Annotated in this window: 49 protein-coding genes (1 of these 49 running past the window's edge); 32 read left to right on the forward strand and 17 right to left on the reverse strand. The window is 50.7% G+C overall.

The window, feature by feature from the left end:
* A partial coding sequence (locus tag PN498_RS25630; protein WP_272066300.1) for a calcium-binding protein occupies positions 1–325 on the forward strand: 325 nt, incomplete at its 5' end.
* A gap of 114 nt (positions 326–439) precedes the next feature.
* On the opposite strand, the gene bicA is transcribed toward PN498_RS25630, so the two are convergent.
* The 3 genes from bicA to PN498_RS25645 form a co-directional block, all read right to left on the reverse strand.
* On the reverse strand, positions 440–2,125 hold the full coding sequence (gene bicA, locus PN498_RS25635; protein ID WP_272066301.1) for a bicarbonate transporter BicA: 1,686 nt from the start codon (positions 2,123–2,125) through the stop codon (positions 440–442).
* 565 nt (positions 2,126–2,690) lie between these two features.
* Entirely contained in the window at positions 2,691–5,183 is a 2,493-nt protein-coding gene (locus tag PN498_RS25640; RefSeq protein WP_272066302.1) for a diguanylate cyclase domain-containing protein, read from the reverse strand.
* A 299-nt stretch (positions 5,184–5,482) separates the two neighbouring features.
* On the reverse strand, positions 5,483–7,369 hold the full coding sequence (locus tag PN498_RS25645) for an ABC transporter ATP-binding protein (RefSeq protein WP_272066303.1): 1,887 nt from the start codon (positions 7,367–7,369) through the stop codon (positions 5,483–5,485).
* Positions 7,370–7,458: 89 nt separating this feature from the next.
* Between PN498_RS25645 and PN498_RS25650 the strand changes: the two genes are divergently transcribed.
* Complete coding sequence (locus PN498_RS25650; protein WP_272066304.1) at positions 7,459–8,517, forward strand: hemolysin family protein; 1,059 nt, start codon at positions 7,459–7,461, stop codon at positions 8,515–8,517.
* A 69-nt stretch (positions 8,518–8,586) separates the two neighbouring features.
* Entirely contained in the window at positions 8,587–9,339 is a 753-nt protein-coding gene (locus tag PN498_RS25655; RefSeq protein ID WP_272066305.1) for a class I SAM-dependent methyltransferase, read from the forward strand.
* Between the two features lie 276 nt (positions 9,340–9,615).
* Here PN498_RS25655 and PN498_RS25660 read toward each other — a convergent pair whose 3' ends face one another.
* Positions 9,616–10,005 (reverse strand): hypothetical protein, encoded by a 390-nt coding sequence (locus tag PN498_RS25660; RefSeq protein ID WP_272066306.1) that lies wholly within the window; start codon positions 10,003–10,005, stop codon positions 9,616–9,618.
* Positions 10,006–10,084: 79 nt separating this feature from the next.
* Positions 10,085–10,876: an HAD family hydrolase gene (locus PN498_RS25665; protein WP_272066307.1), complete on the reverse strand. Its 792-nt coding sequence runs from the start codon at positions 10,874–10,876 to the stop codon at positions 10,085–10,087.
* A 41-nt stretch (positions 10,877–10,917) separates the two neighbouring features.
* On the opposite strand from PN498_RS25665, the gene PN498_RS25670 reads away from it, so the two are divergent.
* From PN498_RS25670 to PN498_RS25700, 7 genes are all read left to right on the forward strand, one after another.
* Positions 10,918–12,579, forward strand: coding sequence for a D-Ala-D-Ala carboxypeptidase family metallohydrolase (locus PN498_RS25670; RefSeq protein WP_272066308.1), 1,662 nt, complete (start codon positions 10,918–10,920; stop codon positions 12,577–12,579).
* Positions 12,580–12,653: 74 nt separating this feature from the next.
* Positions 12,654–13,412, forward strand: a complete 759-nt coding sequence (locus tag PN498_RS25675) for a hypothetical protein (RefSeq protein WP_272066309.1) — start codon at positions 12,654–12,656, stop codon at positions 13,410–13,412.
* Between the two features lie 179 nt (positions 13,413–13,591).
* Positions 13,592–15,748, forward strand: a complete 2,157-nt coding sequence (locus PN498_RS25680) for a cation:proton antiporter (RefSeq protein WP_272066310.1) — start codon at positions 13,592–13,594, stop codon at positions 15,746–15,748.
* A gap of 212 nt (positions 15,749–15,960) precedes the next feature.
* Entirely contained in the window at positions 15,961–16,875 is a 915-nt protein-coding gene (locus tag PN498_RS25685) for a hypothetical protein (RefSeq protein ID WP_272066311.1), read from the forward strand.
* Positions 16,876–16,967: 92 nt separating this feature from the next.
* Positions 16,968–17,552, forward strand: coding sequence for a MarC family protein (locus PN498_RS25690; RefSeq protein WP_272066312.1), 585 nt, complete (start codon positions 16,968–16,970; stop codon positions 17,550–17,552).
* Positions 17,553–17,571: 19 nt separating this feature from the next.
* Entirely contained in the window at positions 17,572–17,724 is a 153-nt protein-coding gene (locus PN498_RS25695) for a hypothetical protein (protein WP_272066313.1), read from the forward strand.
* A gap of 261 nt (positions 17,725–17,985) precedes the next feature.
* Complete coding sequence (locus tag PN498_RS25700; RefSeq protein ID WP_272066314.1) at positions 17,986–18,765, forward strand: nuclear transport factor 2 family protein; 780 nt, start codon at positions 17,986–17,988, stop codon at positions 18,763–18,765.
* Positions 18,766–18,899: 134 nt separating this feature from the next.
* Here the strand turns inward: PN498_RS25700 and purL are convergent, their stop codons facing one another.
* Entirely contained in the window at positions 18,900–21,242 is a 2,343-nt protein-coding gene (gene purL, locus PN498_RS25705; protein ID WP_272066315.1) for a phosphoribosylformylglycinamidine synthase subunit PurL, read from the reverse strand.
* Between the two features lie 394 nt (positions 21,243–21,636).
* Between purL and PN498_RS25710 the strand changes: the two genes are divergently transcribed.
* Positions 21,637–22,044, forward strand: coding sequence for a DUF4346 domain-containing protein (locus PN498_RS25710; protein ID WP_272066316.1), 408 nt, complete (start codon positions 21,637–21,639; stop codon positions 22,042–22,044).
* A 194-nt stretch (positions 22,045–22,238) separates the two neighbouring features.
* Here the strand turns inward: PN498_RS25710 and psb32 are convergent, their stop codons facing one another.
* Complete coding sequence (gene psb32, locus PN498_RS25715) at positions 22,239–22,943, reverse strand: photosystem II repair protein Psb32 (RefSeq protein ID WP_272066317.1); 705 nt, start codon at positions 22,941–22,943, stop codon at positions 22,239–22,241.
* Positions 22,944–23,099: 156 nt separating this feature from the next.
* Here psb32 and PN498_RS25720 point away from each other — a divergent pair, with 156 nt between their 5' ends.
* Both PN498_RS25720 and cysK read left to right on the forward strand, forming a co-directional pair.
* Entirely contained in the window at positions 23,100–23,555 is a 456-nt protein-coding gene (locus PN498_RS25720) for an RrF2 family transcriptional regulator (RefSeq protein ID WP_272066318.1), read from the forward strand.
* A 5-nt stretch (positions 23,556–23,560) separates the two neighbouring features.
* Positions 23,561–24,523, forward strand: coding sequence for a cysteine synthase A (gene cysK / locus PN498_RS25725; protein WP_272066319.1), 963 nt, complete (start codon positions 23,561–23,563; stop codon positions 24,521–24,523).
* A 74-nt stretch (positions 24,524–24,597) separates the two neighbouring features.
* Here cysK and PN498_RS25730 read toward each other — a convergent pair whose 3' ends face one another.
* Complete coding sequence (locus tag PN498_RS25730; RefSeq protein WP_272066320.1) at positions 24,598–26,556, reverse strand: DNA polymerase III subunit gamma/tau; 1,959 nt, start codon at positions 26,554–26,556, stop codon at positions 24,598–24,600.
* Positions 26,557–26,723: 167 nt separating this feature from the next.
* Positions 26,724–28,364 carry a DUF2079 domain-containing protein gene (locus PN498_RS25735; protein WP_272066321.1) on the reverse strand — a complete coding sequence of 547 codons (1,641 nt, stop codon included), beginning with the start codon at positions 28,362–28,364 and terminating at the stop codon, positions 26,724–26,726.
* Between the two features lie 191 nt (positions 28,365–28,555).
* Here PN498_RS25735 and rnhA point away from each other — a divergent pair, with 191 nt between their 5' ends.
* The 5 genes from rnhA (at position 28,556) to ilvB (ending at position 33,968) form a co-directional block, all read left to right on the forward strand.
* On the forward strand, positions 28,556–29,083 hold the full coding sequence (gene rnhA / locus PN498_RS25740; RefSeq protein ID WP_272066322.1) for a ribonuclease HI: 528 nt from the start codon (positions 28,556–28,558) through the stop codon (positions 29,081–29,083).
* 119 nt (positions 29,084–29,202) lie between these two features.
* Entirely contained in the window at positions 29,203–29,484 is a 282-nt protein-coding gene (locus tag PN498_RS25745; RefSeq protein ID WP_334312293.1) for a hypothetical protein, read from the forward strand.
* 148 nt (positions 29,485–29,632) lie between these two features.
* On the forward strand, positions 29,633–30,109 hold the full coding sequence (locus tag PN498_RS25750) for an SAM-dependent methyltransferase (RefSeq protein WP_272066323.1): 477 nt from the start codon (positions 29,633–29,635) through the stop codon (positions 30,107–30,109).
* A 312-nt stretch (positions 30,110–30,421) separates the two neighbouring features.
* Complete coding sequence (locus PN498_RS25755) at positions 30,422–31,477, forward strand: PDDEXK nuclease domain-containing protein (protein WP_272066324.1); 1,056 nt, start codon at positions 30,422–30,424, stop codon at positions 31,475–31,477.
* Positions 31,478–32,117: 640 nt separating this feature from the next.
* Positions 32,118–33,968: a biosynthetic-type acetolactate synthase large subunit gene (ilvB, locus tag PN498_RS25760; RefSeq protein WP_272066325.1), complete on the forward strand. Its 1,851-nt coding sequence runs from the start codon at positions 32,118–32,120 to the stop codon at positions 33,966–33,968.
* A 9-nt stretch (positions 33,969–33,977) separates the two neighbouring features.
* On the opposite strand, the gene PN498_RS25765 is transcribed toward ilvB, so the two are convergent.
* Positions 33,978–34,622, reverse strand: coding sequence for a DUF29 domain-containing protein (locus tag PN498_RS25765; RefSeq protein WP_334312294.1), 645 nt, complete (start codon positions 34,620–34,622; stop codon positions 33,978–33,980).
* A 411-nt stretch (positions 34,623–35,033) separates the two neighbouring features.
* Here PN498_RS25765 and PN498_RS25770 point away from each other — a divergent pair, with 411 nt between their 5' ends.
* The 10 genes from PN498_RS25770 to PN498_RS25810 all read left to right on the forward strand — a co-directional run bounded on the left by PN498_RS25770 (position 35,034) and on the right by PN498_RS25810 (position 42,656).
* A complete protein-coding gene (locus PN498_RS25770; RefSeq protein WP_272066326.1) occupies positions 35,034–36,941 on the forward strand; it encodes a serine hydrolase in 1,908 nt (635 codons plus the stop codon).
* A gap of 125 nt (positions 36,942–37,066) precedes the next feature.
* Positions 37,067–37,906 (forward strand): AraC family transcriptional regulator, encoded by an 840-nt coding sequence (locus PN498_RS25775; protein ID WP_272066327.1) that lies wholly within the window; start codon positions 37,067–37,069, stop codon positions 37,904–37,906.
* Between the two features lie 62 nt (positions 37,907–37,968).
* On the forward strand, positions 37,969–39,141 hold the full coding sequence (locus PN498_RS25780) for a benzoate/H(+) symporter BenE family transporter (protein ID WP_272066328.1): 1,173 nt from the start codon (positions 37,969–37,971) through the stop codon (positions 39,139–39,141).
* A gap of 214 nt (positions 39,142–39,355) precedes the next feature.
* Positions 39,356–40,162, forward strand: a complete 807-nt coding sequence (locus PN498_RS25785; protein WP_272066329.1) for a DUF6615 family protein — start codon at positions 39,356–39,358, stop codon at positions 40,160–40,162.
* A 42-nt stretch (positions 40,163–40,204) separates the two neighbouring features.
* Positions 40,205–40,645 carry a hypothetical protein gene (locus PN498_RS25790; protein WP_272066330.1) on the forward strand — a complete coding sequence of 147 codons (441 nt, stop codon included), beginning with the start codon at positions 40,205–40,207 and terminating at the stop codon, positions 40,643–40,645.
* 70 nt (positions 40,646–40,715) lie between these two features.
* Positions 40,716–40,982, forward strand: coding sequence for a hypothetical protein (locus PN498_RS25795; RefSeq protein WP_272066331.1), 267 nt, complete (start codon positions 40,716–40,718; stop codon positions 40,980–40,982).
* A 4-nt stretch (positions 40,983–40,986) separates the two neighbouring features.
* Positions 40,987–41,367, forward strand: coding sequence for a clan AA aspartic protease (locus PN498_RS25800; RefSeq protein WP_272066332.1), 381 nt, complete (start codon positions 40,987–40,989; stop codon positions 41,365–41,367).
* Between the two features lie 156 nt (positions 41,368–41,523).
* Positions 41,524–41,787: a DUF2200 family protein gene (locus tag PN498_RS25805; protein ID WP_272066333.1), complete on the forward strand. Its 264-nt coding sequence runs from the start codon at positions 41,524–41,526 to the stop codon at positions 41,785–41,787.
* Positions 41,788–41,803: 16 nt separating this feature from the next.
* Positions 41,804–41,890 carry a DUF2200 family protein gene (locus PN498_RS28680; protein ID WP_442951450.1) on the forward strand — a complete coding sequence of 29 codons (87 nt, stop codon included), beginning with the start codon at positions 41,804–41,806 and terminating at the stop codon, positions 41,888–41,890.
* Positions 41,891–42,371: 481 nt separating this feature from the next.
* Positions 42,372–42,656: a hypothetical protein gene (locus PN498_RS25810; RefSeq protein WP_272066334.1), complete on the forward strand. Its 285-nt coding sequence runs from the start codon at positions 42,372–42,374 to the stop codon at positions 42,654–42,656.
* A gap of 97 nt (positions 42,657–42,753) precedes the next feature.
* Here the strand turns inward: PN498_RS25810 and PN498_RS25815 are convergent, their stop codons facing one another.
* Positions 42,754–43,641, reverse strand: a complete 888-nt coding sequence (locus PN498_RS25815) for an alpha/beta fold hydrolase (RefSeq protein ID WP_272066335.1) — start codon at positions 43,639–43,641, stop codon at positions 42,754–42,756.
* A 362-nt stretch (positions 43,642–44,003) separates the two neighbouring features.
* Between PN498_RS25815 and PN498_RS25820 the strand changes: the two genes are divergently transcribed.
* Positions 44,004–44,864 carry an EamA family transporter gene (locus PN498_RS25820; protein ID WP_272066336.1) on the forward strand — a complete coding sequence of 287 codons (861 nt, stop codon included), beginning with the start codon at positions 44,004–44,006 and terminating at the stop codon, positions 44,862–44,864.
* A 20-nt stretch (positions 44,865–44,884) separates the two neighbouring features.
* On the opposite strand, the gene PN498_RS25825 is transcribed toward PN498_RS25820, so the two are convergent.
* From PN498_RS25825 to PN498_RS25835, 3 genes are all read right to left on the reverse strand, one after another.
* The gene (locus PN498_RS25825) at positions 44,885–45,589 is read right to left on the reverse strand and encodes an SDR family NAD(P)-dependent oxidoreductase (protein ID WP_272066337.1); all 705 of its coding nucleotides are present in this window, start codon (positions 45,587–45,589) and stop codon (positions 44,885–44,887) included.
* Between the two features lie 57 nt (positions 45,590–45,646).
* A complete protein-coding gene (locus tag PN498_RS25830) occupies positions 45,647–47,914 on the reverse strand; it encodes an AMIN domain-containing protein (RefSeq protein WP_272066338.1) in 2,268 nt (755 codons plus the stop codon).
* A gap of 112 nt (positions 47,915–48,026) precedes the next feature.
* Entirely contained in the window at positions 48,027–49,640 is a 1,614-nt protein-coding gene (locus tag PN498_RS25835) for a CHASE2 domain-containing protein (RefSeq protein ID WP_272066339.1), read from the reverse strand.
* A gap of 534 nt (positions 49,641–50,174) precedes the next feature.
* Here PN498_RS25835 and PN498_RS25840 point away from each other — a divergent pair.
* Entirely contained in the window at positions 50,175–50,843 is a 669-nt protein-coding gene (locus tag PN498_RS25840) for a DUF928 domain-containing protein (RefSeq protein ID WP_272066340.1), read from the forward strand.
* Positions 50,844–50,892: 49 nt separating this feature from the next.
* Here PN498_RS25840 and stpA read toward each other — a convergent pair whose 3' ends face one another.
* Both stpA and PN498_RS25850 read right to left on the reverse strand, forming a co-directional pair.
* Positions 50,893–52,176, reverse strand: a complete 1,284-nt coding sequence (stpA, locus tag PN498_RS25845) for a glucosylglycerol 3-phosphatase (protein ID WP_272066341.1) — start codon at positions 52,174–52,176, stop codon at positions 50,893–50,895.
* A 194-nt stretch (positions 52,177–52,370) separates the two neighbouring features.
* Positions 52,371–53,471, reverse strand: a complete 1,101-nt coding sequence (locus PN498_RS25850) for a spore photoproduct lyase family protein (RefSeq protein WP_272066342.1) — start codon at positions 53,469–53,471, stop codon at positions 52,371–52,373.
* Between the two features lie 304 nt (positions 53,472–53,775).
* Between PN498_RS25850 and PN498_RS25855 the strand changes: the two genes are divergently transcribed.
* Positions 53,776–54,891 (forward strand): spore photoproduct lyase family protein, encoded by a 1,116-nt coding sequence (locus PN498_RS25855; protein WP_272066343.1) that lies wholly within the window; start codon positions 53,776–53,778, stop codon positions 54,889–54,891.
* Between the two features lie 103 nt (positions 54,892–54,994).
* Here PN498_RS25855 and PN498_RS25860 read toward each other — a convergent pair whose 3' ends face one another.
* Positions 54,995–55,981 (reverse strand): RNA polymerase sigma factor, RpoD/SigA family, encoded by a 987-nt coding sequence (locus PN498_RS25860; protein WP_272066344.1) that lies wholly within the window; start codon positions 55,979–55,981, stop codon positions 54,995–54,997.
* A 768-nt stretch (positions 55,982–56,749) separates the two neighbouring features.
* Between PN498_RS25860 and ilvC the strand changes: the two genes are divergently transcribed.
* A protein-coding gene (gene ilvC, locus PN498_RS25865; protein WP_272066345.1) for a ketol-acid reductoisomerase crosses the window boundary here: on the forward strand, positions 56,750–57,671 show its 5' portion. The gene runs 74 nt beyond the window's last position; only the first 922 of its 996 coding nucleotides appear in the window; it begins with the start codon at positions 56,750–56,752; the stop codon falls past the right edge of the window.

Consider the following 57,671-nt stretch of genomic DNA (forward strand, 5'->3'; position numbering starts at 1 on the left):
CCTGTCCGCTGGTCAAGTTTCATCCATCGCAAAAGCTTTGTCCTTGCAAGGACACTCAACAATCGGCTTAGTTGTCTGGTTTGGGGCACTCACAGCCTGTGGTTGCAGCGCAGGCACAACTCTATTTGTCCAAAATCAAGAAGTGGTGGGCATGGCAGATGAGGACGAGTGCGATCGCGACATGTTTGTCGAAGTTGCCATTGAGGAGGATATTTTTTCGTTACCGCTCCTCGGCTTGCAACCAATCAACATAGATGAGGACACCAATCAGGGCTTCACAGACTGGCAGTATTGGTGCGATCGCGGCTACAGCTTTGAAGAATAAAACCCAGTGAGAGAGTGAAACTCGTTTTAGGGACACGATATATCGCGTCCCTAAATACCCAGTATTGCAGTCCCGCAACCAGCACACGAAAATACCGTGCAGAGACCTGACTGTCTAAACGGCTGTCATTGAAGCAGCAGTATCAGAGGGACTTCCCAAGAGAGCCAATGCGCTTTGTAACGCCTCAGTTCGCGTTTGCACAATGTGTGCTTCAGGAACAAAACGCTGAATGCCCAGCTTTTTGAAGCGCCGCATCGCTTGCTCACTGGCACCAACGATGAAGACAGGGCGTCCGTTATCACTAGCGTCCTGAATCGTATTTTCGAGAGCCAAAGCAGCGGTAACGCCCAGAATAGGAACGTCATGCAAGTCGAGGATAAGGACTTCGTGATCTTCCATCGCATTGTGCTCACGAGCGATCGCCTTAGCAACCCCAAAGATCATAGGACCACTGAGGTGGAATAAGAGGACGCGACCATCAGCACGATCAAGCAGCATCTGCTCCTCTCGTGTCATCTTCAGATCTTCGTCTTCATCCGCGTCTGTAATCGTTTTCACACCCTCAGACTGAAGCTTGGTTAGGCGATCGATTGTGAGGATGTTCGCGATGAAGACACCAACACCAACCGCCACAATCAAGTCAACAAATACGGTTAGAAAGAGCACACCGTACATGATCAGAGTGCCTTTCCAAGAGACGCTATGTGCCCGCTTCAAGAAGCTCCAATCTAGGATGTCGAAGCCAACCTTCATGGCAATTCCTGCTAGCACAGCTAGAGGAATCGGGGCAATGAGACCAGCAGCTCCTAAAACGACGACCATCAGCAAAACGGCACGAACCAAGCCGGAGAGTGCTGTACGGCCACCCGTTTGGATGTTGACCACGGTACCCATCGTGGCACCTGCACCGGGCAGTCCGCCGAACAAACCCGAGACCAAATTCCCTAAACCCTGACCAATCAATTCCTTGTCAGATTGGTGTTGAGTCCGAGTTAAGCTATCTGCCACCATGGACGTCAGCAAGGCATCGATACAGCCTAAGGCACCCAGTACTAAGGCATCGATGAGCATAATTTGAAGTTGGTCAGCCGTGAAAGTTGGGACTTGAATAGCAGGCAAACCAGTAGGAATAGCACCGATGCGACGAATGTCTGCACCACCAAATACCATCATCGAAAGAATCGTACCGGCAATCAAGACGACCAATTGAGGCGGTATTAGGCGCTTCAGCTTCTTAGGCATTAAGAAGAGGACTGCTACTGTGAACGCCGCCAGAATCACTTCCGGCATGACAGCATTGCTGAACAGATTGGGCAAGTTGGTAATCGTACCAATGACGCCGCCTTTGGGGCTGGACTGGCCTAGAAACGGCCCAATTTGCAAAATGATAAGAATCACCCCAATACCAGACATGAAGCCTGAGATTACGGTGTAGGGCATCAAAGTAACATAACGGCCTAGTTTCAAAAGGCCGAAAATAATTTGAAAGACACCTGCCATCATGACCACAGTGAAGGCCATAGCTAGGCCGTTCTCGGGGTCAGCTGCGGTTAACTTGGCGATCACAGCCGTCATAACAACGGTCATAGGGCCGGTGGGTTCGGAAATGAGGGTTGGTGTGCCACCAAACAAAGCAGCAAAAAGGCCAACCAAGACAGCGCCATACAGGCCTGCCTCGGGACCTGCACCGGATGCCACACCAAAGGCAAGAGCCATTGGTAGGGCAATGACCGCTGCAGTCAAGCCGCCGAAGACATCTCCGCGCAGGTTGCTGAAGTTGATACGGTTAGTCAGTGCCATCGCGAACACCTGATTTTTACATTGAAGAAAGCAAATGATGTTTTTAAATACAATTGCATTTGTTCTATGAAGAGATTACCATTCTCTTTCGGTAATGAAAACCATCAGAATTGCCTTTATGCTGGATTACTCACATAAAGTTTTTTCAATCTCTGAAGGCAAAATAGTCTTTCTGTAATCCTTGGCTAGGACAGAGTGCAGGGATCTCTCAACACATAAACAAATGCGATATTCAAATTTATTGTGTGGTGAGATTGTTTAATCAAAAGCCTAATCGTGATTAGGAAAAGGGTGCTACCAATGAGTTCTCAAAAGTAACAAGAACCATCAAGCCAGATAGCAAAAGCCATCGATGCCATTCGAGAAACAAATACATCACCGCTACGAAATAGCTGTCGCCAGTTCTGTTAGGACAAGACGACAACATCTGGCTATGCCTTCAGCAGTCGGATGCTATGAGGCACACAATCTCAAGGGCTAAAGCTATATATACCAGATCATCAGAGTCCTCGCACTCATACGAGACTAGCTGAGCGAAGTTTTAACTCTTCAGAGCGTTTGCTGTTTATGGGCGGTCAGTAAAGCACTGACAATTATTACGACCGACTTGTTTAGCCACGTATAAAGCCTGATCAGCCTGACGAATTAAGACATTGGGTAAGCTACCTTGAGTCGGAATCATGGCGCTAACCCCAACACTGGCGGTGACGACAGCATGGACGTCTGAAGAGGCGTGAGGAATTCCTAATTTTTCAATGTCTTCTTGTATGCATTGGGCGATACGATAGGCTTCTTTTAAGGAGGTATTAGGCAGCACGATCGCAAATTCCTCCCCACCATAGCGAGCCACTAAATCTGAAGAGCGGTCAACGACTTCTAAAGCTGCTCGGGCTACTTGAAAGAGACAGTCGTCTCCTTTCTGATGCCCATAAGTGTCGTTGAATCGCTTGAAAAAATCTAAATCAAACAGAATGAATGCCACCGGTTGCTGTTCGCACAGACTACGGGTCCATTCTTGGGTGAGACGTTCGTCCAGGCTGCGGCGGTTTGCCAAGGTGGTGAGAGGATCCGTCAGGGACAGCTTTTCGAGTCGTTCGTTTGCAAGAAGGAGTTTGGCTTCCATACGTTTGCGATCGCTGATGTCTCGAATGATGATGAGTACTTCATCACTGTCAACGGGGACAATATAAACCTCTTCGTACTGAAGCACGTCTTTAATTCGGATCTCTTGCTCATAGACTCGCATTTCGCCCGTTTCGATCACTGCCTGGATGTCTTGCATCTTGCGCTCGATGTGCTGAGCGAGTTCAGGCGTTGTCGCATAGTCCTTCAAATTGTGACCCACCCGAGTCTCAGCATCGCCAAACAGATCCAAAAAGTTCCTACCGCCGAGATATTCCAGAATGGTGCCGTCGTTCCGGACGTAAAATATCAGGTCAGGAATGGCTGTAAGAATTGCCTGTTTTTGGGTTTCGCTTTGTTGCAGTGCTAGCTCAGCTTCCTTGCGATCGTTAATGTCTCGAACAATGACTAAAACTTCGTCCTTGCCATTCGGAATGATGCGAACCTCTTCATATCGCAACGTCTTATCTAAGGGCACCTGCTGCTCGTAAGCCATCATCTCTTGTGTATCCAAGACTTGATGAACGACTTGCATTTGTTTGTCGATTAGGTTCTGGTAAAAAGTGTTTCTAGCGTATTTGTAAATATTATTGCCGATTGGATTTTCAGTTTTATCGATCAAGTCTTGGGTTTTCGAACATCTGAAATAGGCTAGAAAGGTGCCATTTCGATGCAGTCGAAAGATCAGGTCGGGGATAGCTGAAATGATTGCTCGATTTTCAGCTTCACTGTGTTGAAGAGCAATTTCTGTGACTTTGCGGTCTGTGATGTCGCGGATGATAAAGAGCAGTTCGGCTTGAGAGCGAGGAACAATTCTCACTTCTTCATACTGGATGCGGTCATTAACAATAACTTGCTGTTCAAAAACTTGTACCTCTCCAGTTGACAGTGCCTTTTGCACTCGGTTGAGTTGAGGTTTGGCAATTTCAGCCGGCAGATATTCCGAGATATGTTTGCCTTCAAGTTCGCGGGTATCTGCAATGAAATCAATGTGAGCATTGGTTTGGATGTAGTCCAGCCAATATCCATTGTTGCTAACGCGGAACATCAAGTCTGGAAGTGCTGAGATGATGGCCTGTTTGTCAGCTTCACTTTGTTTCAAGGCCAGCTCTGTCAACTTGCGATCGCTAATGTCTCGGATCATGAGCAAAACCTCATCGGATCCACAGGGAACAACACGGATCTCTTCATATTGCCGGCGATCATGAACGATCAGAGATTGTTCAAAGACCTGAACCTGCATCGTATCGAGGGCTTTGTATATCATCTCCAGCTGAGTAGCAGCGAGATCGGGCGGCAAATAATCCGATAAGTGATGCCCAACGGCGCTCGAATCATCTGAAAAGATATCGATGTTGGAATTACCGCTGAGCTTATCAACACAGAATCCTTGACGGTTGATGCAGACGATTAGCTCAGGAATGGCGGTTAGGATAGCCTGATTTTTAGCAATGTCTTGCTGCTGTTTATGCTCGGAGTAATCATTACCAGAGACTGCTTCAGTAGCGGTGACGCCTTCTTGAAAAGTGACGACTACGTAGAGAATTGTGTCGTGCTCATCTCTGATAGGCGCTGCATTGGCCTGTAGATAAATAGAGCGATCGCCCTGACGAGTTTCCAGATCCGTTACGCAGACCTGATAGCCCTGTAGGGCTTTTGCAGCGGGCAATTGCTCTATTGGATAGAGCAACTCGGTGTCTGATACATAGAGATTAAAGAGACTAGAAATGTTGTCTAGCGGCGAACCAACGGAACTGTAATAGTTAAATAGCCTGCGAGCCGCGTTGTTGAGATACGAAAGGCAACCATCTGTGGTGTGCATCGCGATACCAACAGGCAATGAGTCAAATAGAAATTGAAGGTCAGTGTTAGCGATGTTGGAAGGAGCTTCTAGTACCTGTTTCTCGCTAATAGATAAATGCGATGAACTGCCCATTTTGATACAAGCTATCAACTACGGGAGAATTGATGTCTCTGAAGGACATCTAAGCAATGAAAAGGCTGCGATGCTGGATTGCAATTAAGGCAAAAGGCACAGCAGCATTTCAGTCTAGGCAACATGAATAGCTCCTCTCCGAAGGAGTCATTCACTTACTTGTCAGGGAACCAAGAGCGACAGAAGGGCATAGCCTGCGACATGTCCTGCAATCCTACCCTTTTGCCTAGCCAATCGGCATCAGCAATAATCGGCATCTGGAGCGCAGGATTGATAGGTGTCAATTTCCTGGAGGTCTATTATCGCCTGGCGGCTTGTAATTCCTGAATTCGCTCTAGATTGCCAATCGGAATTGCTTCGATTAAACGCTGCGTATATTCCCGCTGTGGCTCGTAGTAAATCTGATCCGCAGGGCCGAGTTCTTCAAGCTTGCCCTGATTCATCACCATAATGCGATCGCTCATGAATTTAACAACCGCTAAATCATGGGAGATGAACAAATACGTCAGGTTGAACTCAGCCTGTAACTCCTTCAGTAGATTGAGTACCTGAGCTTGGACCGAAACATCTAGAGCTGAGACCGATTCATCGCAGATAATGAACTGGGGATTAAGGGCCAGAGCACGTGCAACGCAGATACGCTGCCGCTGACCACCAGAAAACTCATGGGGGAAACGTCTCATATAGCTGGCATCCAGGCCCACTCGCTCCAACAAATAGGCGACACGCTCGTGTTGATTAGCCCGACTACGGGCCACGTTGTGAATTTTCAGGGGCTCGGCGATCGCTGCGCCAACGCTCATACGAGGATCAAGAGAGCTGAAGGGATCTTGAAAGATGTACTGCATATCCCGACGGAGCTTCCTCAACGAGGTGCCCCGCTGTGCCAAAACATCCTGGCCGTTAAACCAGACGTGTCCACCCATTGCAGGAATCAACTTCAGTAGTGCTCGTCCGAGGGTCGTCTTACCGCAGCCAGACTCTCCCACCAAGCCAAAGGTTTCGCCCTGAAAGATATCAAAGGAAACGCCGTTGACCGCCATAATATGACGCTGAACGTTGCCGAAAACGCCCCGAATGGGATAGCCCACCCTGACGTCTTCGACCCGCAACAGTGGCCCTTGCCTTTGCAGCGTACTGAGTCGGGTAGCAGCTTCTTCTGCAGAAACCACAGTCTGAAACGCCAGTACCTGGCCATTGTCGTGCACCTTGGCGCGAATCTGAGGATCGCCTGCTGCGTTGGGAACGACTTCCATAAAGTCGGAAACAGTCGGCAGCTGCCGCAACCGTTTGTGGGGGGACGGTCGGCAGGCTAGAAGCCCTTGTGTATAGGGGTGTTGCGGATTAGAAAAGATGTCCCAAACAGAACCATATTCAACGATTTTACCCTGATACATCACTGCAACCTGGTCAGCAATTTCAGCAATGATGCCCAGATCGTGGGTGATAAAAATCATGCCCATCCCACGACGATCGCGGAGTTCTCTTAACAAATTGAGGATGCGAGCCTGCACCGTAACATCCAGAGCTGTGGTAGGTTCGTCTGCGATCAGCAGCGTCGGGTCGCAGGCGATCGCCATCGCGATCATGATCCGTTGCAGTTGTCCCCCCGACAGTTCGTGAGGATAGCGATTCAGAATTTCCTGTTTGCGATGCTCAACTTCGGCCAGGATTTGATCGTCTTTCCAGTCAGGCTGGACCGATTGAATCTCGGCATACAGTTCCTCGTCACTATTCAGTAATTTGACTTCCTGGAGACGAGAGATCGCTTGCTGAGCAGCTATTTCAGGTGTCAGGTCTTTGTGCTGACGGATGGCTTCTGTGAGCTGAAATCCACAGGTATAGACCGGATTCAAGGAACTCATAGGTTCCTGAAAAATCATCGAGATTTTCTCACCTCGAAGTTTTTGCATCGTTGATAGCGATACTGTCCTCAAATTGACAGAAGGTGTCTCTTCTTCGGCCCGAAAAAAGATTTCTCCTTGAGTGATTTCTCCAGGCGGGTTGGGGATTAAGTCCATTACAGACAGGGCTGTAACCGATTTTCCTGACCCCGATTCTCCCACAATCCCCAGAGTTTGCCCTGAGGCAACTTGAAACGAAACGTCGTTAACGGCTTGAATAAGGCCGCTATCCGTTTTGAATTGCACAGACAGGTGACGAACATCCAATACAGGAACAGTCATGGAAGCAAATATAGACACTAGCAGCGTACAGTTGGATTAGCAGGATCATAACAGCGGTGTCACCCAGAAAACGGTTCACATAGAGAAGGATGTTCAAACTCGCGATCGCCGTTCTCATTATGCTTATCGGATCGGCTTTGTGTTCAGGTACAGAAACAGCACTTTTATCGGTACCCACTTTAAAGGCTAGACAGCTCGCTCAATCTCACAAACCTAGGGCTTTGGCGTTGCTTTCGATTCGCCAAAAAATTAATCGCCCCATTGCCACCATCGTTGTGCTCAACAACTTGTTCAACATCGTTGGCAGCATTGTCATCGGGAGCCTTGCTGCTGATGTGCTCGGGGATGCCCTTCTCGGCATTTTCTCCGGTGTGCTGACGTTTCTGGTGATTGTCTTCGCGGAAATTCTACCGAAAACACTGGCAGAGCAACATGCGCAGCGCATTGCTTTGTCGATGGCAATTCCGGTGAGGGGATTGACCTGGGCTATGACGCCTTTCGTGATGCTGCTAGAACGCATTACATCTCCCTTTACTCGTAGTGGGCGGGTGCCAACGACGAATGAAACTGAAATTAAGCTCTTGGCATCAATTGGCCATCAAGAGGGCATCATCGAAGAAGATGAAGCCGAAATGATCCGTCGCGTCTTTCGGCTCAATGATGTGGAAGCGGCCCATATCATGACGCCTCGGGTAGAACTGACCTATTTACCAGGAGCGGCTACGATCGCTAGCCTCAAAGAAGACATTATCAACTCTCAGCACAGTCGTATCCTCATCATCGAAGAAGACATTGACCACATTCAGGGCATTGCTCTCAAATACGAACTGCTGACGGCTTTGATCGAAGATAAGGGAGATCAACCTATTAGCAGTTTGCAGCGCCCTGTTCGTTTCATTGCCGAAACCGAACGCTCCGACAAGCTGCTACAGGAATTTCAGAAGAATCGTGAACATATTGCCGTCGTTGTTGATGAGTATGGAGGGGTCTCAGGCGTTGTGACCCTTGAGGACATCCTGGAAGAGCTGACGGGTGAAATTGTAGACGAAACCGATCTCAATGTTGATCTGCAAGCGCTGGCTCGTTTGCGTCGTAATCGCTTGCTCAAATCCAAAGGATTTGGTGATCTGCCGCCGTCAGATCAATGATGAGGCAGGATAAAATCAGCCATCATCGGCCTGCTGTCGTGGCCAATAGCTCTCCAGACTTGGAAACTAATGACCTTCAAGGATTATTTCTCGGGCCACGCGGCTGATTATTCTCATTATCGTCCTCGGTATCCGAGTGAGCTGTTTGATGGGCTAAGTCAACTGTGTCAAGCGCATGACTCTGTTTGGGATTGTGCAACAGGCAATGGTCAGGCGGCGATCGCCCTCACCTCTCACTTTCGACAGGTCATGGCTACTGATGGCAGTGCAGCGCAACTGAGTCAGGCTCCAGCCCATCCGCAGGTGAGCTATCAGGTTGCGGTGGCTGAAGATAGTGGGTTAGCAGAAAACCAGTTTGATTTAGTCACAGTGGCTCAAGCGGTCCACTGGTTTGATCGAGAAGCCTTTTACCGAGAGGTTCGACGGGTGCTCAAGCCAGGAGGCGTGTTGGCCATCTGGTGTTATGGCAAACCGATGCTTGCCAATCCAGCCTCAGACAAACTGTTAGAGCAGTACTACGGTCATACCCTGGATGATTTTTGGACCCCAGAGCGGCGCTTGGTCGAAGACGGGTATCGCACCCTAGCGTTTCCGTTTTCAGAAATCCCTGCTTCGCCTTACACAATGCAAGTATCGTGGACGCTGCCCCAACTGATGGGTTACCTATATACCTGGTCGGCCACACAACGCTATATTGCAGCGCATCAGATTAATCCTTTGGAGAAACTCGCAGAACAGCTGGCTGATGCGATGGCGACGGCTCAGGAACGCGATCGCTTCTCCGTTTCTTGGCCCATCAACTTGAGAGTTGGCAGGCTGTGATATCGCTTTAGCTAGGCTTGTGCATCCCAATAGTATGCGGGCTTGGCCTCAGAGCCCTGTGCAGTTTGGTCAAGTACGTCTCAGTGTCTTAAGGAGCAGGGAATAGGATGTGCTTTAGTCAAATCCATGCCGCTATATAGCCCAATGGCTCCCCGTTTTGTCTTACTAGGACGGCTATAGTTGCCAAAAAAGCGCGGGGATACGACATATCGCATCCCCGCACTTCTAGGAAATCTTCAAAAGATAGGCTGCCCTAACCCTACGGCGAAGGAGTATTTAGCGTTTTTTAATGTCCTTTGCCATGTTGCGGAACATATCCATACTGGTGTCGGTTTTATTGTTCCGGCGCTGAAAGCTAGAGGTTTCAGTCTGGGCAGACGAGGAAGGCTCAGCCTTTTTCTCGGGCTGGCTCGCAATGAGGCCTTTTTCATCCAGTGCACGCCTGCTCAGCGCAGAAATCTGACGCACTGATTCTAATTCCTCAGCTTGGCCTTTCTTCTTCGCAAATGTCCGCCTCACCACTTTAGTAGAGCGCATGTAGTCGATATCACCAAAGGTTTTGGCGTCGTCTTCACTTAAGAAAAAAGCACCTGTTTGCTTGGGGGGTTTTGGAGCACGGGGTTGTTTGTTTTTACGGCTAAACAAGCCACGGATAAAGCCAGTCATGAACTGTTCCTGCGTCTATATGAGAGTTCTTTACTTATCGTAACGTTAAACTCCACCTCATGGGAGTGTTCTATGAGACTTATCTTTGACTTTGTTGATTGATAATGGCGTCAACTAATTCCCGAAAACCCGCGACTTCTTCAGATGGAGTGATGAATTTAGGCAAGTGATGCAGGCGATCGCAGTAGTGCTGCACATTTGCCACGCCAACCGACAGTGGAAAAAGGCTGGCATCAAATAAGCCCTCATCGTTGGGGCTGTCTCCTACCGTCACAACCTGATTGGGGGCAATATTAGGAAACTGCTGAGTGAGGACTCGCTGCAATCCAGGGCCTTTGTCTTGAGTTGCAGGGCGAATGTGACACTGCACCGTGCTGTAAGTGAATCCCCATCCTGCGGTCTGACACTGTTTGGCAATGTGAGTCAAATCGGTAGGCGTTAGATCTCCGATGTCGAAGGTCCAATCCGTCAGCCGAAACGCATTATCGGCAGCAGGGCGTAAATGGGGAAAGTGGTTTTGAATCTGGGCGAACACAGCTGCTAACTGCTGACGGTGGGTTTTGATATCGTCAGCAATGTCTACGAGCATCATGGGTTGCCCGGTCTCCTGGGGTAGAAAAACGCCGCCATTTTCAGCGATCGCCCCTACCACAGGCAAATACGCAACAATGCCCTGTACCCAACCCGCAGAACGTCCTGTCACAATTAGGGTGGCAACATTGGCTTTTGCTAAAGCCATCAGCGCCCGCATCAAGTCTTCAGTGAATTGACCTGTCGAAGTCAGCGTGCCGTCCATATCAGTTGCCACTAGCCGAACATCAGCCAGACCCGAAGGCGAAGATTCTTGCAATAGAGCCGGAGAATTTTCCATAAAAGTCCTACACTTTGGGCATACTGCAAGGTTTCAGGGCTATGGCACAGCGTTCACCCGATCAGCGCAACAATTATTATCTGATTGAAGCAGGTCGTGCAGGCATTCACAAATCCATCTTGGCAGCCTTGTATGCCACACAACAGAAGCCTCCGCTCACGGATGGTGAAACAGGGCTAGGAATTGCGCCGGCTAATCGCATTTCTCCTGAAGACGTCAATACCTTTCCGGAGCAGGTACAGTATGCAGCTAATACGCTTCGAAGCCTTACGGACAAGCTGGCTGATGCCGGTTGGCGGGGGAATGATCTGTGGGATGCAGCAGCAGGGCGATATAGCGATCGCTTCTTGACTGCGATCGCTGAGGGCTACAGTCCTCCCGCTGCTGATATATCAGCTGCCCGCCTAGAGCCGACCGATGCTGAAGCGCTCAAGCAGGCTTACATTGCGGATTTAGCAACGGACTACAGCGCAGAGCGATTGCCGCAAAACCTGGCTTTTCTGGATAAGGCGCTCATTGCTTTTGTTGAACGAATTCTAGCGAACTACAATTGCTTATCTTTTCAACGGCAAGCCCTGCTGGAAGCGGTTCGACTGTGGCGCAAATTGGATACGGATGAAGAGGCGATCGCAGCCCTTGGCGTGGCCAGGGAAGCGGGCAGTTACGACGAAAGCGCACTGGATCGAGCGCTACTGGACTTTATTGCTCAAGCTGATCGCTCTTTTTCCGGCTATCCCAATCAGCGAGAGGCGTTAATTCGGTTGGTTCAGCTCTGGCGTGAGCTGGATTCCAGGGAAGAAGCCATTCAAGCGCTGTCCCAGGGGGATCCGTTTGCGAATGAAACCAATTTGCAAATTTTGGACTCAGCCCTGATTGCGTTTGTGCAAAGAATTCCTGAGTCCTACAAAGGAAAAGGCGATCAGCGTTTCGCTCTGACTGAGGGATATCGCTTATGGAAGGGACTGGATTCGCGGACGACCGCGATCGAGGATTTGGGCCTTGACCCCCAAGCGTTAATCAAGGGCACTGGCGATCTATCTGCAATGGCCGTAGCGGCTGCTCAGATTGACCGGGCACTTCTCAATTTCTGGAATCGTGTGCCCACGCTGTATGACGGAGCGACTGACCAACGGGAAGCCATCCTGCGGGTGGTGACGATATGGCGGCACATGGATGCCCGAATCCCTACCATTCAGTCGCTGTTTGAAGATCTCAAACGTATGGAGCGGGCGAATAAAGACTCGGTAGAAGCCATGCCGCCCCCTGTTCCTAGCGTTTTGCCGTCTCGCCCTGACCGCTGGACCCCTAACAATATTCAACTAGCGACTTCAATCTTGCCGAGCGGTAACTTTACGTGGGCAGAAGCAACGCGGGGAGGGGCTCGGATGCCGCCTGACCAAGCCACTGTTGACGCGATTGTCCGCATTGCATCCCTGGCTCAGGAAGCCCGAGAGCGCATTGGTCGACCTTTTTTTATTACGAGTTGGTATCGTCCACCAGAGGTGAATGCACGGGTAGGCGGAGCTTCAATGAGTCGCCATATTGTTGGGGATGCGATCAACTTCTATTGTGATGGTTTGACTGGACGTCAGCTCTATTGGGCACTCGACCCCTGGTGGCCGGGTGGCTTGGGACGCTACACTCAGTTTCCATACCTGTGTCATTTGGATGCTCGTGGACAGCGATCGCGTTGGGTTCATTAAGACAGCTTGCACCGTGGTACTTTTGCAGCGCTAACCGGGAATTTTTGTTGTACTGAAACACTCCGATTTCCACCATGAAATATTCGCTCACTCAATCTCGTTTCATCGTGGCTCAAGCACCTGTTCCAGAATCGTTGCCTGAGACGAAGATGAGCGTTGACCTCTGGATGATTGCGTCGGGCTTGCTGTTGGCTTTACTGATTGCGGGGGGAATTTTTGCCCAGCGTCAGATTAATGAATTACGAAAGCAACTCAAGTTTACTGAGTATAAAAATAACGAGCTGCAAAAGCGAGTCAAGATGGCGTTAGGGACCATCACTAAGATGGAGAAAAACCCTGACCTGATTCACTCACGAGAGTTTAATTTAGACTATCTGCGATTGCGGATGGATGAGGAGTTGTTCCACTTCCAGATTGTTAATCAGCTGAAAGTTAAAGTGAAGCAGCAGCTGGCGATCGCTCTCCGACCGCGTCAAGCGGAAGCAGGCATGATTGGGGTTTCTAGCAAGGCTCGACAAATTGACCAAATTTTTGACGTGGTCTACAAAACGAGCGAGGCACTGGGGTCAAAAACGCGAGTTCTGTTCAGAATTGAGATTAAGCTAGCGAAAATTCCAACCCAATCGACTTCTTCCACAATCAACCAAATTATTGAATGTATTGAAACGTTTCTCAGCCCTAAGGCAGAGGGGAGTACTTGGCAACCAACGATTCAGGGTCGTCTAGCTAATATGCATTGGGACCAAAAGGCTAAGCCGACTCCGCTATTAGTGCTGGAGCAGTCAGCTGAAGGGGTGAACGTGACTTTGCGGAGTAAATATAAGCCAGCGTAGGTCAGTCGGATAGGTCTGTTGGTCAGCGATCGCGCGTGCCGAAATAGGTTTTATCCTTTTGCCACATTTTGATTCCCTCTAAAGCGAGATGTTAGAAGGGCAACATACGTCGAGAATGAAGCGGGTGTTTGGTGGTTTTTTTCCCACTCTAAAAATCCGTTGCAAAGGAGCGCACCTTAATGGCTTTGATGTCTTACGTCAGCGGGCTGCTGTCATCTAACAGCGTTCTGGGCTTCTTGTCATCCTTCAGAAATGCCTTTGATATTGTCAACCGGGGTCCCATTGAGGACCCCGTCACCGTATTTCTGGTGATTGTCGGCATTATGCTGATTGCGCCCCTCCTATTTGAGCGCTTAAAGCTGCCCGGCATCGTGGGTCTGATCCTGGCGGGTGTTGTCGTGGGTCCTCACGGATTGGGGCTATTAGAGCGTGATGAAACCATCGTGCTGTTAGGCACCGTAGGACTCCTTTTTCTGATGTTTCTGGGTGGACTGGAAACGAGTCTGGATGACCTCAAGAAGAATGCCGGTCCTGCTTTGAGCTTTGGCTTCATCACGTTTTTGCTGCCCATGGTGATGGGGACGGGGGCCATGATGCTGGCAGGCTATGGACTTCTAGCAGCAGTGCTAGTGGCGTCCTGTTTAGCCTCTCATACGCTGATCGCCTTGCCTGTTCTAAGCAAGTTGGGAATTATGAAAGCTCCCCCGGTCACAGCTACGTTAGGGGGAACGCTCATTACCAATGTCTTGGCACTGCTCGTACTCGCGGTTGTGGTCAAAGCCCAGGAAGGAGACTTGACGCTCAATTTCTGGCTATTTCTGATTCCGTCGCTGATTATCTTCACCTTCATGACGCTGTGGGGAATTCCTCGTTTAGGACGTTGGTTTTTCATCAAGTTTGGTCATGATGAAGGGGCTGAATTTGGCTTTGTGCTGGTAGCTCTTTTTGTGGTGTCCTACATTGCTGGACTGATTGAGATTGAGCCGATTGTGGGAGCTTTCTTAGTGGGCGTTGCGATTACGCAGCAGATCCCTAGCCTCAGTCCGTTGATGAACCGAATTCAATTTATTGGCAACACGCTGTTTGTGCCGTTCTTTCTCATTTCTGTCGGCATGTTGGTGGATCCCCTAATTCTTTTCCGGGAGCCGCGATCGCTCCTCATTGCGGGAGTCATTATTGGGGCAGAACTCTTAAGCAAGTTCCTGGCGGCTTGGGGAACAGGCAAGATTTTCAAGTGGCCGTTTAATACTTCGGTCACGGTTTTTGGTCTCTCAGTGGCTCAGGCGGCGTCAACGCTAGCGGCGGTTACGGTTGCCTTCAATCTTGATATTGTGGATGAAGCAACTGTTAACGGCGTCATTGTCATGATTCTGGTGAGCTGCATTCTGTCTCCCTGGGTGACGGAGCGCTGGGGTAGTCGTATGGATATGACAACAGCGACGGCTGCCAGTGACGACTCCGATATGGATTGGGGCAAGCGCATCTTGATTCCCGTTTCCAACCCTGAAACTGAAAACAACTTGTTGTCCTTGGCGGTATTGCTGTCTAAGCGCATGAAGGGAACGCTACTGCCGCTACATGTCCTGACTGATCGCAAGGGCAAAATTTCGCAGCAGCAGCAGCTCAACCAGCAGCGCTTGCTCGCCGCTGCCGAAGACTTTTCCCATGGTGCTGCTGCTGATGTAGAGGCGATCGCCCGAGTCGATCACAGCATTAAGAAGGGTATTTTGCGAGCCGCGACTGAGCGGCAGGTCAGCATGATTATCTGTGGCTGGAACGGACGCCCCAACTATCAAAAGAATTTATTCAACAGCATGATTGACAGCCTCTTGCAGCTGACGACTGTGCCTGTCTTGATTGCTCGCCTATCGCAGCCCGTTGAGTTAGTGAATCGAGTCGTCTTGGCGCTCACTGTGAAGCGGAAGTTGACGGCAGCAGACCAGCTGTCTTTGTCGTTGGCACAGCAGCTTGCTGAAGAACTTAAAGCACCTTTGAACATTCTCCTGATCTACACCCGTCCTGAAAATCGAACAGCGACTGCTTGGATGGATGGACTACCCGAAAACGCGACTCTCGTTCGTGTCCAAGGTAACCCTGTTCAACAGATTTCAAATGCGGTTAAGTCTCAAGACTTGCTAATTCTGCCAACTAAGCGGGGACGCTATGAGGGCAAAATCGCTGTCCGCCGCGAACCGGATGCGATCGCCTACCACTGCCAAAAGACTGCCATGATTGTGGTCCATACGCCCATTGGCAGCCCGGCTAGCAACTACATCCGGAAAGGGAATCAGCTGACTCAAGTGCCTGAACGAGAGGCGATCGCCTCTGCTCCTTAGCCTTAATTTCCTGGGGGCTATCATTTAGCACTCGAAGCTTTGTTAGAAAAGGTTTTAGCCCCTAGCTGATCAATCGAGGACAGGCGCAGCAATGCTTCTGCTACAAGGTTTCTAGCATTCATGGATGGCGCGCCCTAATGCACTATGCGAATGCTGTGCCCACGTTGTGCCGCCAGCGTTAAGCTGTAAGAGCATTCTTTCAGAGATTGATTGTGTGGTCTGACCACTATCAAACACCGCGTTCTGTGTGGACGGTGAGCGCGATCGCGGCGACGGCTTTTCATGCTGGCGTGATTGGCTGGGGCCTTACGGTGAGGCAAACTCAACCAAGGATTGCTCCTGCACCCATTCAGGTTATTGCGCTACCTGCTGAATCTACGGCTGACGTCAGTCCAGCCTCTGAGGCGGCCACTGCTGTTGAGCCTGCCCCTAATTCGGCATTGTCTTCAACTCGCACAAATCCCGATTTTGCAGAGCCGCCCATTGAGCCAGTAGAGCCATCCGATATGGGTGACCCGTCAACGTCTGCGGCACCGATTCCCGCCACCACCACTAATCGTCCTGATCCGCCAGTAACACAGGCTGAATCGCCCGGTTCCTCAGCGGTGGCTACACCTGCTCCCAGCGACTCGGCCACTCCTCCCTCCACAGCGCCGCCTGAAATTCCTGAATTACCTTCTGTTGAGCCCACCGTTGATGGATCAAGACGACCGCTGCCGCTCACGACGGGCGATCTAGAAACGGATGATTTCACGGATGATGTCGGTCTACAAACGGCTTGGCAGCTTCAACTGTTAGGAGCCGATATTCCTGAGGAATTGCCTCAAGCTCCTCTTGGATGGCCGCAGGCGATGAATGCTGTTTTCAACGATGCAAACTGTGCTACCAATTTGATGCCCCCAGGAACATCGATCCAAACCACTGTGAGACCCATTGTTGAAGCTGACGGTCGCATCTCAGCCATCCGGGCTTTGACTGATGACGACAATCCTAATAGCGCTATCGTTGCAGCCTGTCTCAATTCCCTCACTGCTCAGATTCCGCCTCTGATTCCTGCAAGAGATGGTGGCGACGCGATCGCCTCTGACGCCATGATCTTAATTATTGAGATCCGCGCTCCTCAATAATCGTTTGTCATTTTGGGTCCTTCATCCTTCATTGCTCTTTTTGCTGTACAAGTAGCTGTGTAGAGCCGTATCGGTATGGGCGGAGTATTGATATGACGGTGATTTCTGCGGCAATTGTGCTGTTGCTGATTCTGGACCCCTTTGGCAATTTGGTGACTATCAACACGCTGCTTTCTGAGATTCCAGGGAGAAAGCGCCAGCGCATCATTCTCCGCGAAGCGCTGATTGCCTACGGTATTTTGGTGGCGTTTCTGTTTGGTGGCAATCCGTTACTGTCATTCTTCGGGGTCGATTCCCATACCTTACGAATTGCGGGGGGTGTGATCTTGTTTCTCATTGCCTTGGGTATGGTGTTTCCAGATCGATCCTCTATGCCATCGACGCTCGATGCAGAACCGTTTATTGTCCCTATTGCGATGCCGCTGATTGCGGGTCCGAGCGCGATCGCGGCACTCCTAGTTTTAGCAAAGTCTGATCCGCACCTGCTCTTGAGTTGGCTTGGTGCATTGACGTTGGCGATCGGAATTTCTGCTTTCATCTTGTGGGCTTCTCCTTGGATCTTTCAACGTCTGGGGCAACGAGGAGCTTTAGCGATAGAGCGGCTGATGGGAATGCTCCTGATCATTCTCTCGATACAAATGATGTTGGACGGGATCGAGCAGTATTTGCAGACGTAACCTTAGATTGGTGCTGCACTTGACTCAGCAACAGGGCATTGAACCGGTGCTTAGGACATCTCGTTCTGCCAAGGCAATGAAGTCAGGGCTGATGCAGTTGAATCCGGCTTTGACTCCTGAGGAGATTTCTAAACATAAAATTACCGGGCTGCGGTGCATTACGCTGCGTTAATGGCACCCTACCAGCGGTAAATTTTTTCTGGAGTCCCCTTAAGCCTCCGAACATGGGGAAACCGGATTCAACGGCCCTAGAATTGGGGGATGCAAGAGGCTATGTGTAAGCCTTAAAAATATTGAATCACCTCTGTAAGGCAAGCTACGGTACCTAGGTGTGCTCATGCCGGATTAGAGGAGAAAGCGTCTACCTGGACAAAAAGCTGGATTATTCCGCGCTAAGGTAGGAGGCAAGAATTGAAAGTATTGAGTGTTGTCAATGGCTTGCTTTACTAAATCGATGGTCTCTGCGGCTAGTCTGGGTCTGGGTTTGAGCTGGCTGGCGATCGCACCTCAGGCGATCGCTGCTCCACCCGAAACAGCCCCGGCTCAATTGATTTCAGCTATTGACAATATTGAGGCGGCTGCGAACCAGCAAGATATTGATCAGGTGATGGCTCTTTATAGTCCGGCTTTTCAAGGACCTGATGGGTTTACCCGTGAGCAGTATCAAATGACGCTCACTGAATTTTGGGGCCAGTATTCCAATCTGACGTACGATGTTGAACTCTTGGCGTGGGAATCTGAGGGGACTGCACTCATTGCTGAGACACTGACAACCGTTACAGGAACCCGGTCTACCGTTGGACGCGATATGAACTTGACCGCTGAAGTGCGATCGCGGCAGCGGTTTGAAAACGGGCAGGTGGTCTCGCAGGAAATTTTGTCTGAGCAAACTCAGCTCGCATCTGGTGAGAGACCTCCTTCTGTGGAGATTCTGCTGCCCGAATCGGTGACGCCAGGAGAGCGTTTTAATTTTGATGCCATTGTGGAAGAACCGCTGGGCGATCGCTTGCTGTTGGGAATTGCCGTGGATGAAGGGGTGACGGCTGAGGATTTTCTGACACCGCGCCCGCTTGATTTGCAAGCGTTGTCAGCAGGAGGCTTATTCAAGATAGGTAAAGCGCCAGAGCAGCCTGACCACCGCTGGATTTCCTCGGTTCTCGTTCGCAATGATGGGTTTGTGATTGATACTCGTCGCCTGAACGTCGAAAATTGAAGCGAGTTTGCGTACCAGTAGGGTGAGGTGCGGTCTCTCAACAGATGGCCCTATACGACCAAACCCTCTAGAAATGGTTAGCAGACTTAGGTAAGAAGGCCATAGATTGGGTGGCCTTGGGGAAGCCGGAGCTGTTAGGCCAACCTACGTTCGATCGCGGATTCCCAAGTGGCCGTTATAGTGGCCAGCTCAGTTTTGATAAGGGCATGACCGTCTGCATTCGTGAGAGTCAAATCAGTAGTAGCGCTGACGGTTCCAATGACTTGCCAGTGACTGTCTAGAGTGTCGGTGAGGTAGGTTTCCCAAGGGGCGATCGCATCTGGAGAGACCGATACGAGAATGCGTGCTCCGCCCTCGCCAAATAAAAGTCGATCCCACCGAACGGACGCATCTTGAACAGGGAGCGTAATATCAGCACCCTGCTGTCCGCTGATACAGGACTCGGCTAAGGCGACAGCGAGTCCGCCCTCAGCACAATCATGGGCCGACTGTATCCAACCCTGCTGAATACCGTGACGACAGGCTGCCTGCACTGCTTTCTCTAGCTCAGCATTCACTTTAGGGGGACGACCCGCGACCGTGTCGTGAATCACCGCAAGATACTCAGAGCCACCTAGGGTCACAGATTCGGAAGCTGCTGAGGATGCTTCTACTTTTAAGCCTAAGAGATAAATCGTATCTCCGGTTTGTCGCCATCCCTGCCCTTTGGCCTGGGTCACGTCTTCTAATAAACCAACCATACCCACCACCGGAGTGGGATAGATAGGAGTGGGGTTGCCGGCGCTGTCGAGTGTTTCATTGTAGAGAGAAACGTTGCCGCCAGTAACCGGCGTTGCGAAAAGGCGGCAGCCGTCTGCGAGTCCCCGGGTTGCTTCTGCTAACTGCCAATAGCCAACCGGCTTTTCTGGACTACCAAAGTTGAGATTGTCGGTAACGGCTATCGGGTCAGCGCCCACACAGCTGAGGTTGCGGGCCGCTTCTGCGATCGCGGCCTTAGCTCCCTCGTAGGGATCAAGATATACATAGCGACCATTGCAATCTACCGTTGCTGCCAGCCCTTTGCGCGTATTGACGAATGCCTGAGCTTGATCACCGGTTTGAGGACGCAAACGAATCACCGCTGCGTCACTGCCGCCTGGCAGCAGGACCGTATTGTTTTGCACCTGATGATCGTATTGGCGATAGATCGATTGCTTAGAGGCGATTGAAGGACTGTCCAACAGGGTTTCCAAAACGCTGGTCCAGGACTGGGACGGTTGAATTTGCAGACCGGTGCGATCGCAGTCAGGTAGCGCTGCTTCAGACCACCGCCGTGCCTGCTGCACATAGTCTGGTAAGTCGGCCATCAGCTCACGATGATAGATGGGTGTGTCATCAGCTAAGGCATTAGCAGGAATCTCAGCGGCGATCTCTCCCTTAAACCGAATCCGAACGATGGAGTCTTCGATGACTTCCCCAACCACGACGGCATGCAGTCCCCAGCGCTCAAAGATGTCGATCAGCTCCTGTTCCCGGCCCTTTTGTGCAATGAATAGCATCCGCTCCTGGGACTCTGAGAGCAAATATTCGTAGGGCACCATCCCTGTTTCACGGTTGGGGACTTTATCTAAATCAACATCTACCCCAACGCCGCCGTTGGCTGCCATTTCAGACGTTGAGCAGGTAATTCCGGCTGCGCCCATGTCTTGAGCGGCCACGACAGCCCCTGTTTTGAACGCTTCCAGGCAAGCTTCGACCAGCGATTTTTCAAGAAAGGGATCACCGACCTGAACTGCTGGGCGATCATCCTGCGAGGCATCGCTCAGCTCGGCGCTGGCAAAACTGGCTCCACCCATGCCGTCTCGTCCTGTTGTGGAGCCGACATACAGTACGGGATTCCCAATCCCCGACGCGCCAGATTTTACAATGTCTGGCGTTTCCATCAGGCCGATCGCCATGGCATTAACAAGGGGATTCCCAGCATAGGCTGGGTCAAAATAAACTTCGCCGCCTACCGTCGGCACACCGAAACAATTGCCGTAGTGAGCAATGCCTGAGACCACTCCATCAACAATGCGGCGTGTACGAGCATCGTCTAAGGTGCCAAACCGCAAGGCATTCAACACCGCAATGGGACGCGCACCCATTGTAAAAATATCCCGCAGGATGCCGCCAACGCCAGTAGCTGCTCCCTGAAAGGGTTCCACTGCTGAAGGATGATTGTGGGATTCGATTTTGAAGGCAACTCGTAGCCCATCACCGGCGTCAATAACACCGGCGTTTTCTCCAGGACCCACCAGAATGCGATCGCCCTGCGTGGGGAACTGACTGAGTAAAGGACGGGAATTTTTGTAGCAGCAGTGTTCCGACCACATGACTCCAAACATGCCGAGTTCCGCCCGGTTGGGATGCCGCCCAAGCCGACGTACGATTTCTTCGTACTCATCGGGTTTGATACCTTCGGAAGCGATTTCGTCTGGGGAAAAGGGAGAAGTCATGAGCAGTCAATCTGCGATAACAAACCCAGCCTAGTCTACCGCTCAACCACGCTGACTTGAACGGTAGACCGTGAACGATACATAGTCGAGGCGGCTAAGCACTAACGCATATAGAGAAATTGGGTGATCATTCTCACGGGGGAGAGTGACAACCGTCCTAAGCAAAAACCGATTCCTTGAGGATACTGATATCGACTCAACTCTAGCCGAGTCATCTACAGGGAACACACAGAGACCGATGGGAATACGGGATTCCTGTCGGTTTTTTATTGCGGTTAATTCTATTTCGGATGACTCAAACGACTGATTTCCCCATCAACGGATGCTCAGGCTAAGATAAGAGTCCAGTTCAATTCACTTTTGTTGCAAACTGTTTAGACACACTTCGCACTGAATGGTACAAACTCAAACTTCTCAACAGCATCACCCTCAAGCCTTAATCGACTTGGACAATAAGCTCTCACAGCGTTTCATTGAGCTTGATCCGGGCGGATACTTTTTGATCTATTTGGAGCGCGACTCAGGTCTGATCTGCGCCAAGCATTTCACGAACGTGATCAACGATAAGGGACTAGCGTGTGATCCTGAAACAGGTGAACCTTTGCCGTGTGATGGAGAAGTTCAACGGCAGCATTCACAGGTTTATACAGGTCGTACTGCGAAGGAGTTGTGCATTGCTATTTTTGAAAACCGCGATCGCCCCTGTCCTGTCACAATGCTCGACCATGCTGCCTATCTGGGTCGTGAATTTGTTCGAGCAGAATTCGCCTTACTCTCTGCACAAGACTACATTCAGGACTAAGAGGACCTTTGCGAATACGGCTAACCGCTAGCGTTGTGAGTTTGCCTATATTACCTGTAGGTGCATTCTGCATTAGTCCTGACTTTGCATGAGGTACCGTCCAAATTCATAGAGCAATAGGCAAAACTGTTGGAGCTGCCAGAGAGATCATGCCTCTTTGCCAGCTCCACTTCTGTAACTTCAGCTTACAGACTTTATCCGCCAATGGATTGATAGAAATAATAGGTTGCCATAGGAATGATGGTGGCGGCGATCAAAAACCCTACGACAATGACGGTAGCATTGCCGCGATTCTCTTCGGTTTCTTCTGCTGATGCAAAAGTGCTTTCGATTTCAAAGGAACTCTTTTCCTCAGGAGGACCCGGATCGGGTTCGCCAGAGAGCACTGCAACTAAGCGATCGCTGGCATCCAATAGGGCCTGATTGTATTTATTCGCCTGCCGTAGCGGAATCCCAATCGTTTCACTGACAATGCTATCGGCAATATCATCTGCCAATAAAGTTGCTGATTCATTGCCAACTTTTAGGGCTGCGCCATTGGTCACATCATCAAGGACCAAAATGCTTTGGCTGGCCCGGTTTTCGGGATCTGGAAACCATTTCTCCATCAAGGCATCCGCAAAACTGGCAGGTGTTTCGCCATAATCTAAGCGATGAATTGTGACAAAACGAACTTCGTTACCAGTTGCAGCTGCCAAATCTTGCAGTTGCGTCGTAATTTTTCCTTCATTCAGGCGGCTTATTAATCCAGCATCGTCAACAATCCAAGTGCTGTCAGATAGAGGCGGCATTTGGTAAACACCTGTTGCGAGGGCAGGCGGGGCAATGACCACCATGAGGAGGAGCGCGATCGCCGTTATGCAGGAGCCTAACAAAGGCTTGAGAAGTTGCTTCAGCATAGTGATACATGGGTGGCAGCTATAGATATCACTATACTGGAACACCTTCTCATAGAGGACCGATAACTGATCCCCAGTTTTATCCCCCAATTGGTTCAACTCAAGAATCCTGCAAACCCGACTGGGGAACCGGGGTTATACTAGAGATAACCCTCAATGACGCAACATAAACCGCTCGTGGAACTGTCAAGTAAAAGTGAGTACGCCTTGCTAGCGCTCCTAGAATTGGGACGCAACTTCTCTAACGGTGAACCAATGCAGATCCGTCAGATTGCGGCCCAGCAAAGCATTCCTGATCGTTACCTAGAGCAACTGCTGGCAACGCTGAGACGGGCAGGTATTGTTCGTAGCCAACGCGGAGCCAAGGGCGGATATCTGCTAGCGCGATCGCCGTGGCAAGTGACGCTTTATGACATCGTTAGCTGCATCGAAGGATTTGACTCAGGCAAGGAAACCGGGGCTAAGCCACAAACCTCGGAAGGTGTCGTGATTGCAGAAACCTGGCAAGCCGTGAGGGAGGCTGCCGAAACTGTGCTGCAAAAGCAAACCCTTCAAGATTTGCTGGATCAGTGCCGAGCTAAACAGCAAGTTGATCTGATGTACTACATTTAGTGCTTATGCGTATTGCAGATGATGTGACGGCGTTGATTGGTCATACGCCCCTCGTTCGATTAAACCGAATTCCTCAGGCGGAAGGGTGTCGAGCGACCATTGTGGTCAAGCTAGAGGGCATGAATCCTTCCGCGTCCGTCAAGGACCGGATCGGTATCAATATGATTGATGCAGCTGAAGCCGAGGGGAAGATTCGACCTGGGCAGACGACTTTGGTTGAACCGACATCGGGCAATACGGGCATTGCGCTGGCGATGGCGGCGGCAGCCAAGGGATATCGATTGATTCTCACGATGCCGGAGACGATGAGCGCTGAGCGGCGGGCGATGCTGCGAGCCTTTGGTGCTGAGCTAGAGCTAACACCGGGTGTTGAAGGGATGTCAGGCTGTATTCGGTGTGCTCGGCGTTTGGTTAATACATTGCCAGACGCATACATGCTGCAACAGTTCTCGAATCCAGCTAATCCTGATATCCATCGCCAAACGACAGCTGAGGAGATTTGGGCCGATACGGATGGGCAGGTTGATATGGTGATTGCCGGAGTCGGGACGGGCGGCACTATTACAGGCATTGCTGAAGTGCTCAAGGGACGCAAACCAGACTTTCAGGCGATCGCAGTCGAACCTATCAACAGCCCGGTTCTATCTGGTGGCCACGCTGGCCCCCATAAAATTCAAGGCATCGGTGCAGGCTTCATCCCGGAAGTCCTCAACACTCAAATTATTGATGAGGTTGTCAGGGTTAGTGACGACGATGCAATTGCGTATGGCCGTCGCCTTGCTAGAGAAGAAGGCTTACTTTCGGGGATTTCAACGGGTGCCGTATTGAAGGCAGCGATCGAAGTGGGCTCTCGTCCTGACAATGCGGACAAGCTAATTGTCATGATTCAACCAAGCTTTGGGGAAAGATACCTCAGCACACCGTTATTCCAAGATCCCGAATTAATTGCTCCTGTTGCTGCAAAGTAGCCTCTCTCGCCGAAGGCCCACAACTACAAAGCGATTCTATGGATACAGGTAATCATCGCCTGATCTATCGATGGTTAAAATGGCACGTCACTTCCTGGTGAAGAAGGAGGTTTGGGCTTTGGTTGCTGGCCCTTTGAGGATTTCCCCTGGGTGTCAGAGTCGTCGTCATCGTCGTCTAGATTCACAATCTGACCGTTGAAAAAATCGGCAAAGCTTTTCGCGGCTCTATCAATGTCGCTCTGAGGCTGCCAAGTGTTCTGAGGTGGCTCAATTCCTGATTCAGGCGCAGAGGGATCTGACGATTTTGGGGGAGGGGGAGGGGACGGAAGATCAGGATTTTGCGTTTTAGGCTTTGGTGGCGGCGGTTTTTTGGTTGTTGCTGGGGGCGGTTGAGCGCTGGCATCGGCTACGGCTGTTGTATTTGAACCGGGAGGAGCTTCAGCAACCTCTAGCGTGACAGTGACTTTCTGGTTAGAGATCTGTTCAAAAGCCGCCTCAATGTTGGCAACTCGTCCTTTTGCCATTTTGAACAGTGGCTTGGACTTGATGCCAATGCGAGCGCTAGTGCCGTCGTAGCTGATCAAATGCCCCTGTTGCTGCATCATGGCGCGCGTTCCCATCGGACGCATTTGGCTGATCACCTGTGCCCAGATAGCCGCTAGATCGGCTGTTGGCGCGATCGATGGCTCGACAGGTGCTAACTCTGGCGAGACAGTCTCGGGTGGTTCAACAGGTTCAGGTTCGGGTGGCTGCGATGTCGCGGCCTCTTCTGCTGGAGGGGTAGGCGGTGGTGGTTCAGGTGTAGGTTGTGCAGCTGTTTTGGCAGGGCTGGAGGGTTGTGACAGAGGGGCTTGAGGAGCAGACGATCGCGTCACTACAGGAGAATTCACCGAACGCGGTAGGGGTTGGGGAGCAGTTGCCGCATTGCCCATAAGACTCGTTTGAGCAGATGGCAACAGATTCATCAACGTCACTTCTAGCCAGAGCCGAGGTTGGGTTGTGTTCCGTAGCTGAGGTTCTGCCTCCCTTAATGTTTTCTGGCCAACCAGTAGCAAGGGCAGGGATACAGACTGGCTAAAGGCTTTCATCGCCTCCCAGGTGGGTGGCGTTACCGGAACCAAATCGGCTCGCTCTGCCGCAGTTTTAGCGATGATCAGGTCTCGATAGAAGCTGGCTAAATTTTGCAGCACGATCATGGGTTCCCGCCCTCGATCCATCAGACGACGAACCGTGTCGAGCACCTGTACGCCATTATCTGATGCGATCGCCGCTACCAACTCCAACAAATCACGTTCAGGAACAGCGCCTACCAATTCCCAAACCTTTTCAGGAATAATAGGCGGCTCTAGCAGACTTAATTGGTCCAGCAGACTCTCTGCATCTCGCAGTCCCCCCTGAGCAATCTGCGCAACTAGACGCACGGCCTCTTCCGTGATGTCAATGGATTCTGTTTGAGCGATCGCCTGCAAATGACTCACCATCGCCTCTAGAGGAATGCGCCGGAAATCAAATCGCTGGCATCGAGAAATAATGGTGGGTAGTACCCGCTGGGGATCCGTCGTTGCTAGGACAAAAATTACCTGATCAGGGGGTTCTTCCAGCGTCTTCAGCAAAGCGTTAAATGCGGCAGTGCTCAGCATGTGACACTCGTCAATAGCATAGACCTTGTAGCGGCACTGCACTGGTGCAAACTGTGCTCGCTCAATCAGTTCACGAATATTGTCGACGCCTGTGTTGCTAGCAGCATCAATTTCCACAATGTCCAAAATGGAGCCGTCATTGATGCCCCGGCACACTTCACACACGCCACAGGGATGAGGATCGGGAACATCGTGGTTCAGACAATTCAAAGACTTGGCCAGAATGCGAGCGCTGGAGGTTTTGCCCGTGCCGCGTGGACCGCAGAACAAGTATGCCGGAGCAATGCGCTGCTGTTCTAAAGCATGGCTCAACGTTTGGGCGATCGCATCCTGACCTACCAGTTGCGCGAAGGTCTGAGGTCGATATTTATGGTGAAGTGGTTCATAGCCCATAGTTCTACGATAGCCGGGAAATGAGCATGGTGCATCTGATCTATAGAGGGACTAGAGGCGGGCGGGGATACAGATGGAGGGATGTTATCTATTCGTCTCGTCTCACGCTAAGTTAGATTGTCCTACACCCCTGTCCCATCAAACTGATTGGCCCGCACATCTCAAAACTACTCATCCGGCGATAAAAATGTTTGCCAGTCTTCTAAAGCTTGGGGAGCAGAAGGACTATCTCGCTGGAGCAAAATGAGACCATCTTTAGCTTGAATAAGGCCGTATTGTTCGGTGGCTATCCATGCATTGATGAGCTGGGTGAAGTGGTGAAGTCGATCGCGATCGCGACTGAAGGCAACTTGATAGCGCTGTAGTCGCCATAGGTCAGCAGCAATGTAGTCCACATCTCGTGCCGTTCCTGCGTCGTCTTGGTAGGCTATCAGCGGCATCCGCAGTATGGCGCGTCGTCCAGAAACATGGGGAACCAGATAGGTCGTTGCCGTTACGCTAGCATCGGCGGGAATTTGGGCAAGGAGCCGATTCATCGCTTGGGCACGTTGCCACTGCAGGATGGGAGATACATACACCCAAGGCTGAATAGAGTCTGGAATCAGGACTGTGAAGACGCGGCTAGGATTCGAGATGGGGATAAACACGAGCGAAATAATCAAGCAGACACTCCAGAAGCGGCGGAAATTGCGAGACGGAGAGCGCGATCGCACCGTTTCCCAAGGCTGCATGAATCGCCGGAATCCCTGTCCGGCCCACCAAAGAATGGTTCCGTAGAACATGCCCGGCACAACGTTTAAGGCATAGCGAATGCTGGTGTTGAGACCAGAACTGCCTTCTGTCAGCGTGAGTTTGAGCAGGGGGGGTCCTGCTATGATCCACGCTGCTGGAGACAAAGCCGGAATAAACGCTAGGGGAAGCCAATGTCCGGCGAAATACTCCAGTGTGTCTCCGGGGGGGGACACCAGTTCTCGTAGGAGCAGTCCTGGCTGACTGATCATGGCCCAAAGCACGTCCAGCGTAGACGCCTCATCATCGTTGATGTACTGTCCAAATTCCTCAATCATGAAGCGTTTGGAGATGTCTTCTGAAAAGGCTGGCATGAACACATTGGTCACCAGGACAAAATAGCCCACGCTGAGAGCACAGACGCCTAAACCGATGCGGGGATGGCGACGACTAGCTACTAGATAGGCGCCGATGCCAAACAGGGCCACTGGGCTATCTTCTCGGACAGCCAGAATCACTAAACACAACAGCGCAAAAATCCACCAGCGACGATATTCCATAGCTAGCAGTAAGCCAAAGATAAAGAGGGGAATTTGTCCAATGTCGTGGAAGTTTGCCAAGTAAGGATTGAGGACTGCGATCGCCCCATAAAAGCTCACCATAATCGCTAGCGATAGCCGCTGCTCTAGATACTTACGAGCGAGGGCATAGAGCAGCAGTCCAGAGAGAGTCGCAAACGCTGCTTGCAGCACTGATAACGTAGCGGGCGATGGAAAAACAGTATAGATGGGCCACCATAGCAGAAGGGCTGGCGTAAAGTGTTGTCCCAAGCGACGATAAGTCGTCTGAGGCAATTCCCCGCTGTGAACGACATTCGTTGAGAGCTGAGACGACAGCGTGCTTTGAAACAGATTACCGTGAGCGTTATTCCAAAAGACCTGATTGAAAATACCCTGATCGAAGGAAGCATAGTAAGTGAAATAACGGTGTAATAGGAGTCCAGTGACTAGGACAAAGAAACCGCCAGCAATCAGCAATACTCGCCGCAGATCGGGTTCCTTACGCCAACTCAAAATCATAGTGATAGTCGTCCATCTAAGCGAGTTCTGTAGCTTTCCCAAGGAAAGCAGATTTGGGGCTTAGACAGCAACCATGGCATACGTGAGCCATCATCTCTTGCTGTATCGGTTCTTTCAATAAGGTGAACTATTACTGCAAAGTGACTTTGCAAGTTGCATAATCGACAACGCTAGACCTTTTGGAGATCGCTATGGCGTCTTTGCCCACAATCAAGACTATTTACACCGATGGTGCCTGCTCCGGTAATCCAGGCCCCGGCGGTTGGGGAACGGTTCTATATTTGGCAGATGGTTCGGTACACGAGATGGGTGGACGGGACAGCCAAACGACGAACAATCGTATGGAGATGCAGGCGGCGATCGCTGGCCTACAGCTGTTGGTGGCTTCTGAACAAACCAACCCTGTTGAACTCTTCACCGACAGCGAATATGTCAAAAAAGGAATCACCGAATGGATTGCTGGATGGAAGCGACGTGGGTGGAGGAATTCCGCTAAAAAGCCTGTGTTAAATCAAGATTTGTGGCAGCAACTCGACCAAGTTAATCAAGCAGCCGCGCAGCAGACAGGTGCCCCTGTGATTTGGACGTATGTGCGAGGTCATGCTGGAAACGAGGGAAATGAGCGCTGTGATACGATTGCCCGCGCCTTTTCTCTCAATCGTGCGGTTGATCTGTCACAGCGGCCTGAAGCGATCGCCCTCTTGGATACAGCTCAATAGCAGCTCAATAGAATAATAGATTTAAGTCTTGGATCACCGAATAGATGATTGATAGTTCACCTCATGGATCCTTGTAACTGAAGGCATAGAATAGAGTCAAGGTTTTTCCAGGGAACATAATGGCTGATTCAGGTGTCAATGATGGGATCGATGCGCTAGAGAATTTGCCTCGCGAGGCGCGAGTTAACCAATTACGCAACATGATCGAAACCCTGCAAATCGCCGATGCGATCGCGAAGGAGGGGTACCTGATTACTAGCTCTGAATTAGCCGACCTGATGGATGTGAACGCGAGTGCTGTTACCAGTCGTGGTGAATACTGGGCTTGGAGAAATTGGTCCGTTTCAAGGGTCCGTCGCGAGGGGAACCAGATTCTCTGGCAGCTCGAACGGCTAGATTAAACGGTTACTTGGGCCGGGTTTGATAGACCTGAAATGTAATCAGTCCGATCAGTCCTAGAAAAAAGAGTGCTGCTCCCATGTCCGCTGAACTTCCGGGCAGGGGCAGGTATATCAAATTTAATCAACATATAGTAATCTCCATGGTTTCATGACTTCTTTGCGTCCTGATATTGCCTATATTCCAACGCCACAGGACGCGGTAGATGCAATGCTAGCTCTGGCTCAAGTTGGTCCTGATGATGTGCTGTATGACCTGGGATGTGGTGACGGACGATTATTGATTCAAGCAGCCCAGCGGTGGGGAACGAGAGGTGTTGGAATTGACATTGATCCAGTTCGGATTCGCCAAGCTCAAGCCGCTGTTCACGCAGCTGGCGTCTCCGATCAGGTTAAGCTGCATCAGGGCAACCTCTACGACAGTGATCTCAGTTGTGCAACAGTTGTTGCACTTTATCTGTTGCCCCATCTCAATCTTCGTCTGAAGCCTCGCTTGTTGCAGCAATTAGCATCCGGTGCACGAGTCGTTTCCCATCAGTTTGATATGGGTGATTGGGAACCTGATCAGGTCGTCCAACTCGTTCCTTCGGAAGAAGACTCCACACTCTATTTGTGGAAAATTCCCTAAGTATCTAGAACGTCGATCGCAACAGCAGGCGTCAATTCAACCTGTACCTTGCCACCGGCACCCTGAGAATGGCAGATCCATACCTGTCAGGATTCCGCATCAACTTGAAAAATTGTGCAACAGCTCGTTGCAAAATTTCTGCTGTATGATGAGGTGAACCTGATAGTCTATGCGTACTAAAATGCTGCTCTTGCTCGACTGCACGGTAGTCAACACTGCAACAGGCTGTTGCAGACGCTTTGAAAGCATAGAATCAGCCAGCTTCTGCGTCTGTAGTGGTTAAAGCGGCATCATTTATTCTTCCATTCGCCTATGCCTCCTCTTTCCGTCTCCGATGAATACAGCCAGTTGCTGACTGACCTAAAAGATCGCATTCGACAGTCGCGTGTCCGGGCGGCGCAAGCGGTGAATCGTGAGTTAGTGCTGCTGTATTGGCAGATCGGGCGAGAGATCTTGCAACGGCAAACTGACCAGGGATGGGGCAGCAAAGTGGTTGATCGCATTGCCAAAGATCTGCGCCATGAGTTTCCTGAGATGAAGGGGTTCTCCCCCCGAAATCTGCACTATATGAGAGCATTTGCGGAGACCTATACCGACGAGGCAATGGTGCAACAGACAGTTGCAAATTTACCTTGGGGCCACAATGTACGACTCATGGAGGCCGTAAAGGATCCTGAGGAACGGCTTTGGTATGCTCAGCAGGCGATCACGCGAGGATGGAGTCGCAATATCCTACTGACTCAAATCGACAACCAACTCTATAACCGTCAGAAGAGTAGTGCGATTACTAATTTCGAGCGCACTTTGCCAGAGGCCCAGTCTGATCTGGCGCAAGATCTGATCAAAAATTCCTACACGTTTGACTTTTTAGCGATCGCTCCTGGTGCTCAAGAGCGCGACGTTCACAAGGGTTTGGTTGACCACATTCGTAACTTCCTGCTGGAATTGGGTGTTGGCTTCGCCTTCGTTGGCAGTCAATATCACTTAGAGGTTGGCGGTGAAGATTTCTTTATTGACCTGCTGTTCTATCACCTGACACTGCGGTGCTTTGTGGTGATTGACCTCAAGATGGGTGATTTCCAGCCTGAGTTTTCCGGCAAGATGAATTTCTACGTCTCGGCGGTGGATGATCTGCTGAGACATGCTGAAGACCGTCCCACTATTGGGATGATTCTATGCCGCTCCAAAAACAAAACGATCGCAGAATATGCGCTGCGTGATGTTCAAAAACCGATTGGCATCTCAATTCACCGCACGGGAACAGAACTCCCTGACCCTATCAAGCAGCAGTTGCCTTCACCGGAACGCCTGGAAGCAGCACTTGAAAATGCCTGTGCAACAGTGCCAGAGCCGAGTGATCAGCCGTAACAAGCCCTGTGCAGCTTGGTCAAGTCCATCTCAGTGTCTTGAGGGAGCAGGGAATGAGGTTTGCTTGATGCAAGGGCATGCCGCTATAACTCTAAATCTTTCAGGTTTGAGCAGCGCCCGTGTGAAATGCATGACATCATGGCCAATTTTTCATGAAGTACTGCAACACAGTCTTATCCTTGTCATGGCATCATCACACAACAAGTCAACCTGTTTGTCCAACGCCATCTTAGGTCCGAGTTGCTGAATAGGGATGCCGTGCCTAGCAAAGCTGGTGAAGCAGGCTTGGCCCGCTGTTCAGCACTCATATACGCTCATCGTTTCGACGATATTCCGTGCAGCAGTCTGGTAGTCTCTATTGAAATCTAGTCAAAAGATTTATGAGAATTGTCTAGAAGTCTCTGCTGAGATTAAGAGGTACCAACCCTAATCTCGTACTATAGTGAAAGTCCCGTCAGTATTTTTAGTCACATTTGCTTAAGCACAGAATGAGGCTGAGCGGTTTATTCTGTAAGGCTAAGAGAATATTTTGGGCGATCGCTACCCTCCTGTGGTGGTCTCCATGCAACTGTGTTTCGGGATTTTGCGAACTGGAACACGCCAACTGTCCATTCACTAGCATGTGTTTTCTTCAAAATCCATGACATCTTCTGTTCAAGCACAAGATAAAGTTACGACTCAGCGGGTTACGGGTGGATTTGCCCTGATCGACAGTCTTAAGCGTCATGGGGTTAGCCATATTTTTGGTTACCCAGGTGGTGCGATTTTGCCGATCTATGACGAGCTATACAAAGCTGAGCAACAGGGCGGTCTGCAACACATCCTGGTGAGACACGAGCAGGGAGCAGCCCACGCTGCCGATGGCTACGCTCGTGCAACAGGGCAAGTTGGCGTCTGTTTTGGAACTTCAGGTCCTGGTGCAACCAATTTGGTGACCGGAATTGCCACCGCCGCAATGGATTCTATTCCTTTGGTGGTCATTACCGGACAGGTTCCACGAGCTGCTATTGGCACAGATGCGTTTCAGGAAACCGATATTTTTGGCATCACGCTTCCGGTGGTCAAGCATTCCTACGTAGTGCGATCAGCTAGCGACATGCCGCGCGTTGTTGCCGAAGCCTTCTACATTGCGCAAACGGGTCGTCCCGGTCCAGTCCTCATCGACGTTCCTAAAGATGTTGGGTTCGAAGAATTCGACTACATTCCTGTCAATCCCCAAGAGGTGAATCTGCCGGGATACAAGCCGACAGTAAAAGGCAATCCCCGTCAGGTTGATCACGCAATTCAACTGTTGCGAGCAGCTAAGCAACCCCTCCTTTATGTCGGTGGTGGAGCCATTACGTCGGGTGCTCACGCTGAAATCCACGCCCTTGCCGAGCAGTTCTCGATTCCCGTAACCACTACGCTGATGGGAAAAGGTGCTTTCGATGAGCATCATCCGCTTTCTGTCGGCATGTTGGGAATGCACGGCACTGCCTACGCTAACTTTGCAGTTAGCGAGTGCGATCTGCTAATTGCAGTTGGCGCTCGATTTGACGATCGCGTCACAGGGAAACTGGATGAATTTGCGAGTCACGCCAAGGTGATTCACATCGACATTGATCCCGCAGAGGTGGGTAAGAATCGCATCCCCAACGTTCCCATTGTGGGAGATGTGCAACGGGTGTTGCAAAATTTGCTGAGACGGTTGAAAGAGCAGAACGTTACTGGAGACCCCACTCAGACTCAGGTATGGCGCGATCGCATTCAGCGCTGGCGAGAGGATTATCCGCTGGTTGTGCCAACCTATGACGTTGAGATTTCTCCCCAGGAAGTCATTGTTGAGTTGTGTCGTCAAGCTCCTCAGGCCTATTACACCACTGATGTGGGTCAGCATCAAATGTGGGCGGCTCAGTTCCTTAAAAATGGACCCCGTCGCTGGGTATCAAGCGCGGGTTTAGGAACGATGGGCTTTGGTTTGCCGGCTGCGATGGGAGTCCAGGTGGCGCACCCTGAAGAAACTACGATCTGCATCAGCGGTGATGCTAGTTTTCAAATGAATCCCCAAGAGCTAGGAACCCTCGCTCAGTATGGGATCAACGTAAAAACCGTCATCATCAACAACGGCTGGCAAGGCATGGTGCGTCAGTGGCAACAGGCGTTCTATGGCGAACGGTATTCGTCTTCGAATATGCAGTCGGGAATGCCTAACTTTGAGATGCTAGCGAATGCTTACGGGGTGAAGGGCGTGATTGTGGAAAGTCGGGATCAGCTTGCGGCTGCGATCGCTGACATGCTGGCTCACGATGGCCCAGTCCTTATGGATGTGCGCGTTCGCAAGGATGAGAACTGTTATCCTATGGTGGCTCCTGGTAAGAGCAATGCTCAGATGCTCGGTTTGCCTCAAAAGCCTGCTGAAGTTCAGCCGATTGAACTCATTTACTGCGGCAGCTGCGGTGCCAAGAATCCTTCTAACCACAGCTTTTGTCCTAACTGTGGGGCCAAGCTGTAGGGAATTGACTCAGCCAGAAATAGCTTGTGCAGAGGTTGGTGTTGGGTGGTGTAAAAGCTTAATTCCTGGCTCAAGTGGCTTGGGTCTGCTCAATTGCCTTAACGATGAGATTACAGACAGGTTGCTTAACCTTGAGAGTCTGTCGCTGATTCTTTTGGGGGGAAGCTGCTCATTCAGGATGTGCGAAAATGTGAATTCGCACTCGTCTGGGAATGTGTCTGCTGAAAGCATCATCTCTGCTTCTGCTTGCTGGACAGCATCCTGGTAAGCTTCAGCCAACACACGTTCTAAGTAGGGGAAGAGGCTGGGTGAATCTTTGAGCATTTCATGAATGCGTCGTCGGTGTTCAACGATGCTGCCTGCCCAGCTTCCTGTTCTATGTGTGGGCTGATGGTGCCATTTCAGTAGATGTAATAGAAGCACGACGAGATTGCTTTTCAAGTTTCTCCGCTCTCGCTTCCCTATATCTTTGATTTCTTCAATCAGGTTGGACCAGTCCATATGGGCATAATCTTGGCAGCGTAGCTTTTCTACCGTTGCTTCAATCCACTGCATATAGTCTGTTTCGTACAGCGATGGAGAATGATGACTGAAATGAGAGGGAGTCGCTTTCATCGGCAATGTCGAGAATAGGACTGCTGTCGATGGTGTCATCCTAGCAGCAGCGATCGCAGTCAGCCATGATCGTTGTGACCATTGGAATAAGGCCAAATCATGGCTGCCTAGTCTCTTCAGGGTGCTTGAGAATCGACGGGAAATCCTCGTCTCTGCGAATCATGTATCGATTCTCTGATTTCAGAGCATGGAAGCCAAACTTTTCATACAGACTGTGAGCATCAGCTGTGCCTAACATCCAAATTTTGGCTCGAATGCCTGCCTGGCAAAGCACATGTTCCACCCTAGATTTTTGGAGCAAGTGAAGATGAGGCGATCGTGACTACGCTACAGGATCATGCGATTTACTACCATAAGCCTGACCAACTAGACGACTGATTGGCGGATGTGGCCTTGCTGAAGGCTCTTCTAACCTGAACACAACTGAATGGTTGTTAAGGGATTACTGGTATGCCCGTCGTCAATTCTCGCTTTGATTCGGCTTCTGTTCTCCACATGCCCATGCTGGATTCAAGCCCTTACTTGGCTTTAGAGTTGTTACCTGAGATGCCAACTAGCGGTTTGCCTAACGACTCGTCTGTTGCCCTGCCAGAACCTGCATCTATTGAACAACCCAATGTTCAGTTTGGTCATTCTGGAGAGGATAACATCTATGGCTCAAATGGTAGTGATGTGGTTTTGGGGTTTGCCGGTAACGACATTTTGGCGGGTGGTGCTGGGCAAGATTATCTTCTAGGAGGTGGGGATAATGACTGGCTCAACGGTGGCGCAGATCATGATTTTGTCTGGGGTGGTACAGACAGTGACATACTCATCGGTGGGACTGGTGATGACGTTTTAATGGGCGGATTGGGGGATGACCTTCTTAAAGGACAATCTGACCATGACCAGCTTTGGGGAGGTGATGGCAATGACCACCTAGAGGGCGGTATGGGGCAAGATCAATTGAACGGCGGCAGCGGCAACGATGTTTTGATAGATGCTGATGTGGGCACTCATATGACAGGCGGCAGTGGCAGTGACGAGTTTCGTATTGGCAACGGTCGTTTACCGCAGGACCCCAAGATTGCTATTTTTCCACCTCCACCTGACTTCACCATCACTGATTTCAATGTGGATGAAGATGTTCTCAAGATCAACTACAATCTCGGGTTCGAGGACTTAATCATTACTGATACCGATCAGGGGGCGTTGATTAGTGTGGAACGCCGCTCAGGTTTAATTCTGCTGGAAAGTGTTAAAGCAGCTGACTTGGAGGAGGAGAGCTTTCGCTTTTTAGATGCGGAGCTAAGAACTGACTTGCAGGACTCTCTCGACCAGACCGTGACTGATAGCGGCATACCCGGCGCAACAGCAGCCGTCATCACGCCAGAGGGCTACACCTGGTTAGGAGCCAGCGGCGTTGCCAATCTTGAGGTACCAATGGCGATGCAGTCGGATGCCCCCTTCAAAATCGGCAGTATTACCAAAACATTCACAGCTACCGTAGTGCTGCAATTAACGGAAGAAGGTTTGCTGTCTTTGGATGAGGGAATCGCTCAGTGGCTTCCTAATGAGGTAGCAGCGGTTATTCCCAACAGCGACACCATTACCGTACGTCAACTGTTGAACCACACCAGTGGTGTAGCCAACTTCCAGCGTAGTGAAGCCTACACTACAGCGTTGCTAGCTGAACCAACTCGTATTTGGCAACCCGAAGAAAGATTGACTTACGTCAGTGAGCTAGAGCCTGACTTCGATCCAGGGCAAGGCTGGACTTATTCTGCTAGCAACTATCATCTGCTGGATCTGATTATTCAAACCGTGACAGATTCCACAATTGCCGATCAGATTCAGGCACGCATTACTAATCCTCTAGGTTTAGCTAATACCTATCTGTACGAGGGTGAGATGATTCCTACAGACCTTGTGCAAGGCTATCAAGATGTTTTTGCAGAAGACGGGTCTTACGGCGAAGACGGCGTTTTGGACAATGTTACGGCTGCCAACGCTAGCTCTAACTCGGCTTCAGGGGGTATTATTTCGACCGCTGAAGAGGTTGCCTACTTTACACAAGCGTTATTCTCAGGCGAGTTGATCAATCCAGATACGTTAGAAGAGATGCTCACGTTTGTGGACGCCCGTGATGACAAACGATATGGCTTGGGGCTGTGGGAAGAAGAGACTCCTGTCGGTACTGCGTGGGGGCACGATGGTGGAGTGTTGGGTTATCAATCGCAAATGTTTTATGCCCCAAATCAAAATATGACCAGCGTCGCACTGATTAACCAGCGCGAGTCACCAGGACAACCTCTTGGACAACCACAGCTCAAGATTGCTTTGGAGAATCTAGAAACGGTTATTAGTTCAGATCGATAGCCTCAAAATATCCAACCAAGGAGGGTACGATCGCCCAAGTCGCTGCTGCCTTGCCTGTCGATTAAAAGGTACAACCGTTGCGCTCTAGTCTGAGTGGTGTCGCGTCTCCGGGAGAGAGTGAACGAATGCACAAACAAGTTGACTCTACACGTTTATGGCGATCGCACTTACCCGGTATTGAACTATTTGAGGCACAGCTTTTTCGTCACCGCTTTGGCAAACATTTTCATGACGCCTACACGATTGGTTTGAACGAGCAGGGACAGGGACGCTCTCTGCATCATGGAGAAAATCGGTGTCTTCATGTTGGCAGCTTTAACCTGATCAATCCCGGTGAAGTCCATACGGGCCAAGTCGTTTCGGTAGAGACGGGCTGGGCATTTCGCAATATTTATATCGAGGTGGAGGCGATCGCCCCTCTGCTGGCTCAGTTGGAATGGTCTCAGTCCGGCCTGCCTTACTTCAAAGCCGCCATCGGGGTTGATCAACAACTGCGGTCCCGTTTCTATACCCTTTTTAATGCCCTCACTCAACCGACGTCTGTCCTGATGCAACAGTCGCTGTTGCTAGAACTATTGTCTGATTTATTTTGCCGATATTCTGACACCGCTTTCGAGCCGAGAGCGTTAAAGCCTGAATCGAAGGCGATTGCTGTCGTTCGCAGCTATTTAGCAGCCCATTATGCCGAACCGATTTCCTTAGACGCCCTAGCGGCACTGGTCAGCTTGAATCCGCACTACTTGGTCCGCTGCTTCCATAAGCAGGTGGGCTGTCCGCCCCATCAGTATCAGCGGCACTGTCAATTAGCTGCGGCAAAACGAGCGTTGAGGTCGTCGGTGGCGATCGCTGCGATCGCAGCAGATCATGGCTTCTACGATCAGAGTCATTTCAATCGCGAATTTAAGCGCGTCTTTGGCGTCACTCCAGGACACTATCAAAAGGTCAATTCTGTCCAATATCGCTAGCCGTCACGGGCTTAACTTGGAGCGAGTGAATAGGTCTGTCCGAATTCAGTTCGGCTTTGGGGATGCTCGTGCAAGATTTCTCGATTTCTGCGGTGGTAGCAGGCTTTGTCAGCGTGCTGGTGGGCTTCACCAGTGCGGGTGTAATTGTGTTTCAAGCAGCGCAGTCCCTGGGGGCTGGCGATGCTGAAATCAGTTCTTGGTTATGGGCTTTGGGGTGGGGCATGGGACTGACAAGCATTGGGCTATCCCTACGCTATCGAGTGCCCATCATCACGGCTTGGTCTACCCCGGGAGCGGCAATGCTGATCACAACTACGGCGGACGTTACTCTGTCAGAGGCGATCGGAGCTTTTCTCGTCTCTGCTACCTTAATCACGCTGGTTGGATTTACAGGTTGGTTCGAGCGCTCGATGAGTCGCCTACCGCTTTCACTAGCAGCCGCTATGCTGGTTGGTGTCCTGTTACAGTTTGGGCTGAACGTTTTCACCGCAATGCAAACGCAGTTTGTCATGGTGTTTGTTATGTTCGGCGCTTACCTCATCCTGCGTCGTGTCTTGCCGCGATATGCTGTCATCGCAGCGCTGGTGTTGGGGATTCTGATAGCAGGCGGTCAGGGTCTGCTGCAAGCTGAAGCTGTGCAACTGCAATGGGCAAAACCGATCTTCACTGCTCCCAGCCTTTCCCTGGGTGCACTCATGGGCATTGCCCTGCCACTCTTCATTGTGACAATGGCGTCTCAGAATGTCCCCGGCGTAGCAACAATCCGGGCCTTTGACTATACTGTCCCCACGTCTCCTCTGATTGGCTGGACAGGCGCAGCAACGATGATTTTTGCTCCCTTTGGTGCTTTTGCCATTAACCTGGCAGCCATCACCGCCGCCATTTCAATGGGCCGAGAAGCCCACGAGGATCCGAACAAGCGCTATGTTGCCGGGTTGGCGGTTGGCGGCTTCTACATCCTGATTGGTGTTTTGGGAGCAACGGTGACCTCGATTTTCGCGGCCTTGCCTGAGGAATTAGTGCTGGCGATCGCGGGTCTCGCGTTACTAGGAACTATCGAAAAAGGGTTAGTTACTGCCCTATCCCAAGAGCAAGAACGCCTCCCAGCCTTGATCACCATTCTCGTCACCGCTTCTGGAGCATCCCTCTGCGGCATCAGCTCCGCATTCTGGGGACTGATCATGGGGCTATTCTCGATGGCAATCTTACGAACTCACGGGTTACGTCCTTCGTAACCTGAAGATCTGTCTCCAACTCCGCTTCGTCTCCACCTGATTTAGCTGAATATACTGCATTTAATCCGTATATCCATTCTGATTTGGGTAGATAGACTGCAAATGTCGATCTAATAAGAGTTAGGCGGCTTAGGCTATCGGTGGGGACTGTACTACAAGGCTACTTTTCAGGATGCTATTTTTAAGTCGGCTGTGTTCTAGGTAGTTAGTACGTATGATCAAAAAATCCACAAAGCATCTTCCTACTCTTTTTGAAAAAGCTGCTCATGATACATGGAAGCGGCTAAAAGCCAGTTTAGAACTAGGTGTTTCTCAAAATGAAACAACTATTACAGATATTATTCTGCTAGATCTGAAAGCTGCAAAATGTCCATTTTTGCACGTTATTAAAACACCACAGAATATTGAATCTTCACAAGGTACTGATTGGGAATGGTGGATTGGAGCACACAATATTGGTTGGCTACGCTACGCGGTTCAAGCCAAGAAAGTTAATCTGTCTTCTCTAAGATATGACGATTTGGCACATAAAGTGAATGGAAAGCTACAGTTGGATATTTTGCGTTCCTACTCATCAGAAAACAGAGCGTTGGGTAGGTATTGCTTTTACAACTATACAAATTCTGTACAACCGGAAGTGCATTGGAACTGTAATCTTCCTTATGATTCCAGTCAGCTTGGCTGTTCTATAGCTACCCTAAGTACTGTCTCTAAAGCTATTGAGACTCGGGGTTACCGTGGCTTTGATTTTATCCATTCTGAGAGTTCAACGTTGCCATTTCGATGTTTAGTTACTTGTCCTATGATTCTGTCTATTTATGCAGGGGCAACTCGTTTTCCTCTTGGATTTGAAGATTATGAAAATGCCCATATTTTTGAGTCGCTTCCACGTAATATTCAAGAAGGCATTGAGACAGGAGCTTCTGAAGGGTGGGATCCAAATTTCTACAGCGATGATATTCGGTACCACCCTGAAAGGATACTTGTTGCAGAACTACCTTACTGGACAGACCAAGTCTAATGGTTAGATTCCACCCGCCTAACACATCGCGGCAGCGGACGGTTGAAAGCCACTGGTGCTGAGTTTGCGGTTGTCTACCGCTGCTGCGTTTTGCCGTTAGGCATCGCTAAGATGGAACTGTCTGAATTTGAGCATCGGGTCATTGACGCCATGATTAGCGGTGATCCTGACGAGGGCGTGCTTCGCAACCAGCTATGCCTGGCGACGGTCACGGAACGCAACTACACCGACGTTGGTGTTTTCGCGAAGCTCAATGCCCCCGTGTCGGCAATGCGAACCAAGATGACAAATCGCCTCATCCAGACAACTCCGATGGTCTACCTGACTCACCCGAAGTTGCCGCAGGGAGCGCAAGCTATGCTTTTGTTTCATAATGCCTTAATGAGTACTCTCGAATGCCTGGCATTTGACGAGGACTGGCCCGAAGACGAATCGAAGTTTACGGTGGAGCCGTATGGCAGCTTGCCGACGAGCGACGCTTAACATATAGGACTAAGGGGATAATTGTTCAGAGTAAAATGTAGGCATACCATCGGTAAAAAGGTCAAAGCCTATGACAATTGAGCGACTTCGCTATAGCAAAGAGGAATTTGCTCGACGAGGTAATGAGATTTATGAATCTCAAGTGCGTTCTCAAGTTGAGCAGGGCAATCATGGCAAAATTGTAGCGATCGATCTTGAGACGGGAGCCTTTGAACTGGCAAAGGATACGGTTACTGCATCAGATCGATTGCTTGAACGTTACCCTAATGCTCAAATCTGGTGCGTTCGGGTTGGTCATAGAGGGGTTCATCGTTTTGGTGTAGGTCGTCTGCAATAACTCTATGATGCAAGGAATTGTTGATCAAATCTGCGAGGCGACAATCCGTTTAGTTGTGGGCAATGCAGATTCACAGAGGCAAGTGATTGATGCTGTCATTGATACGGGATTTACAGGTTTTCTGACACTGCCTTTTTCAGTGCTTGGAGATCTCAACTTACGGGCATATCGACGCGAAGAGGGAATCCTGGGAAATGGAAGCACCTGTATTTTCGATGTGTATCGTGGCCTAGTCATTTGGGATGGAGAGTTGCGGCGGATCGACATCAATGAATCTGATACAGCACCTTTGGTTGGTATGAGTTTACTCTATGGCTATCGGATGCAGCTTGATGCTATTGAGGGTGGCAAAGTTACAATCCAGGCATTAAGCAGTTTAAGTTGATCGGTTAGGCATGCCTAACCAGGGCTTGCAGCGGATGGACTGAACATTCTGCTTGCAGCTCAAAGACCCTTGCCCCCGCTGAAGCCAAAGCCGTTATCGGCACTGAAATTCAATCCCTCCGACATTGCTCGCTGCGTAAGCGATCGCCAAACCACTATGAAGACCACCAAAGACCACGACGAACGTATCGCGAATATGACCTTCGCCCCTGTTTATCCGCTCTATGTTGCAAAGATTGAGAAGAAGGGGCGAACCGTAGAGGAACTCCACCAAGTCATTTCATGGCTGACTGGTTTCAAGGTGGAAGATCTGCATCGCCTGATTGAAAATGACGCTACGTTTGAACAGTTCTTTGCTGAGGCCACGGTCAACCCGAATGCGAGCCTGATCACCGGGCTCAATCTGTGGCTATCGAGTTGAAGAAATTCAGACCCCGCTGACCAAACAGGCCAGATACCTGGACAAGTTGGTGGGCGAACTAGCGAAAGGACGCAAGATGGAAAAGATTTTACGGTCTCTCTAGCTCGGAAAGCTGCGGATAACAATTATCGCATTCGTGAATACTGACCGATGAGGAGAGCCTTATTATCGAGAACGCCCCTTTTCGATAATAAGCGTTGGCTCACGAGACAAAATTCTAGCTGCACCGATATGGTGGGAGCAGCTGAGAATGCTGTGGCTCAAACTGAGTTAGGGGCTGTATCCCACTGTTTTGCCGAAGTCAGCCGTTCCTTTGGCTACAAGTATCAAATTTGACTTGCGCTGGGGGATCAAATGGACTACTATCAGCAACCATAGCTGCCTCCGTGCAGCTTGCTGTCCCCGAACGTTTAGTCGGCGGCACTGGCAAGTGGTAGCAACACAAACCAGCGCCTAACCCATAGACAGAACCAACCTGTCGTACGGGCTGTGCCTATTTTAGGTCGCCCCACCGAAGCGCTTCGTCTAAGGGCGACTGAATCTTCGGGGATTCCAACCCAACATGATTCTGGGAGGAATCCCCAGTGATTACCATTCAATACTTCCTGCCGTCTCATCACACTGAGGCGGCACCACCGTCGCTGCCGAGTAACCCTACTCATCCCCAACGGCGACACAAGCGACTGCGCCTCTATCTCGTCGGTACTGAAGCCGATACCCAAAGCGCTATTGATCTGTTTCACCTACGGAACTGTATCGAGCGCATCGAGTGGAGTCCGAAGATCGATGTCCCCGAAAACGGTGTGCTGATTCGCCAAGACCCCGGCGATGTGTTGCGATATTTGCAGCGCGATCGCCGGTTTGAATAGCGATCGCCCCAACGTAGCGAATTAGGCTAGTTGGAAATCAAGTGCGATCGCCTTTCAACACTAGATTATTTTGAGAGGCGATCGCCCCAACGCTTGTCTAATGAGCAACCGCCCACTTTTGCAGGATAGGATTGACTAACTCCGGCGCTTCATCTTGGGGACAATGGCCGACGCCTTCTAACACGATAAAATCCTCAACTGCGGGATAGTTCGCGTATTCACGTCCTAACTCTACAGGTTCCCAAGGATCATCAGCGCCCCAAATAAAGAGAGCAGGGCACTGTAGTTTGGGCAACAGGTCCTCGGCTATGGGACCCTGAGAGTAGCGGACAAAGGCTAGGAAAACATCGGCGGCACCTTCATCTTTAGAAGGGCCAATGAGGATATCAACTAGCTCATCCGTCACGGCTTCCTCTCGGCCATAAGCTTGCTTCAGCACATTGCGAATAAATTTAGGACGCGCTAAGCGAGAAAAAAAGAAGTGACCCAGGGGACGGATACCTAGCAGCTTCTGAAAGAAAGGCGTTGGCGCACCGCGATACCAGGGAAGAGTACTGCGCTTGCGATCGTGCAACAGCCGCAGGGAGCAGTCCAGCATAGCAACACCCCGAACCTGAGCCGGTTCCATGATGGCGGCCTGCAGCGCCACAATGCAGCCGATGGAATTGCCGACTAGAAAAGTCGCTTCCCCAATCACATCACGGCAGAAATCAACCACCAGCTGTCCCCATGTCTCAAACGTGTAGGTGACGGGATCGCCTGGAAAAGGCTTGACAGATTTGCCAAAGCCAATCAGGTCGATGGCATACACTTGATGCGTCTCAGCCAGTACTGGAATGTTCTTGCGCCAGTGATCGCTAGAAGCACCAAAGCCGTGTATCAACAGCATTGGTGCGCCTGTCGTGCCAGCTTTTTGATAGCGAATTGGGAATCCTTGCCAGGGCCAAGTGCAATCAGCAACAGGAATGGCAGTTGCAGCGGACATGGAGTGTTGCCTGAGTAAAAAACAAATAAAGCGTCGTAAGAAGTGCTTTATATAAGTTTACAAGGCATCGTTGTGAACGGGCAGCTCTAAGCCTAAAATCGCCAACAGAATCAATTTGAGATAGGCCAGGAGATTGGGATGCTAATCTAACGGCTCTCTATTCTGATTTCTGATTCCTAATTTTTTAGACGAGTCATTGCTTCTATGGCTTGAAGCGTGTTTCGATTAGGTCCGCACAAGTACAGCCGTCAGTTCTGCTAAGACGAGACGGCGAGCCATTTGAACAAGCGCTAAGCCCCCGGATGCTGTCGGATGAATTGGCTTGGATGGCTCGTGCTTATTCATGAACCCTCAGGAGTGTTGTGTCACAGGTTTCTGTCCAGTCTTCTAAACGGTTATCCGTTGCGCTGTTGTTTTTGTCGATGACGTCGATTCATTCTGGCGCGGCGATCGCGAAGGGTCTCTTTAGTCAGGTGGGACCCTTTGGCATGGTCAGCCTGCGGTTGGGACTGGGGGCTTTGATTTTGCTATTGGTGTCTCGACCGCGTTGGCGAGGACACACCTGGGAAGACTATCGCCTGCTGGTTATGATGGGGCTATCGACGGGCGTTATGAATACGCTGCTCTATAACGCGATCGCCTATATTCCGGTTGGTGTGGCAGTGACCCTGGAATTTGTGGGTCCGTTAGGCGTTGCGCTGGTGCATTCCCGACGGGGACTAGATTGGATCTGGGTTGGCATGGCAGCCACAGGTGTCATGCTGTTGGCACCCGTGGGCGGCATTGCTCTGCATCCTATCGGTGTGATTTTAGCCTTGATGGCGGGCTGCTGCTGGGCTGCTTACATTGTGCTGGCGGCCAGAGTAAGTCAGCGGTTTTCCGGCATTGATGGATTAGCCATGTCGATGTTTGCAGGGGCGATCGCAATCCTCCCTTTCAGCGTGGCAGTCGAGGGCCTCAATTTGCTGCGCCCTGAAATTTTGCTCTCCGGTTTCGTGGTGGCAGTGTTATCGTCCGCTTTGCCATACTCCCTGGAAATCACGGCCTTACGGCGTTTACCGGTCAAAACGTTTGGCGTTTTGATGAGTTTGGAGCCAGCCGTGGCCTCTTGTATTGGTCTGCTGATTTTGGACGAACAGCTGACTTGGAGAATGATTGCTGCAATCGTATTCGTCTGTACTGCTGGTGCGGGTTCAACGTTGCAGTCTCGCCTGCCAGAATAGATCACCATCCTGCAATCGCGTCAAAAAGAGATTTCGCGGCGATCGCGCCAAAACTTTCCGGTCTTATCGTGGGGCGCTTGTGTTGCTAACCAAATGGCAGTGTCGGCTCCTTGTTCCGGCGATCGCGGCGCTGATGAGCCACCCATGTCAGTCTTCACCCAACCGGGACACATAGAATTCACTGCAATCCCTTTAGCGTGCAGAGACTCTGCCAGCATGATGGTTGTGCCGTTCAACGCTAGTTTGGACAAGCAATAGCTCGGTGCGGTTGTGGTCAGACCGTTGAGCGATCCCATGCCGCTGGAAACATTAATGACTCTGGCAGTTGGAGCCGCTTCTAGAAGGGGCAGAAATGTCTGCACCATCCGAATGACGCCGAAGGTATTGGTGTTCATCCCGGTTAATAACGCTTCGCGGGTTGTGGTGAGGACCGTGACGTCTTGATCTGGGTAAACGCCAGCATTGTTGATCAAGACATCCAATTGATTGATTCCTTTTTGCCGTAGGGTCTCTGCGGCTTGCGTGATGGAGCGATCGCTACTAATGTCTAGCTCCAGGGGAATGACCCGCCCTGACAATTGCTGAGCTGCCTGCTGAGCGCTATTCAGAGAACGAGCAGTCATGATGACCTCGAAGTCTTTGGCTAGCAGACCCTGGGCGATCGCGAAGCCAATCCCTCGGTTGCCCCCTGTCACCAGCACCCGCTTCACATCACTGTTTGCCACGAGCATATCTCCTCGGGAGTCTCAAAATCGGGTTCATCTTGTCGTTATACCTCATCCTTATCGTGGATAGGCTCTGCTGATATCGGGAGCATCGTTGAAGTTCAATATTTCAGACACGACTTGAACTTCAATGATTTGTCCTGGTTCGACGGTCACGAGTGTAGGGGATTGAACAACGCCAGTTGCGGCCCCAATAGCAGCCCCACCTAAGAGACCTAAACCGGAGAAGCCTGCTAGCAAAGTCACAGCAGCGGCACCGATACCGGAGCCAATACCGACATTGGTGCCACTCACGTGGGTAGTGCCCACCATCCAGTCCGATTCTGCCAGCAAAGGACGGCGATCGCTACCGTTGATGGTCATTTGGGTGACAAAGCGACGCCCACTCTCGTCAAACCCTTCAAATCGCCCCAATACCTGACTGCCTGACGGCAAAATTAACTCTCCCGTCTCAGGATGGTAAACGTTGCTAGTTACTAGCAAAATTTCGTAAATCGGGTCTTGGTGTTCTAAGACTAAAGGACTGTCGCCGACATATTGCAGGGCCAAACGGCTACCTTCTGGTACTGCCACTCCAGAACGATAGGACGTCGGCGCTGGCTCGGTCTCAATGGACTTCGTTTGAGGTAGGGGGACGCCGAAGGGCAGCGTTCCATCCGCCTGAGGAACTGCAGGCGGCGGTGGAATACTAGGCTGCTCGACATTGACGGGCTGCTCCGTTTCCGGTAGGAAGGGCGGTGGCGCGGGATTGGAAGCGACCTCAACAGACGTAATCTCCGCTGAGGACGGTGGCGGTGGCACCACTGCGATCGCTGTATCACCAACTGCGGTAGGCGGCACAACGATCGTTCCAGAGGGGGAAACCGTGACCATGTCTTCGGGAGCAGGAGGAGCAACAGTAGCAGGAGTTTGCTCGATCGCTTCGCCCTCGGCAGGCGGTGTGAGGCTGGGCGGCACTGCTGTGGGAGACTCCACAATCGAGGGGTCGCTGCTCCAGTTGTCGGGAGGAAGCGGAATCGTAGGAATGTCCATGGAATTCATGGCTACTGTGTCATCCTCCGTGTCCATCCCAGGCGGGGGTGGTATTGCTCCGGATTGAGGTGCAGTGGATGGCGGTGGTGCTTGAACGACAGGAGCGGTCGCGATCGCGTCAGGTTCCGGGGGCTGTACCTGGTTGGGAGATGTGGCGGGAAGGTCTGGGGCTGCTGACACTTGAGGTGCCGCAGGCACGTCGGGCACTTCCGCAAGAGATGGCACTGATACGCGGGGAGCTGTGGAAGCCCCGGTTTCGTCCAAGCCTGATACGGCGACAGAAGGCTGACTGCCTAGGGTGAACGGATCAATCGGCAACTGCTCGGGCGGAGAATCGGTCACGTTGTCAGCCCCTACCCCGGCCAAGACGGAAGCGTCAGTACTGACGCCCTGCATAGGATCTGGTCCGGTAGGCAAGCTGCGCACTGCACCCGTCATGGCTGAATTCGCGATCGTCGAAGGAGAGGTGGGGGTGGCCAGCGGTTCTGTCTCTGCCAGGTCTGGAACTGGAATCTCAATTGCAGTGGCTGCTCCATCAGCAGGATTGGCAGGGTTGATTGCTTGTGGAACATCGACGGGTAGCGCTGTATCTTCTGCTAGCGTGGCATCGTCTGACGATGTTTCCTCGGTAGGGATCGTCTCTGATTCTGACGCAGGTGCTACTTGAGGCAGGGGCTCTGTTGCCAATTGGGGTTCAGCACTAGGTTCTGGCAGTGGCTGAGTTTCAACGGGCTGAGGAGCTAGGTCAGCCGGTGGGCTAGCTTCGCTGGCGGGTGCGGCGGGTTGAGATGCGACCGGTGTCGGGGTCTCAACAGGAACAGGCTCAGCCGCGATCGTTCCGGTAGCATCATCTTGCAATAGGGGTTTTAGTGTCCACTCAGTTTGGCCGTTGCCGATATCCATGGCGGTCAATTCAGCATGGCGCGGATCGAGCAGCGTGTTGGGCGCAAACTCAAGGACAACTCGGGTGCCATTCTGCGTTTCTGACAATCGCACATAGCGAATGGCCCCAGAATACTCCTGGATGCGCTGCGTTTCTCCTAAAGCGGTTTGCGGCACATTGAGAACAATACGAGCAGGTTGTGCCAGCAAGAAAAAGTTTGGAGTGACCCCAGTTGGCAGTGTCACCGTTAGTTGATGCGTCGTGGTATCAAAGTCCCAATCGCGCAAGACGGCAGCTCTGGCCGGGGCGAATATGGCAGCACCTACCGTCATGGCGGCAAGGGCGATCGCTGATGGTGCCTGCCATGATCCAAAACTAGATTTAGAACTTCGACGTCTCCGGGGTACCATACCTTCTCCCCCACAATTTTCCGGTCTACATAAGGATATGCAGAATTTTAAGAATTGCAAGCGTAATATCAAATTGCGCTAGATATAGCGTTTAGAGGAGAAGAAGGATGGGTTAAGTGCGATCGTGGTCTGAGTGGGTCTCCGATGACTTCATATTGCGAGCTTTTTGCTTCAGGCTGTCAACGTAATCGTCTACGCTAATGGTGCTATCTGCATCTTGAGAGGGGGTTGAAGAGGGACGGGTCGGTCTATCGTCTCCTGACTTCTGGGAGTTGGTTGTTGCTGCGCCGCTGCGCTTGTCTCGCAGTTCCTTCGCCTGAGATTGCAAGCGGGCAAAGTAGTCGGTGTCGGTGATCTCAGCAACTTGCTCTCCCACGCGCGTTTGATCGATCTCAATCTCTAGGCGCAGCAAGCTTTTCATTTGTTTGTAAACCGCTTGACCGTAATCACTCTTGTTAAAACGGTCGAGCAACACCACACCGCCTGACGCTAACAGCAAGGACAGGGCTGGTGGCACGAGTGGGATCCAACCCCCTTGAAGAAAGAAAAGATAACAAACGCCGTAAAGACCTCCCAGCAACACCACGGCTCCCACAGCGTAGGGCAAAGGCCGCCGCACATACCAGGCAAAGAGGGCACCGCCTAATCCCCAAGCGATAATCCACCCGGCTTCTCCCAATGTGGACCAGCCCCACAAGAGGGGACGGTCGTTCAAGACAGCCCTTAAAATTTGGCTGGTTGCTTGGGCGTGGACCATCACACCTGTCATGGTTTGACTATCGCGCAATCCACCGCTGAACGGTGTGTAAAAGACGTCTTTGGCTTCGGGCGTAGTGGCGCCAATCAGAACAATGCGATCGCGAAATTGGTCGGGCGAGACCTGTCCCGCAAGCACTTCACTGAGGCTAACTTCTGGAATTGCACCATCAGACGCTTGGTAATTGAGCAGAATTTGATAGCCCTGCGCGTTGATGTTGCGGTAGCTACCTGTGTTGGGACCTAAGCGAGAGAGAACCGTATCTCCCAATTTGAGTTCTTGGTTGGCCGTAAACTCTGGCTGGATGCCATCAGCCGCCAGGTAGCTCAGCGCTAGCTGCAAACTCAAAGACAGCAGCTGAGCATCAGGACTGTTGCACAGATGGGTGTTGGTGACATCGGAGTCCTCGGGTGGTGCCGCAACGAGTAAGCTCCGTCGCAAAATGCCGCCTTGATCAACTAATAAATCAGAAAAACCGACATATTCTTCAGGCACGCCTTGAGGTGGGGGAACGCCTGGATTCGCCGAATCGCTCATTTTGCAAACGGGAAAAACGCGATCGCTGCTCTCTAGTTGTGTCACCAGAGCGGCTTGTCCTTCGCCGATGGGAACGTCTCGGAAAATATCTAAGCCAACAGCCCGAGGATTGCCTGCTAATACAATCTCCAAAACGTCTGCCAAAGTGCTGTCTTGAATTGGCCATTCCTGACGAGCCTGAATATCAGCCTCACTGATGCCAACGACGAGAATGCGATCATCCGGCGTCGGGGCTGAACGCAGACGCATCATTTGGTCATAAACGCCCAGTTCCAGTCCCTGCAAAGCTCCGACTGCTCTGAGACCTAATACGATAATGGCCGTTGAGACCGTTGAAATGACTGGTGGACGACAAACCCGACTCATCCAATCAAGTGGTTTCTGGACCCAAGGAGGAGAGTTTCGACCTTTGGGAGAGGGTGGAGTTACCATAAGCACCAGCAGCTTGTGTTAAGCGTAAAAATTCCGTCAGTGTGTTTAGGCGATGGCTTAGAAAAAGCCGATGACGCCTGATGTGGGCGTCATTTAGAGCGTATTGTCCTGAGCGAGGCGTTGCGCCCCCATCGGTGACCTATGGTGCTGATAATAACTCTGGGATGCTCCCCTTTCTTGTCCGTAGAATCCAATTTTTTAGAGTCCTTTGCAATAGAGGACAGGCCAACCTCAGCTTTGTCATGATTGAGGCTCTGAAGGAATTCATTCAAGAACCGTAACAGTATTCCGTATTACTGAGGTTAGTCGGTGTATCTCTAGGTGACAATAGAGTCAATATTCAGGGACTCTATGATAATGGCTTAGGTATTTGAGGCCAAAGGTGAATAGCATCAATCGTTTTTGTGCCTTTTGGATTGATTTAATATTCTGTGTCTGCTGATATCTGGTTAATCAAGTTCTATGAAATGCTGTCGTCACCCGCGTCCAATAGGATTCTCCGGCGCTGTCGGTCTCCTGTTGAGTATAGGAATCATGAGTATGGATCTGCCTGCGATCGCTCAGAGTCGATTACGGCTGCGACTGCCCGATATCAGTGCTCCAGGTAATCGTCAATCCGGATCAACTCGCAGTACTAGCTGTATTGCTCCCCGCGATAACCTGATTTCTTTGGTTCCTCAGACCAACTATGGACAAACGGTAGAGGGTTACCCTACCTTTTACTTTTACCTGCCGCCGACAGAAGCGCGTCAGCTGAAGCTCGTTATGCTGAATGACGCCACTAATGAGTTCGTTTATGAAGGACGCTTTAGCATCCAAGCTAACTCTGGAATTGCCAGCGTCAGCTTGCCTAACAATGGCCTACAGAGACCACTGGAAGTCGGCCAGCGCTATGTTTGGTATCTTGCAGTCATTTGTGACGAGAATGACCCAAGTGCCGACGTTGTTGTAGAAGGCTATGTTGAGCGAGTTGCGCCGATTGCCGCAGCTGATGAAGCATCGCCTACAGTATTACCGGCGATTTACGCAGAGGAAGGGCTGTGGTATGACGCAGTCAACGCCTCAGCTGAACTCAAAGAGGATGGCAGTTCTACAGAATGGGAGACTTTGCTGGAAGCGGTAGAACTCGATGATTTGATTGCTGTACCTTTGCTGACTCATTTGAGTTTTCAGGAACAATCCGCTGCTTCGGACAGTCAATAACGCCAGCGCGATTGGTAACTCATTACGCTGAGGAGAGATTAATATCTTCTCAGCGTTTCTGATTTTGAGCAGCGGCACAGAAGGTTGCACAATACTGCTGATAGCCCCCCGGAAAGACGACGTTGAGAACCAGCGGATCAGACTGATCAAGAACATCTCCCGGCCCTTCAGTGACTGTTGGAGTGCCGTCATTGTTGACTACGTTTAGGGGTTTTCGATTCCTCAACTCACCGCCGCTACTGTCAACATAGACGACCACATTGCCCACACTGAACGATCGCCCAATGGCTTGTATCAAATGTAAAAAGTTGCGATCGCTGCCACCTCGCTGAGCGATCACCTCGCCGTTAACGTGAGTTACCTTGCTGGTGACAGTATCCCCGACGCCAACCATTAAGGGCATGTGAGCAGGATCAAAGTGGTCTTCCACCAGCTGAATCAAAGCATTATGGTCGTGAGGTGCTGTGCGAACGCTAAAGTCAGGTCCAAGGGGATAAGTGCCTGTGCGCTGAGCATAGTAGCGATTGAGCAGCGCTAACACTCCAGCCTCTTTGATCGCCCCTCGCAGCATAAATTGAAAGTCAGTGGTGCCGGATTCTGAGGCTTGGCTCAACCAGACAATCTCTTTACCGCTCTCGTCCCGTCCGTGGTTGGGTGCATAGTGAACGAAAAAAGAAGCCGCTAGTCCTTGCTCAGCGGCTTCTGTCAGTAGATCGTCCATCAGCGACTGCATTGCTTTCTGCAACGCCACGTAGATTTCGCGATCGCTGCCAATCTCTCCATGGAATGTGTTGAGGTTAGCCGTAGGTGACGCCACGTTGTCTAAAGCCGACGATTGAATACATCGCTCTAGCGTTGCTGCATCCAAACCCAGGTCGTGATTGGCCGCAAAGGTCTCTAGCGATCGACGAATGCGATGGGGCACGGTTTTAAGAAACGCTAGCTCAGCATCTGTCACGCCTGGATGGTCTGTCACGCCATCGCGATCCTGCCACTGCACTCCTCCAGCCGCTAGACCCGGCAAGTATCGTCGCTGCTCACGGACTTGTTCAGTGTCATTACCAAAAGCACGCTCAACAATACCGTTAACGCCCCGCCGTCCGATATGTTCGCCATTCGTCAGCACATAAAAATGACCTTCAAAGGCAGCGGTTGCCTTGACATAAGCCGGATCAATAGCTCGGTGTAGGGGATCTTTCACTAGCCCCATGCACACACCGTCCAAATCCTGAATGATAAGCAAGTTTTCTGTCGTTGCTAACAGATCACAGAAGCGATCGTGCTGCAAAGAAAACGTTTGCTTGTGCAAAGGCAGACTGATAGCAGAAGTCATAGGAGCTAAAGAACGCTACTTCAGCCTCAGCCTACCAAGTGAACGAACATCTGTAGGTAGTCTCGACATTAAGATGAGCAGATATCCGAGCCAATAGCATGACGCAGGCGCAGCAGCCATTCCCATCAGGCTGCATTACGGTCTTGTGAGACTTGCAGTCTCTGAATTATTTCACAAACCCGCTTTCGCCTTACCTAAAAAGCGTACCGGATCTCACAGTACGGCAACTCCTGTCGCAATAGCTCAGTAAACTGCTCCACTAGTCTCCCCTTCAGTCCCCGCTTGTAGCGTACATTTCGTCCGCCTGTCTGCGAAAATTTCGTCTCTTGAATGTCAGGCTGCCAAAGCAGTTCTTCACCCTTGGGATGCCAGCCCAGGTTGACGTCATGCAGGCGGTCGTTATGAGTCAAGAAAATCACCTCACACTTCAGCTGCGCTTTAGCTTGGTCGTTCAACACGTCGTCTACCTGTCCGAACAGCTCCGCGTATTCCTCTAGCCAGCCGTCGTAATACACGACTGGGGCAAAGTTGAGATGTACCTCATACCCTGCCTCGACAAAATCATTGACGGCATGGATGCGATCGCGAATTGGAGACGTTCGAACATCAATAATTTGGGCCTTGGAATCAGGCATGAGGCTAAAACGAATGCGCGTTTTGCCTTGAGGATCGTAGTCAAGCAGCTGTCGATTGACGCACTTAGTTGCAAACGTGGCCTTGGCGTTCGGAATCCTGCGAAATAGAGCAACTATGTCTCGCACGTTGTCACAAATAGCAGCGTCAACTGAACAGTCACTGTTTTCGCCAATCTCATAAACCCAATCACGGGGATCAACCTGATTAGGTTCAGGCTTGTTACCTTGCCGCTTAGCATGGCGCTCCGTATAGCCTAAAATTCGCTTAATGTTGACGAAGGTCGTGATGGGGTTAGCGAATCCCTTGCGTCGAGCAACATAGCAATACGCACAGGCCATCGCACAACCATTGGCATGAGAAGGTGCAACAAAGTCAGATGAGCGGCAATTAGGTCGTGCCTGAATAGACTTTTTCGTGCCTAAAACGAGGACTGTCCGCTTAATGCGATTCCAATCGTCTACAGAACCTTCATTACCATGCAGGTCAGGGATCTTCCAGTGGGAAGGCACCTCAATCAAGGACGCCTCCGGATACTGAGTCAAGATATCTTGGGCACGCTGGTACTGAAATACATCTGGTTCGTGATAGATCTCGCGAATATTAAGCAAGCGCTTGAGATGCAGATCACGTTGAGTCTGAGCTGTTTGAAGGGTAGTCAAAAAATGAGTCCTTTGAATGTCAGTACAGGTCTCGCGATCGCCCTGCTGCTTGCCCCTGACGATGACAGCACCAACAGGACTGCGAACTCACTGCCTTCACCGTAACGTGACTGTTGTGGAGGACAATTCTCCCAGTTTTCGTAAACACCGTCCGTCTTGGGGTGGATTATGTCCTATGGGTAACTCTGCCCTACAACTCAGCTGGAACCCTCATTTCAGAAGGGTTAAGCACCTTATTTTGTTGTCACACTATAACCACGGCGCTAGCCGATAGCGCTCTTTGCTGTTAATTGTCTTTTTTGTTTTGTCCAACTCTGTTTCTGCGATCGCCAACGCTCCTACCGTTTCCCAGACGCAGCCTGCCTCGGTCAACACGGCCTATCGCACCCGTCAGTGGAAGCCAGAGCAAGTTTTGTTTACCCCTGCTGCTTTGGATGAACCGTGGGGTCAGCAAATTTTGGAGCGTGTGCGATCGCTCGATCTGCCAGTTGAATTTCTTAAGGCCAACCGGATTACCGGTCTTCGAGGAGAGACTGAGCGAGAGACCTACTCAGTTGCTAAGCGCACGCTGGCAGTGGTAACAGCTCCCGCAAGTCAGCTTAAGCTGACTCCCATTCCACCCTCTGCCGACTGGCAATTTCACTTAGCGCAGGGATGTCCAGCGCATTGTCAATACTGCTACTTGGCAGGTAGCTTGCAAGGGCCGCCCGCCATCCGGGTTTATGCTAATCTGCCGCAGATTCTAGACAATTTGAAGCACTATGAGAAGTCTGATCGTGATACGTCCTACGAAGTAAGCTGCTACACCGATCCGCTGGGAATTGAGCATTTAACAGGCAGCCTCGCTGAATGCATTCGTTATTTCGGCACCCGCGAAAGAGGCTACTTGCGTTGGGTGTCGAAGTTCGACAACGTAGACGGTTTGTTAGGGTTACCTCACAACGGTCATACTCGCTGTCGTTTCAGTATTAATGCAGCACCTGTTTCGCGCTTTTTGGAAGGTGGCACTGCTTCAATAGCGGAACGGCTACAGGCGGTTCGTAAGCTTGCTTTACCGCGTGAGCAGGGCGGTGGCGGATATCCCATTGGCTTTGTCGTTGCTCCCATCATGCCGATTGAAAACTGGCAGGAAGAATACAGTCAGCTTTTGGATCAGGCTGCCAATACCTTAGATTTTGACTGCGATTTGACGTTTGAACTGATCTCTCATCGCTTTACGCCTGGATCTAAAGGGGTGTTGGAGCAGTGGTATCCCAACAGCAAACTGGACTTAGATGAGTCTAAGCGATCCGTTAAGCGCAACAAATTTGGCGGTACCAAATATGTCTACGACAAAGACACCATGAAAACCCTCAAGGCGTTTTTTGAAGATGCGATCGCGCAGCGCTTTCCCAATGCTGAAATTCTCTACTGGACTTAAACGTGTCCACCGCTAAGAATCACCAGCATATCTATGCAAAGGTTTAGTTCATAAGAAAAACGCCCCTTGGTATAGGGGCGTCAATCACGCACGAAAAGTATAGTTAGCTGGCTAGATAGCCACGAACATTGCTCTTGCGACGACGCAGATGCTTAAGCGCTTGCTGCTCAAGCTGGCGAACTCGCTCACGGCTAATGTTGAGTCGATTGCCAACTTTTGCCAAAGACAATTCATTACCGTCGTTTAGGCCATAACGTAGTGTGATAACCTCCTGCTGCTGAGGTGTTAGCTCCGCCAGCAGAGTGCGAATATCTTGTTTGAGAGATTCGCGGACAGTGTAGTCTTCAGGCGATGCTTTTTCGTCTTCGAGTAATTCTTGAAGTTCCGTGTCTTGGTTATCACCAATACGAACATCCAAAGAAATCGGTTGCCGAGACATGGTGAGATATTCTCGAACTTGAGTTGTCTCTAGTTCTAAAGCCTCTGCAATCTCAGCAACAGTAGCGCTTCGTCCCAGTTTCTGAGACAGTTCACGCTGAACTCGCTTGATCTTATTAAGCTTTTCGGTGATGTGGATGGGGAGCCGGATAGTTCGAGCCTGCTGCGCGATCGCTCGCGTGATAGCCTGCCGAATCCACCAGTAGGCGTAAGTCGAAAACTTGTAACCCTTAGTTGGGTCAAACTTCTCGACACCCCGCTCCAGACCTAAAGTGCCCTCTTGAATCAGGTCAAGGAACTCAAGGTTACGCTTTTGATACTTTTTAGCGATCGCGACGACTAGGCGCAAATTGGCTTCAATCATCTTGCGCTTCGAACGTTCACCCCCGCGCAGCTGCTGCTTCAGTTCTTCTAGGTCAAGACCCGCTGTGCTCGCCCACTCTTCATAGGTGGGTTCTCTGTCTAGCTCTGTCTCCAGCTGCTCTCTAGCTTCCAGAAGACCCATCATTTGCTGCACCTGCTTACCCAGCACAATCTCCTCTTCATGAGTGAGGAGCGGTACTCTACCTATCTCGTGCAGATAGGTCCGTACAGCGTCGGCGGAGAAAGAAGGGGCTTTAGTTTTGGATTTACGGGCATTAACTTTAGGCATGAGGTTCGCCTCCACTGATGATGCTGAAGCAGTTCCTTCAGAAAAATTGAAGGAGCACAGATGCGCGATCGCAATAACGGAATTATTTAAGTTCTAACTGTTTGAAGCGTCAGCAATTTTCAAAGATATAGGGATATAACCACCCCAATGAATACGGCCTACCGAGAAAGACATCTAATATTAAGGACTGCTCACCGGTACTAAAGAACTTCAAGAAACAGCAATAAACCAAAAAACGGAACCGTTATGAGTTTGGATCTCTATCTTAAAACAACTTATTCGTTGCGTAAAGTACTACAAATGTAGTTTTTGGAGATTTTTTATCTCTAAACGCCTAACTATTCAAAGCAAGCATTTTCAAATTGCTCCTATATCATCGCTTGTAACTCCTGATGTTCCTGGGGTAAAAGCCCCCCCAGAGAACCGTACAGATGTTTCAAATCTTGAAAACTATACAGTTTAGTTTAGGTGAATAGGACAAGAACTCTAGGGTTGTTTCTAATCTTGTAACCAACCTATGAAATTGTCATAAACCTGGAATGAAATTGAGATGACGTTTTCCTGAGAAATATGAGACGGTTTTTGCCGAAGCATTCAAGGGCAATCAGACTATGGCTTTGAATGCGATAAGGGAAATCAGCGAACCCAGTTGCGAGTAACTTCTATGGATTCTATTCAGGCGATCGCTGGAAAAAAGCTCCCTTTTGTCGCAGGCTATATCTCACACCGGTAACTCTCACACTCACAAACAGAAAAGGAGACCGCTTTATGGCCCGTATGTACTACGACAGCGACGCAAACCTAGATCTATTGAACGGCAAGACAGTCGCGATCGTCGGCTATGGCTCCCAAGGACATGCCCATGCTCTCAATTTGAAAGATAGTGGCGTCAACGTCATTGTCGGTTTGTATGAAGGTAGCCGTTCCATTGCCAAAGCAGAGGCAGAAGGACTAACCGTTAAGCCTGTAGCCGATGCTGCTAAGCTAGCAGATTGGATCATGATTCTGCTACCCGATGAAGTACAGAAGCGGGTCTATGCGGAAGATATTGCGCCCAATCTAGAGGCCGGCAACGTTCTTTCCTTTGCCCACGGCTTTAACATCAACTTCGGACAGATTGTTCCTCCAGCTGAGGTTGATGTGGTTATGGTGGCTCCGAAAGGTCCAGGACACTTAGTTCGTCGTACGTATACAGAAGGTCAAGGCGTTCCTTGTCTATTCGCGGTCTATCAGGACGCGACTGGTCAGGCACGAGATTTAGCCATGGCCTATGCCAAAGGCATCGGGGGGACCCGTGGCGGTATTTTGGAAACGACCTTTCGGGAAGAAACGGAGACCGATTTATTTGGTGAACAGGTCGTTCTCTGTGGTGGCCTAAGCGAACTTATTAAATCCGGCTTTGAGACGCTGGTCAATGCTGGCTATCAGCCTGAACTGGCTTACTTTGAGTGCCTACATGAAGTGAAGCTAATCGTTGACTTGGTTGTCGAGGGTGGGCTTGCCAAGATGCGGGATAGTATCTCTAATACGGCTGAGTACGGAGATTACACCCGTGGCCCGCGCATCATCACAGACGAAACTCGTGCTGAGATGACAAAAATCTTGAAGGAGATTCAGACAGGACAATTTGCCCGAGAATTTGTGCTGGAAAATCAATCGGGCAATGCTGGCTTTACTGCTATGCGTCGTC

The organism is Oscillatoria sp. CS-180 (genome assembly GCF_028330965.1).
Lineage (GTDB): Bacteria > Cyanobacteriota > Cyanobacteriia > Phormidesmidales > Phormidesmidaceae > Halomicronema.

What these genes read in the sequence shown, in the direction of transcription:
- bicA (WP_272066301.1), bottom strand. Translation starts at nt 2,125, where the DNA reads ATGGCACTGACTAACCGTATCAACTTCAGCAACCTGCGCGGAGATGTC.
- PN498_RS25640 (WP_272066302.1), bottom strand. Translation starts at nt 5,183, where the DNA reads ATGGGCAGTTCATCGCATTTATCTATTAGCGAGAAACAGGTACTAGAA.
- PN498_RS25645 (WP_272066303.1), bottom strand. Translation starts at nt 7,369, where the DNA reads ATGACTGTTCCTGTATTGGATGTTCGTCACCTGTCTGTGCAATTCAAA.
- PN498_RS25650 (WP_272066304.1), top strand. Translation starts at nt 7,459, where the DNA reads ATGTTCAAACTCGCGATCGCCGTTCTCATTATGCTTATCGGATCGGCT.
- PN498_RS25655 (WP_272066305.1), top strand. Translation starts at nt 8,587, where the DNA reads ATGACCTTCAAGGATTATTTCTCGGGCCACGCGGCTGATTATTCTCAT.
- PN498_RS25660 (WP_272066306.1), bottom strand. Translation starts at nt 10,005, where the DNA reads ATGACTGGCTTTATCCGTGGCTTGTTTAGCCGTAAAAACAAACAACCC.
- PN498_RS25665 (WP_272066307.1), bottom strand. Translation starts at nt 10,876, where the DNA reads ATGGAAAATTCTCCGGCTCTATTGCAAGAATCTTCGCCTTCGGGTCTG.
- PN498_RS25670 (WP_272066308.1), top strand. Translation starts at nt 10,918, where the DNA reads ATGGCACAGCGTTCACCCGATCAGCGCAACAATTATTATCTGATTGAA.
- PN498_RS25675 (WP_272066309.1), top strand. Translation starts at nt 12,654, where the DNA reads ATGAAATATTCGCTCACTCAATCTCGTTTCATCGTGGCTCAAGCACCT.
- PN498_RS25680 (WP_272066310.1), top strand. Translation starts at nt 13,592, where the DNA reads ATGGCTTTGATGTCTTACGTCAGCGGGCTGCTGTCATCTAACAGCGTT.
- PN498_RS25690 (WP_272066312.1), top strand. Translation starts at nt 16,968, where the DNA reads ATGACGGTGATTTCTGCGGCAATTGTGCTGTTGCTGATTCTGGACCCC.
- PN498_RS25700 (WP_272066314.1), top strand. Translation starts at nt 17,986, where the DNA reads ATGGCTTGCTTTACTAAATCGATGGTCTCTGCGGCTAGTCTGGGTCTG.
- purL (WP_272066315.1), bottom strand. Translation starts at nt 21,242, where the DNA reads ATGACTTCTCCCTTTTCCCCAGACGAAATCGCTTCCGAAGGTATCAAA.
- PN498_RS25710 (WP_272066316.1), top strand. Translation starts at nt 21,637, where the DNA reads ATGGTACAAACTCAAACTTCTCAACAGCATCACCCTCAAGCCTTAATC.
- psb32 (WP_272066317.1), bottom strand. Translation starts at nt 22,943, where the DNA reads ATGCTGAAGCAACTTCTCAAGCCTTTGTTAGGCTCCTGCATAACGGCG.
- PN498_RS25720 (WP_272066318.1), top strand. Translation starts at nt 23,100, where the DNA reads ATGACGCAACATAAACCGCTCGTGGAACTGTCAAGTAAAAGTGAGTAC.
- cysK (WP_272066319.1), top strand. Translation starts at nt 23,561, where the DNA reads ATGCGTATTGCAGATGATGTGACGGCGTTGATTGGTCATACGCCCCTC.
- PN498_RS25730 (WP_272066320.1), bottom strand. Translation starts at nt 26,556, where the DNA reads ATGGGCTATGAACCACTTCACCATAAATATCGACCTCAGACCTTCGCG.
- PN498_RS25735 (WP_272066321.1), bottom strand. Translation starts at nt 28,364, where the DNA reads ATGATTTTGAGTTGGCGTAAGGAACCCGATCTGCGGCGAGTATTGCTG.
- rnhA (WP_272066322.1), top strand. Translation starts at nt 28,556, where the DNA reads ATGGCGTCTTTGCCCACAATCAAGACTATTTACACCGATGGTGCCTGC.
- PN498_RS25745 (WP_334312293.1), top strand. Translation starts at nt 29,203, where the DNA reads ATGGCTGATTCAGGTGTCAATGATGGGATCGATGCGCTAGAGAATTTG.
- PN498_RS25750 (WP_272066323.1), top strand. Translation starts at nt 29,633, where the DNA reads ATGACTTCTTTGCGTCCTGATATTGCCTATATTCCAACGCCACAGGAC.
- PN498_RS25755 (WP_272066324.1), top strand. Translation starts at nt 30,422, where the DNA reads ATGCCTCCTCTTTCCGTCTCCGATGAATACAGCCAGTTGCTGACTGAC.
- ilvB (WP_272066325.1), top strand. Translation starts at nt 32,118, where the DNA reads ATGACATCTTCTGTTCAAGCACAAGATAAAGTTACGACTCAGCGGGTT.
- PN498_RS25765 (WP_334312294.1), bottom strand. Translation starts at nt 34,622, where the DNA reads ATGACACCATCGACAGCAGTCCTATTCTCGACATTGCCGATGAAAGCG.
- PN498_RS25770 (WP_272066326.1), top strand. Translation starts at nt 35,034, where the DNA reads ATGCCCGTCGTCAATTCTCGCTTTGATTCGGCTTCTGTTCTCCACATG.
- PN498_RS25775 (WP_272066327.1), top strand. Translation starts at nt 37,067, where the DNA reads ATGCACAAACAAGTTGACTCTACACGTTTATGGCGATCGCACTTACCC.
- PN498_RS25780 (WP_272066328.1), top strand. Translation starts at nt 37,969, where the DNA reads ATGCTCGTGCAAGATTTCTCGATTTCTGCGGTGGTAGCAGGCTTTGTC.
- PN498_RS25785 (WP_272066329.1), top strand. Translation starts at nt 39,356, where the DNA reads ATGATCAAAAAATCCACAAAGCATCTTCCTACTCTTTTTGAAAAAGCT.
- PN498_RS25795 (WP_272066331.1), top strand. Translation starts at nt 40,716, where the DNA reads ATGACAATTGAGCGACTTCGCTATAGCAAAGAGGAATTTGCTCGACGA.
- PN498_RS25800 (WP_272066332.1), top strand. Translation starts at nt 40,987, where the DNA reads ATGATGCAAGGAATTGTTGATCAAATCTGCGAGGCGACAATCCGTTTA.
- PN498_RS25805 (WP_272066333.1), top strand. Translation starts at nt 41,524, where the DNA reads ATGAAGACCACCAAAGACCACGACGAACGTATCGCGAATATGACCTTC.
- PN498_RS25815 (WP_272066335.1), bottom strand. Translation starts at nt 43,641, where the DNA reads ATGTCCGCTGCAACTGCCATTCCTGTTGCTGATTGCACTTGGCCCTGG.
- PN498_RS25830 (WP_272066338.1), bottom strand. Translation starts at nt 47,914, where the DNA reads ATGGTACCCCGGAGACGTCGAAGTTCTAAATCTAGTTTTGGATCATGG.
- PN498_RS25835 (WP_272066339.1), bottom strand. Translation starts at nt 49,640, where the DNA reads ATGGTAACTCCACCCTCTCCCAAAGGTCGAAACTCTCCTCCTTGGGTC.
- PN498_RS25840 (WP_272066340.1), top strand. Translation starts at nt 50,175, where the DNA reads ATGAGTATGGATCTGCCTGCGATCGCTCAGAGTCGATTACGGCTGCGA.
- stpA (WP_272066341.1), bottom strand. Translation starts at nt 52,176, where the DNA reads ATGACTTCTGCTATCAGTCTGCCTTTGCACAAGCAAACGTTTTCTTTG.
- PN498_RS25860 (WP_272066344.1), bottom strand. Translation starts at nt 55,981, where the DNA reads ATGCCTAAAGTTAATGCCCGTAAATCCAAAACTAAAGCCCCTTCTTTC.